At 71.3% G+C, this 56,781-nt stretch carries 52 protein-coding genes and 1 riboswitch (2 of these 53 only partly in view); of the genes, 17 read left to right on the top strand and 35 right to left on the bottom strand.

All coding sequences use genetic code 11. From position 1 onward, the window contains the following. From JIX56_RS38705 to JIX56_RS38690, 4 genes are all read right to left on the bottom strand, one after another. A protein-coding gene (locus tag JIX56_RS38705) for a glycosyltransferase (RefSeq protein ID WP_257547718.1) crosses the window boundary here: on the bottom strand, positions 1-62 show its start. The gene continues 1,099 nt to the left of window position 1, outside the view; only the first 62 of its 1,161 coding nucleotides appear in the window; it begins with the start codon at positions 60-62; its stop codon lies off the left edge, out of view. Continuing rightward, on the bottom strand, positions 59-1,189 hold the full coding sequence (locus JIX56_RS38700; protein ID WP_257547716.1) for a glycosyltransferase family 4 protein: 1,131 nt from the start codon (positions 1,187-1,189) through the stop codon (positions 59-61). The genes JIX56_RS38705 and JIX56_RS38700 overlap by 4 nt, the downstream gene beginning before the upstream one ends. A 139-nt stretch (positions 1,190-1,328) precedes the next feature. Continuing rightward, positions 1,329-2,747 carry a HEAT repeat domain-containing protein gene (locus JIX56_RS38695; protein ID WP_257547715.1) on the bottom strand — a complete coding sequence of 473 codons (1,419 nt, stop codon included), beginning with the start codon at positions 2,745-2,747 and terminating at the stop codon, positions 1,329-1,331. A gap of 302 nt (positions 2,748-3,049) precedes the next feature. Next, positions 3,050-3,442, bottom strand: a complete 393-nt coding sequence (locus JIX56_RS38690) for an ankyrin repeat domain-containing protein (protein WP_257547713.1) — start codon at positions 3,440-3,442, stop codon at positions 3,050-3,052. A gap of 270 nt (positions 3,443-3,712) precedes the next feature. On the opposite strand from JIX56_RS38690, the gene JIX56_RS38685 reads away from it, so the two are divergent. Both JIX56_RS38685 and JIX56_RS38680 read left to right on the top strand, forming a co-directional pair. Beyond that, a complete protein-coding gene (locus JIX56_RS38685) occupies positions 3,713-3,907 on the top strand; it encodes a hypothetical protein (protein WP_005485586.1) in 195 nt (64 codons plus the stop codon). Positions 3,908-3,946: 39 nt separating this feature from the next. Beyond that, positions 3,947-5,500: a hypothetical protein gene (locus JIX56_RS38680; RefSeq protein ID WP_257547711.1), complete on the top strand. Its 1,554-nt coding sequence runs from the start codon at positions 3,947-3,949 to the stop codon at positions 5,498-5,500. 299 nt (positions 5,501-5,799) lie between these two features. Here the strand turns inward: JIX56_RS38680 and JIX56_RS38675 are convergent, their stop codons facing one another. Further along, a complete protein-coding gene (locus JIX56_RS38675) occupies positions 5,800-7,299 on the bottom strand; it encodes an SCO1417 family MocR-like transcription factor (protein WP_257547709.1) in 1,500 nt (499 codons plus the stop codon). Positions 7,300-7,363: 64 nt separating this feature from the next. On the opposite strand from JIX56_RS38675, the gene yczE reads away from it, so the two are divergent. The 4 genes from yczE (at position 7,364) to JIX56_RS38655 (ending at position 10,931) form a co-directional block, all read left to right on the top strand. Then, positions 7,364-8,110: a membrane protein YczE gene (gene yczE, locus JIX56_RS38670; RefSeq protein WP_257547707.1), complete on the top strand. Its 747-nt coding sequence runs from the start codon at positions 7,364-7,366 to the stop codon at positions 8,108-8,110. Continuing rightward, positions 8,107-8,874 carry a glycerophosphodiester phosphodiesterase gene (locus JIX56_RS38665; RefSeq protein WP_257547705.1) on the top strand — a complete coding sequence of 256 codons (768 nt, stop codon included), beginning with the start codon at positions 8,107-8,109 and terminating at the stop codon, positions 8,872-8,874. The genes yczE and JIX56_RS38665 overlap by 4 nt, the downstream gene beginning before the upstream one ends. 40 nt (positions 8,875-8,914) lie before the next feature. Further along, entirely contained in the window at positions 8,915-10,279 is a 1,365-nt protein-coding gene (locus JIX56_RS38660) for an MFS transporter (RefSeq protein WP_257547703.1), read from the top strand. Between the two features lie 277 nt (positions 10,280-10,556). Continuing rightward, positions 10,557-10,931: an RNA polymerase-binding protein RbpA gene (locus JIX56_RS38655; protein WP_003977404.1), complete on the top strand. Its 375-nt coding sequence runs from the start codon at positions 10,557-10,559 to the stop codon at positions 10,929-10,931. 279 nt (positions 10,932-11,210) lie between these two features. Here the strand turns inward: JIX56_RS38655 and fxsA are convergent, their stop codons facing one another. The 4 genes from fxsA to JIX56_RS38635 form a co-directional block, all read right to left on the bottom strand. After that, entirely contained in the window at positions 11,211-11,804 is a 594-nt protein-coding gene (gene fxsA, locus JIX56_RS38650) for an FxsA family membrane protein (RefSeq protein ID WP_257547701.1), read from the bottom strand. Between the two features lie 46 nt (positions 11,805-11,850). After that, positions 11,851-12,687: a polyprenol monophosphomannose synthase gene (locus JIX56_RS38645; protein ID WP_257547699.1), complete on the bottom strand. Its 837-nt coding sequence runs from the start codon at positions 12,685-12,687 to the stop codon at positions 11,851-11,853. Between the two features lie 602 nt (positions 12,688-13,289). Further along, complete coding sequence (locus JIX56_RS38640; protein WP_257547697.1) at positions 13,290-14,894, bottom strand: amidohydrolase; 1,605 nt, start codon at positions 14,892-14,894, stop codon at positions 13,290-13,292. 113 nt (positions 14,895-15,007) lie between these two features. Further along, positions 15,008-15,448, bottom strand: coding sequence for an Lrp/AsnC family transcriptional regulator (locus tag JIX56_RS38635; protein WP_257547695.1), 441 nt, complete (start codon positions 15,446-15,448; stop codon positions 15,008-15,010). A gap of 268 nt (positions 15,449-15,716) precedes the next feature. Here JIX56_RS38635 and JIX56_RS38630 point away from each other — a divergent pair, with 268 nt between their 5' ends. Further along, positions 15,717-16,142, top strand: coding sequence for a hypothetical protein (locus JIX56_RS38630; RefSeq protein WP_257547693.1), 426 nt, complete (start codon positions 15,717-15,719; stop codon positions 16,140-16,142). Between the two features lie 234 nt (positions 16,143-16,376). Then, positions 16,377-16,673, top strand: coding sequence for a hypothetical protein (locus JIX56_RS48170; protein WP_443031942.1), 297 nt, complete (start codon positions 16,377-16,379; stop codon positions 16,671-16,673). On the opposite strand, the gene JIX56_RS38625 is transcribed toward JIX56_RS48170, so the two are convergent. Continuing rightward, complete coding sequence (locus tag JIX56_RS38625) at positions 16,636-17,844, bottom strand: acyl-CoA dehydrogenase family protein (RefSeq protein ID WP_257547692.1); 1,209 nt, start codon at positions 17,842-17,844, stop codon at positions 16,636-16,638. The genes JIX56_RS48170 and JIX56_RS38625 overlap by 38 nt on opposite strands. 359 nt (positions 17,845-18,203) lie before the next feature. Here JIX56_RS38625 and JIX56_RS38620 point away from each other — a divergent pair, with 359 nt between their 5' ends. Further along, a complete protein-coding gene (locus JIX56_RS38620) occupies positions 18,204-19,460 on the top strand; it encodes a glycoside hydrolase family 18 protein (RefSeq protein WP_257547690.1) in 1,257 nt (418 codons plus the stop codon). Positions 19,461-19,544: 84 nt separating this feature from the next. On the opposite strand, the gene JIX56_RS38615 is transcribed toward JIX56_RS38620, so the two are convergent. The 3 genes from JIX56_RS38615 to JIX56_RS38605 form a co-directional block, all read right to left on the bottom strand. After that, on the bottom strand, positions 19,545-20,204 hold the full coding sequence (locus JIX56_RS38615) for a TetR/AcrR family transcriptional regulator (protein ID WP_257547688.1): 660 nt from the start codon (positions 20,202-20,204) through the stop codon (positions 19,545-19,547). A 103-nt stretch (positions 20,205-20,307) separates the two neighbouring features. Continuing rightward, positions 20,308-20,454 carry an SCO1431 family membrane protein gene (locus JIX56_RS38610; RefSeq protein WP_257547686.1) on the bottom strand — a complete coding sequence of 49 codons (147 nt, stop codon included), beginning with the start codon at positions 20,452-20,454 and terminating at the stop codon, positions 20,308-20,310. Between the two features lie 137 nt (positions 20,455-20,591). Further along, entirely contained in the window at positions 20,592-21,974 is a 1,383-nt protein-coding gene (locus JIX56_RS38605; RefSeq protein WP_257547684.1) for a peptidase C39 family protein, read from the bottom strand. A gap of 174 nt (positions 21,975-22,148) precedes the next feature. On the opposite strand from JIX56_RS38605, the gene JIX56_RS38600 reads away from it, so the two are divergent. Both JIX56_RS38600 and JIX56_RS38595 read left to right on the top strand, forming a co-directional pair. Beyond that, on the top strand, positions 22,149-22,802 hold the full coding sequence (locus JIX56_RS38600; protein ID WP_257547683.1) for a uridine kinase family protein: 654 nt from the start codon (positions 22,149-22,151) through the stop codon (positions 22,800-22,802). A gap of 433 nt (positions 22,803-23,235) precedes the next feature. Continuing rightward, entirely contained in the window at positions 23,236-25,110 is a 1,875-nt protein-coding gene (locus JIX56_RS38595) for an AAA family ATPase (RefSeq protein ID WP_257547682.1), read from the top strand. 214 nt (positions 25,111-25,324) lie between these two features. On the opposite strand, the gene JIX56_RS38590 is transcribed toward JIX56_RS38595, so the two are convergent. The 9 genes from JIX56_RS38590 to JIX56_RS38550 all read right to left on the bottom strand — a co-directional run bounded on the left by JIX56_RS38590 (position 25,325) and on the right by JIX56_RS38550 (position 32,778). Continuing rightward, positions 25,325-26,413: a hemolysin family protein gene (locus JIX56_RS38590; RefSeq protein ID WP_257547680.1), complete on the bottom strand. Its 1,089-nt coding sequence runs from the start codon at positions 26,411-26,413 to the stop codon at positions 25,325-25,327. Next, the gene (locus JIX56_RS38585; RefSeq protein ID WP_257547678.1) at positions 26,410-27,753 is read right to left on the bottom strand and encodes a hemolysin family protein; all 1,344 of its coding nucleotides are present in this window, start codon (positions 27,751-27,753) and stop codon (positions 26,410-26,412) included. Before JIX56_RS38585 ends, JIX56_RS38590 begins: the two co-directional genes overlap by 4 nt. 244 nt (positions 27,754-27,997) lie before the next feature. Next, a complete protein-coding gene (locus JIX56_RS38580; protein WP_257547676.1) occupies positions 27,998-28,471 on the bottom strand; it encodes a PH domain-containing protein in 474 nt (157 codons plus the stop codon). Positions 28,472-28,491: 20 nt separating this feature from the next. Next, positions 28,492-29,349 carry an ATP phosphoribosyltransferase gene (hisG, locus tag JIX56_RS38575; protein WP_257547674.1) on the bottom strand — a complete coding sequence of 286 codons (858 nt, stop codon included), beginning with the start codon at positions 29,347-29,349 and terminating at the stop codon, positions 28,492-28,494. Positions 29,350-29,401: 52 nt separating this feature from the next. After that, on the bottom strand, positions 29,402-29,674 hold the full coding sequence (locus tag JIX56_RS38570) for a phosphoribosyl-ATP diphosphatase (RefSeq protein ID WP_189785148.1): 273 nt from the start codon (positions 29,672-29,674) through the stop codon (positions 29,402-29,404). Positions 29,675-29,708: 34 nt separating this feature from the next. Then, a complete protein-coding gene (ribH, locus tag JIX56_RS38565) occupies positions 29,709-30,194 on the bottom strand; it encodes a 6,7-dimethyl-8-ribityllumazine synthase (protein WP_257547672.1) in 486 nt (161 codons plus the stop codon). A gap of 39 nt (positions 30,195-30,233) precedes the next feature. Then, positions 30,234-31,532 carry a bifunctional 3,4-dihydroxy-2-butanone-4-phosphate synthase/GTP cyclohydrolase II gene (locus tag JIX56_RS38560; protein ID WP_257547670.1) on the bottom strand — a complete coding sequence of 433 codons (1,299 nt, stop codon included), beginning with the start codon at positions 31,530-31,532 and terminating at the stop codon, positions 30,234-30,236. Further along, complete coding sequence (locus tag JIX56_RS38555; protein WP_257547668.1) at positions 31,529-32,161, bottom strand: nicotinamide mononucleotide transporter family protein; 633 nt, start codon at positions 32,159-32,161, stop codon at positions 31,529-31,531. Before JIX56_RS38555 ends, JIX56_RS38560 begins: the two co-directional genes overlap by 4 nt. Then, positions 32,158-32,778, bottom strand: a complete 621-nt coding sequence (locus JIX56_RS38550; protein WP_257547666.1) for a riboflavin synthase — start codon at positions 32,776-32,778, stop codon at positions 32,158-32,160. Before JIX56_RS38550 ends, JIX56_RS38555 begins: the two co-directional genes overlap by 4 nt. A 155-nt stretch (positions 32,779-32,933) precedes the next feature. Continuing rightward, positions 32,934-33,064, bottom strand: a riboswitch (FMN riboswitch). A 494-nt stretch (positions 33,065-33,558) separates the two neighbouring features. Between JIX56_RS38550 and JIX56_RS38545 the strand changes: the two genes are divergently transcribed. Beyond that, the gene (locus JIX56_RS38545; protein WP_257547665.1) at positions 33,559-34,314 is read left to right on the top strand and encodes an SDR family oxidoreductase; all 756 of its coding nucleotides are present in this window, start codon (positions 33,559-33,561) and stop codon (positions 34,312-34,314) included. Positions 34,315-34,346: 32 nt separating this feature from the next. On the opposite strand, the gene JIX56_RS38540 is transcribed toward JIX56_RS38545, so the two are convergent. Then, on the bottom strand, positions 34,347-35,879 hold the full coding sequence (locus JIX56_RS38540; protein WP_257547663.1) for an ROK family transcriptional regulator: 1,533 nt from the start codon (positions 35,877-35,879) through the stop codon (positions 34,347-34,349). Positions 35,880-36,050: 171 nt separating this feature from the next. On the opposite strand from JIX56_RS38540, the gene JIX56_RS38535 reads away from it, so the two are divergent. Continuing rightward, on the top strand, positions 36,051-37,262 hold the full coding sequence (locus JIX56_RS38535) for an MFS transporter (RefSeq protein WP_257547661.1): 1,212 nt from the start codon (positions 36,051-36,053) through the stop codon (positions 37,260-37,262). An 81-nt stretch (positions 37,263-37,343) separates the two neighbouring features. Here JIX56_RS38535 and JIX56_RS38530 read toward each other — a convergent pair whose 3' ends face one another. After that, entirely contained in the window at positions 37,344-38,492 is a 1,149-nt protein-coding gene (locus JIX56_RS38530) for a glycoside hydrolase family 6 protein (RefSeq protein WP_257551354.1), read from the bottom strand. A gap of 209 nt (positions 38,493-38,701) precedes the next feature. Here JIX56_RS38530 and JIX56_RS38525 point away from each other — a divergent pair, with 209 nt between their 5' ends. Next, positions 38,702-39,385 (top strand): DUF5995 family protein, encoded by a 684-nt coding sequence (locus JIX56_RS38525; protein WP_257547659.1) that lies wholly within the window; start codon positions 38,702-38,704, stop codon positions 39,383-39,385. A 139-nt stretch (positions 39,386-39,524) separates the two neighbouring features. Further along, a complete protein-coding gene (locus tag JIX56_RS38520; protein ID WP_257547657.1) occupies positions 39,525-40,451 on the top strand; it encodes an LLM class F420-dependent oxidoreductase in 927 nt (308 codons plus the stop codon). A 15-nt stretch (positions 40,452-40,466) separates the two neighbouring features. On the opposite strand, the gene JIX56_RS38515 is transcribed toward JIX56_RS38520, so the two are convergent. From JIX56_RS38515 to rpe, 9 genes are all read right to left on the bottom strand, one after another. After that, a complete protein-coding gene (locus tag JIX56_RS38515) occupies positions 40,467-42,179 on the bottom strand; it encodes a flavin monoamine oxidase family protein (RefSeq protein ID WP_257547655.1) in 1,713 nt (570 codons plus the stop codon). Positions 42,180-42,224: 45 nt separating this feature from the next. Then, entirely contained in the window at positions 42,225-43,013 is a 789-nt protein-coding gene (locus JIX56_RS38510) for a carbon-nitrogen hydrolase family protein (protein WP_257547653.1), read from the bottom strand. Between the two features lie 238 nt (positions 43,014-43,251). After that, positions 43,252-44,448 (bottom strand): MFS transporter, encoded by a 1,197-nt coding sequence (locus JIX56_RS38505; protein WP_257547651.1) that lies wholly within the window; start codon positions 44,446-44,448, stop codon positions 43,252-43,254. Between the two features lie 216 nt (positions 44,449-44,664). Continuing rightward, complete coding sequence (locus JIX56_RS38500) at positions 44,665-45,117, bottom strand: Lrp/AsnC family transcriptional regulator (protein ID WP_037701371.1); 453 nt, start codon at positions 45,115-45,117, stop codon at positions 44,665-44,667. Positions 45,118-45,127: 10 nt separating this feature from the next. Continuing rightward, the gene (locus JIX56_RS38495; protein WP_257547650.1) at positions 45,128-46,630 is read right to left on the bottom strand and encodes an amino acid permease; all 1,503 of its coding nucleotides are present in this window, start codon (positions 46,628-46,630) and stop codon (positions 45,128-45,130) included. Between the two features lie 449 nt (positions 46,631-47,079). Then, the gene (locus JIX56_RS38490) at positions 47,080-48,522 is read right to left on the bottom strand and encodes a GuaB1 family IMP dehydrogenase-related protein (RefSeq protein WP_257547648.1); all 1,443 of its coding nucleotides are present in this window, start codon (positions 48,520-48,522) and stop codon (positions 47,080-47,082) included. A 131-nt stretch (positions 48,523-48,653) separates the two neighbouring features. Next, a complete protein-coding gene (locus tag JIX56_RS38485) occupies positions 48,654-49,007 on the bottom strand; it encodes a barstar family protein (RefSeq protein WP_257547646.1) in 354 nt (117 codons plus the stop codon). A gap of 92 nt (positions 49,008-49,099) precedes the next feature. After that, positions 49,100-50,143, bottom strand: coding sequence for a sugar-binding transcriptional regulator (locus JIX56_RS38480; RefSeq protein WP_257547644.1), 1,044 nt, complete (start codon positions 50,141-50,143; stop codon positions 49,100-49,102). 137 nt (positions 50,144-50,280) lie between these two features. Further along, positions 50,281-50,967, bottom strand: coding sequence for a ribulose-phosphate 3-epimerase (gene rpe / locus JIX56_RS38475; protein ID WP_257547642.1), 687 nt, complete (start codon positions 50,965-50,967; stop codon positions 50,281-50,283). A gap of 191 nt (positions 50,968-51,158) precedes the next feature. On the opposite strand from rpe, the gene JIX56_RS38470 reads away from it, so the two are divergent. After that, a complete protein-coding gene (locus tag JIX56_RS38470) occupies positions 51,159-53,330 on the top strand; it encodes an MMPL family transporter (RefSeq protein WP_257547640.1) in 2,172 nt (723 codons plus the stop codon). Between the two features lie 130 nt (positions 53,331-53,460). Here the strand turns inward: JIX56_RS38470 and JIX56_RS38465 are convergent, their stop codons facing one another. Both JIX56_RS38465 and fmt read right to left on the bottom strand, forming a co-directional pair. Further along, positions 53,461-54,891 (bottom strand): RsmB/NOP family class I SAM-dependent RNA methyltransferase, encoded by a 1,431-nt coding sequence (locus JIX56_RS38465; protein ID WP_257547638.1) that lies wholly within the window; start codon positions 54,889-54,891, stop codon positions 53,461-53,463. Positions 54,892-55,217: 326 nt separating this feature from the next. Next, positions 55,218-56,150, bottom strand: a complete 933-nt coding sequence (gene fmt, locus JIX56_RS38460; RefSeq protein ID WP_257547636.1) for a methionyl-tRNA formyltransferase — start codon at positions 56,148-56,150, stop codon at positions 55,218-55,220. 495 nt (positions 56,151-56,645) lie between these two features. On the opposite strand from fmt, the gene JIX56_RS38455 reads away from it, so the two are divergent. Beyond that, a protein-coding gene (locus tag JIX56_RS38455; RefSeq protein WP_257547634.1) for a hypothetical protein crosses the window boundary here: on the top strand, positions 56,646-56,781 show its beginning. It continues 425 nt past the right edge of the window; the window shows 136 of its 561 coding nt (coding positions 1-136); it begins with the start codon at positions 56,646-56,648; its stop codon lies off the right edge, out of view.

Here is a 56,781-nt window from a genome sequence, read left to right as displayed (position 1 = left end):
GAGGGCGCGACGAAGTTGGCGAGCCGTACGATCCGCAGCCTCTGGGAAGCAGTCCCGCTCATGCCGCCACCACCGTCCGCGCCGCCAGCACATCGGCGTAGTGCCCGATGAGCTGATCGCCGACGGCCGCCCAGGTGCGCCCCTCGACCATGGCTCGTCCGGCGGCCCCGTACGCGATCCGCAGCCCCGGATCGGCGGTGAGCGACCATACGGCGTCGCGTACGGCGGCCGCGTCGCGCGGCGGGACCAGCAGGCCCGTGCGCCCGTGGGCGACGAGGTCCAGCGGGCCTCCGGCAGCGGGCGCCACCACGGGCACCCCGCTCGCCATGGCCTCCTGCACGGTCTGGCAGAAGGTCTCGAAGGGGCCGGTGTGGGCGAAGATGTCGAACGAGGCGAAGATCCGGGCGAGTTCGTCGCCGGTGCGGCGGCCCAGGAAGACGGCCCCGGGCAGGACCTCGCGCAGCCCGGGCTCGCTGGGTCCGTCGCCCACGACGACGACGCGTACGCCGTCCAGGCCGCACACCCCGGCCAGCAGTTCGATCTGCTTCTCGGGGGCGAGGCGGCCGACGTAGCCGACGATCAGCTCACCGTTCGGCGCCAGTTCGCGGCGCAGCGCCTCGTCACGCAGCTCGGGGCGGAACCGGGCGGTGTCGACGCCGCGCGGCCACAGGCTGACCCGGGGCACGCCGTGTGCCTCCAGGTCGCGCAGGGCCGCGCTGGACGGGGCGAGGGTGCGGTCGGCGGCGGCATGCACGGAGCGGATACGCCGCCAGGCCGCCGCTTCGCCCGCGTGCACGTAGGTGCGGGCGTATCCGGCGAGGTCGGTCTGGTAGATGGCGACGGCGGGGACACCGAGGCGGGCGGCGGCCGCCATGCCCCGCACGCCGAGGACGAAGGGGCTGGCCAGGTGGACGATGTCGGCCCGGTGCTCGACGATCGCCGCCGCCACGCGGCGGCTGGGGAGGGCGACACGGACCTGGGGATAGCCCGGGAGCGGAAGGGAGGGGACGCGGACGACGGGGCACGGCGCCTGAAGATCGGCACCTGCTCCGGTGCCCTGGGCGGTGGCCGGGGCCACGACGAGGGGGGCGTGCCCCCGCGCGACGAGGTGTCGCGCGGTCTGCAGGGCGCAGTGGGCCACGCCGTTCACATCCGGGGGAAAGGACTCGGTCACTATGACGACACGCATACCCGTGTTGTCGTCGTGCTGGACGTGGCCGCGTCAACGTGGATCTTTCCGGGCGGGGAACGTCCCATGAGCGTTGCGCTGCGCACATGCCCAGGTCAGGCCCTGTCCACGTCCTGCTGATCTCCGAGTCACCCGATGTTCACACTGCGGGCATGTCAGGGCCGATTCGGCTGCGTACGGCTGTCTGGACCTCGGCCTCCTCGGCCGGGTCGGCGGCCAGTCGGCGAAGTTGGTCGACGACTCGCGCATCACCCGTCTCGGCGTACCGGGCGGCGATCTCGCGGGTGGTCTCCTCACAGTCCCAGAGGCACTCGACGGCGAAGCCGGCCGGGAAGGTGGGGTCGGTGGCGGCGAGCGCGCGGGCCGCCCGGCCGCGGAGGTGGGAGGAGGCGGTCTCGCGGTAGATGTGGCGCAGCACGGGCGCGGCGCAGACGATGCCCAGACGGCCGGTGCCGTCGACGAGCGTCCACAGGGTCGGAGCGTCGGGCCCTTCCCCGCGTACGGCCTCCCGTAGCGCCCCCAGCACCAGGTCGCTGTCCTTGGCTCCGCCGAGACAGGCGAGCATGCGTCCGGCGGCGGCGCCCAGCGGGTCGGGCCGGTGGACCCAGCCGCGCGCCCGGTCGACGGCGGCCATGCTGCGCATCCGTTCGAAGGCGGCGACGGCGGCTTCCACGACCATCGTCGTTCCGTCGGTCACGGCGCCCTCGATCAGGTCGAGGGCGTCGGGATCGTTGCCGTCGGCGAGGTAGCGAAGGGCGGTGCACCGGGCACCGTCGTCACCGGATCGGGCGGCCAGAAGAATCTCGGGCCGGTCCTCGGGGCCGGCGACGGCCGTGAGACACCGGGCGGCCGGCACATGGAGGACGGCTCCGCGTTCGATGCCCTGCTGGGCCCACTCGAACACGGCCTTGACGCTCCACCCCGGCCGGGGCCCACTTGGTCGCATCTGGCGCTGCCAGCGGTCGAAGCAGCCCGTCTCCTGGGCGGCACGCACGCGCGTGGCGATCGCTTCGCGGGGATCGTCGGCCCACAACCGCCAGGGCCGGGGTTCGAAGGCGTCGCGGACGGCGGCGGCCAGTTCGGCCTCGCCCTCCGGGTCGGTGGTGAAGCGGGCCAGGACGGGTTCGGCGAGGGCGCGCAGCCCTTCGTCGTCGTCCCTGAGCGCCAGCTCGTCGAGGGCCCAGGCCCAGCTGGTGCCCACGGCGGCGTACCTGCGCAACAGTGCGAGCGCGTCCCGCCTGCCGTACGAGGCGAGGTGCCCGAGTACCGCGAGGGCCAGCCCGGTGCGTGACTCGTCGGTGTCCAGCACGTCCTCGGCGTCGAAGAGGTGCCGTTCTATCTCGTCCAGCTCGCCGTGCAGGTCGAGGTAGAGACGGGCGTAGTACAGGGAGCGGTTCTCCACCTGCCAGTCGTGGCGGGGGTCGCTCAGCACACACTGGTTCAGTGCCGCGAGCGCCTCGGCCCGCGGGGCGGTGAGCGCGTGCAGGGTGCCGTCGCCGCGGCCCCGCTGCAGCAGACCGAGCAGCGTACCGCTGGGCGCTATGACCGGTTCGAACATGGGAAACAGCCTCACATCAAGCGTCGACGCAACCGGGGATCGTGCACTACCTGGCCGCGTGACAACACGTCGGGGCGCCCGCCGTCTCTTGCTTGCTGTAGACCATCTTCCTCTGCCTCTCGTCGGTGGCCCATGCGGACCGCGTCACGGTCCACGCGGTGCGGCAACACCTGCCCAGCCATCATGTCCGTGATTCACGACGTCATGATGACCCGGCGGTTCTTCCTGCCGCGACCGAAATATCCGGCGGCCCCGTACCGCCTCCCCCGTCTTTCGTTTTTTACCTGGTCAGAACATGTGGATCAGCGTGCTGCGAACAGTTGGAGCAGTTCGGTCCTGCCGAACATCCGGGCGGTGTCGACCGCGTTCGGAGTGCCCGTGAGCGGATCGGCCCCGGCGTCCAGAAGGACCCGGATGACGCTCTCCTCGCCCTTGAAAACCGCCCCGGCGAGGGGAGTCTGGCCTCGGTCGTTGACACGGTCGGCCTCACCGCCACGGGCCAGGAGGGCCCGTACCGCGTCGGCGTGGCCGTGATACGCGGCGAGCATCACGAGCGAGTCGCCGCGGTCATTGGTGAGGTCGGCCGGAACACCCGCGTCGACGTACGCCACGAGCGCCTCGGTCTCGCCCCGCCGGGCCAGATCGAAGATCTTGGTCGCCAGCTCCACGACCTCCGGGTCGGGGGCTTCGCTCATCGCCGGGACCACCTCTCACATGCGCGCACGAGCCGAACGGGTGAATCGCCAGGGTACTGGCTCCTCGCGCACATGCGCGGACAGAGCCGAGGCAAAGATCACATCGAGTCCCGCCGGGCGCAACAGCCCAGCTCGGACGGCCCAACGCCGATTCGGCCACCCAGGTGAAATCGACGGAATTTCACCCAGTTGCACCTTTTATCGTATGGATACATGCTGTGACCTTGGAAGAACTCATGGTGACTGTCCCCATCAACCAGGAGAGCCAAAATGATCCTCAACATCTCAGGCGTCGTCCTGCTCGGCGTCATCGTCTTCCTGTTCTTCCGCAAGGACGGCCTGAAGGCCTCGCACTGCATCGTCGTCACCCTCTTCGGCTTCTACCTCGCCAGTACGGGTATCGCCCCGAGCATCACGGCGGGCGGCGAGAGCCTCGCGAGCCTCCTCGGTGGGATCAAGTTCTGATCCCGTCCCCCCATCCGCACGCACCTCCAGGAGACAGCCGTGGTCCGGGCCCCCCTCCCCCGCATTCTGAGCAGCGGCACCGCGCACCTCGCCAGGAGCCGGGAGCTGGCCCGGACGGCGGCCGACGGCGCCACCGACGTCCTCCACCCGCTGATCACGATCACGCGTGGACTGCGCCGGCTGGCGGCGGCCGGGCGGCGCAGGTGGGCCGAGACCCCGAAGGACCGGCGCGGGTCACTGCTCTTCCTGGCGGCCTCGGTCGTCCTGGTCGTCACCCTGGTGCCGTACGGCCCGCTGCTCGCCGCCATCGCCCTGATGGCGGCGGCAGCCTGGGCGGGCCGCGACGGCGCCGCCGAGGACTCCTCCGGCCCGGACGAGTCCCAGACCCAGCGCCTGCGCTCGCTCTACGAGGCCTTGGTCCCGTACTTCTCGGCCGCCGAGGACCCCGAGCCCCTCTATGCGCACGGCGGCGCATGGGACAAGGCCTTCCCCACCTACGCGTTCGACGGCACCGGCCGCGTCAGCCACCTGCTGATCCGCTACCCGGCGTACTTCACGGACGGCGAGGCCGAGGCCCGTGCGCGCATCGAGCACCTGCTGCACACCAAGGCGGGCCGCGGCCGCGAGTACCGCTTCAGCTGGGACGAGGAGGGCAACGAACTCACCGTCACCGTCCTCGCCCCCCTCGGCACCGACATCGCCGCCCAGCGGTTCGTGACGGCGCCGGGCGAGACGGTCCTCGGCTTCACCGACGCGACCGACGTCCAGCGCACCCTGCCCGTCTCCTCCGGAGAGGAACAGCGCGACGAACCGCCGGTCGTCTGGCGCACCGGCGTCCGCTCCACCGAACCGCACCTGCTGGCCGTGGGTGAACCGGGCAGCGGCACGACCACCCTCCTCCGCTCGATCGCCCTCCAGGCCCTCCAGCACGGCGACATCGTCATCGTCGAGGGCGGCGGCAGCGGCGAGTACGCGTGCCTGACCGGCCGCGACGGGGTCCTGGCCGTGGAGTGCGGCCTCTCCGGTGCCCTCGCGAGCCTGGAGTGGGCGTCCCAGGAGACGGAACGCCGGCTGATCGCCACGAACCGCGCCCGCCAGGCGGGCCACCCCGCACCGGACGACGTCGGCCGCCCCCTCTGGCTCCTCCTCGACCGCCCGAGCGTGCTCACCCACCTCGCCACGGCCGACGGCCAACGCGATCCGCAGTCCCTCCTCCAGGTCCCCCTCCGCCACGGCCGCGCGGCCAACGTCACCGTGGTGGTCACCGAGCAGTTCGACCAGCTCGACACCCTCACGGACGCGGTACGCCAGCACACCCGCGCCCGCGTGGTCCTGGGCCCCGCCTCAGCCGACCAGGTCGAATCGGTCCTGGGTGCCCCGCCCGCCACCACCCCCACGCCGGACGTCCCCCCAGGCCGCGGCTACGCCCGCCTGGGCCCCACCCCCTCCCTCCGCCTCCAGGTCCCGGCCACCCCCGACCCCCACGACGAGAACACCCCCGAACCCCACCGCCAGGCAGTCCTGTCCCTCCTCCCGCCCCACACGACACCGGCGGACTCCCTCACGACGAAGGCAGCGGTGGCCGAGAGCTGAGTCGGCAGCCCTCCTGAGGACCGACGCCCACCCTCCCCGCCCGTCCCCACTGCGGGCAGTCGTACCGCCAGGGGCAGCACCGGTAGGCCCAGCGGCACCCCGCCACCGACAACTGCGGGCAGTCGTACCGCCAGGGGCAGCACCGGTAGGCCCAGCGGCACCCCGCCACCGACAACTGCGGGCAGTCCTGCCGCTGGGGCGGCACGGGTGGGCGCAGCGGCACCCGGCCGGCGCCGGTGAGCGACACCCAGCCCCCGCCCCGCACGAGCCGCCGGGCACCCGACAGGCCGGCCCCGCACTCACGCCACAAACGTCCGCGGCCCCTCGCCGCCACCGGACACCCCGTCCCGCACCAACCGCGCCGCCGCAGCCAACCGCACGGCCGCCTCGTCAGCGACCGCTCCGCCCACGGTGAACGGCAGCCGGACATACCCCTCAAAAGCCCCGTCGACACCGAACCGAGGCCCCGACGGCACCCGAACCCCCACCCGCTCGCCCATCTCCGCGAGCCGCGACCCCGACAGACCCCCCGTACGGACCCACAACGTCAGCCCACCCCGAGGCTCCGAGAACTCCCAGTCGGGCAGCTCCCGACGCACCGCGGCCACCAACGCGTCCCGGTTCCCCCGCGCCTGCTCCCGCCGGATCCCCACGGCCTGCGCCCAACCCCCCGTACTCATCAGCCAGTTCACGGCCAACTGCTCCAACACAGGCGTCCCCAGGTCCGCGTACGCCCGCGCCGCGACAAGACTCCGGATCACATCCGGCGCCGCCCGTACCCACCCGATCCGCATGCCCGCCCAGAACGCCTTGCTGGCCGACCCGACCGTGATGACCGTGGACCCCGCCGGGTCGAAGGCACACACAGGCCTCGGCATCCGCACCTCGTCGTCGAGATACAGCTCACTCATCGTCTCGTCGGCGACGAGCACCGTCCCGGCGCCCCGGGCGGCGTCGACGAGCCCCCGCCGCCGGTCCTCGTCGGCGAGCGCGCCGGTCGGATTGTGGAAGTCGGCGACGACGTACGCGAGCCGCGGCGCCGCGTCCCGCAGGACCTGCCGCCACCGGTCCATGTCCCAGCCGGCGAGCCCGTCGGCCATGGCGACCGGCACCAGCCGGGCCCCCGCCTCCCGCATCAACTGCAGGATGTTGGCGTACGACGGCGACTCCACCGCGATCCGCTCACCGCGCCCCGCGAAGAGGTGACAGATGGCGTCCATGGCGCCCATGGCACCCGTGGTCACCATGATCTGCTCGGGCATGGTCGGGATCCCGCGCGCCGTGTAGCGCTCGGCGAGCATGGACCGGAGCGCGGGCAGCCCGGCCGGATAGTCGCCGTGTGTGTGGGCGTACGGCGGCAGTTCCTCCAGCGCGCCCTGCACGGCCCGGGTGAGCCAGGGCTCGGGCGCGGGCAGCGCCGCGCACCCCAGATCGATGATCGAGCCGAGCGCCTCGGGCGGCAGCGGCTCCAGTCCTCGCGCGGGCAGCGGCTTCCCGGCCGGTACGGCGGTCCAACTGCCCGCTCCCCGCCGGGACTCCAGGAACCCCTCCGTACGCAACGCCTCGTAGGCCGCCGCGACCGTCGTACGGCTGACGGAGAGGGACAGCGCCAGCTCGCGCTCGGCGGGCAGTCGGGCGGCCACGGGCACCCTGCCCTCCAGCACCAGCAACCGGATCCCGTCGGCGAGCGCGCGGTAGGCGGGCGGGCGGCGCGTGCCGGGGCCTGCGGGACGCTCCTGCTGCGAGGTGAGCAGCCGCGCGAGCTGCGCCGCACCGACCGCTGAAGTCCACTGCGCCATGATTCCCAGTCCACCTTCCCCGAATTGGCCATGGATGGCATCTCTCTCCAAGCCACAGAGTGTCATGCGTCAGTCCACCGGCACCACCAGGGGGAGAGCCTTGCCCGCACAGCACGAGCCGCCGCACGGGCCACCGCACGAAACGCAACAGATCCCGCCGCACCTTCCACAGCGCCGTCTGGGCCGACGATTGACCCAGCTGTACACCGGCCTCGCGCTGTACGGCACCAGCTCCGCGCTCCTCGTGGAGGCGGGCCTCGGCCTGGAACCCTGGGGCGTGCTGCACCAGGGCCTGGCGGAACTGACCGGCCTGACCATCGGCGTGGTGTCGATCGTCGTGGGCGCGGTGGTGCTCCTCCTGTGGATCCCGCTCCGCCAGCGCCCGGGCCTCGGCACGGTCTCCAACGTCTTCGTGGTCGGCATCGCGATGGACGCCACCCTGGCGCTGGTGCCCGAGACACACACCATGGCCGTACGCATACCCCTCCTGATCGCCGGCATCGTGCTCAACGGCGTGGCGACCGGCCTCTACATCGCGGCCCGGTTCGGTCCGGGCCCGCGCGACGGCCTGATGACGGGACTGCACCGGCGTACCGGCCGCTCGGTCCGTCTGATGCGGACGGCCGTGGAGGTGACGGTGCTGGCGACCGGCTTCGCCCTCGGCGGCACGGTCGGCGCGGGCACCCTCCTCTACGCCCTCTCCATCGGCCCGCTCGCCCAGCTCTTCCTGCGTGTGTTCGCCGTCCCCTCGGAATCCGGCAGCACGGTCGTTGCCACCGGTCCATCGAAGCGAGCCATACTGCCCGGGTGACCGCCCTCATACGCCACCCCTACCTGGACCATCCGGGCCCGATCGCCTTCGCCCACCGGGGCGGGGCGGCGGACGGCCTGGAGAACACCATGACCCAGTTCCGGCGAGCGGTGGAGTCGGGCTACCGCTACCTCGAGACCGATGTGCACGCCACGCGCGACGGCAAGCTCGTCGCGTTCCACGACGCGACCCTGGACCGGGTGACCGACGGGGCGGGCCGGATAGCGGACCTGCCCTGGAAGGACATCCGGCACGCGCGCGTGGCGGGTGTGGAACCGGTCCCCCTCTTCGAGGAACTCCTCGAAACCTTCCCCGACGTCCGCTGGAACGTCGACATCAAGGCGGAGCCCGCCCTCCACCCCCTCCTCAAACTGATCGCCCGCACCGACTCCTGGGACCGCGTCTGCGTCGGCTCCTTCTCCGAGCCCCGGGTCGCCCGCGCCCAGCGCCTCGCCGGCCCGCGCCTGGCCACCTCGTACGGCACGAGCGGCGTCCTGGGGCTGCGGCTGCGCTCCTGGGGCATCCCCGCCACGGTGCGCCGCTCGGCGGTCGCCGCACAGGTGCCCGAGGCGCAGTCCGGGGTGCCCGTGGTGGACCACCGGTTCGTGCGCGCCGCCCATGCGCGCGGACTGCACGTCCATGTGTGGACCGTGAACGAACCGCAACGTATGCACCGGCTCCTCGACCTCGGCGTCGATGGCATCATGACCGATCACATCGACACGCTGCGCAAGGTGCTTGAGGACCGGGGGACTTGGGTCTGACGCCCTCGCGCGGCCCTTCACGGGGAAGCGAGGGGCACGGGTGGGCACCGACACCGTGCGGACGGACGCGGCCGACGAGGCCGAGGGCAGACGGCGCGAGCAGCGCGGCTGGTACTTCTACGACTGGGCCTGCTCCGTCTACTCGACCAGCGTCCTGACCGTGTTCCTCGGCCCCTATCTGACCGAGATCGCCAAGTCCGCCGCCGACGCCGACGGTTACGTGCACCCGCTGGGCATACCGGTCCGCGCGGGCTCCTTCTTCGCCTACTCGGTGTCCCTGTCGGTGATCCTCGCCGTCGTGATCATGCCCCTGGTGGGCGTGGCCGCCGACCGCACGGGCCGCAAGAAGCCCCTCCTGGGCGCGGCCGCCTATGTCGGGGCCGCCGCGACCGCGGGCATGTTCTTCCTCGACGGCGACCGCTACTTCCTCGGCGGCGTCCTGCTGATCATCGCGAACGCGGCCCAGTCCGTCGCGATGATGCTCTACAACTCCTACCTCCCTCAGATCGCACCCCCCGAGGAACGCGACGCGGTCTCCTCCCGGGGCTGGGCCTTCGGCTACGCGGCGGGCTCCCTGGTCCTGGTCGCGAACCTGATCCTGTTCACCGCCCACGACTCCTTCGGCGTCTCCGAGGGCATGGCCGTCCGCATCTGTCTGGCCTCGGCCGGCCTGTGGTGGGGCGCCTTCACCCTGATCCCGCTACGCCGCCTGCGCGACCGTCGCAGCCCGGCGGGCGAGTCCAAGGAGTCCCAGGAGGCCACGGCCCCCGGCCTGCGCCAGCTCGCGGCGACCGTCCGCGACATGCGCCGCCATCCGCTCACCCTGGGCTTCCTCCTCGCCTACCTGATCTACAACGACGGCATCCAGACGGTCATCTCCCAGGCCTCGGTGTACGGCTCCGAGGAACTCGGCCTGGAGCAGTCGACGCTCATCGTGGCGGTACTGCTGGTGCAGATCCTGGCGGTGGGCGGCGCCCTCGGCATGGGCCGCCTGTCCCGCCGCTACGGCGCCAAGCGCACGATCCTCGGCTCCCTGGTCGCCTGGACCGTGATCCTCGCCGCCGGCTACTTCCTCCCGGCGGGCGCGCCGCTGTGGTTCTTCGTCCTCGCCTCGGGCATCGGCCTGGTCCTCGGCGGCAGCCAGGCCCTCTCCCGCGCCCTCTTCTCCCACCTCGTACCGCCCGGCAAGGAGGCCGAATACTTCTCCGCGTACGAGATGAGCGACCGCGGCATGAGCTGGCTGGGCCCGCTCCTGTTCGGTGTGACGTACCAGCTGACCGGAAGCTATCGGGACGCGATCATCTCCCTGGTCGCCTTCTTCGTCCTGGGATTCGCCCTGCTCGCCAGGGTTCCGGTACGCCGGGCGATCAGCGACGCGGGCAACCCCGTACCCGACAGGATTTAGCGCCTGGAGAGAAAGGCTGTAGTGTACGCGTTTGGCCTGCCAGGCGTACCGTTACTGCGCGTCAAAGATGCCGAAACGCTGGGTGACATCTGCTGTCAGATGTGACAAACCGGGCGCCGGTGGGTACGAGATTGGTCAGCAAGACTGCGGCTACGACGGCGACGCATGACCCGGAACGGGACACGCAACGGGAATCTTTACCGCCGACCGGACGTTGACCGGATGACGACGACAGCGACACCTGTCCTGTGGGCGACAAGCCCGGGAGGCACGATTCATGAGTGAGCGAGCTCTTCGCGGCACGCGCCTCGTGGTGACCAGCTACGAGACGGACCGCGGCATCGACTTGGCTCCGCGCCAGGCCGTGGAGTACGCATGCGAGAAGGGGCACCGCTTCGAGATGCCCTTCTCGGTCGAGGCGGAGATCCCGCCGGAGTGGGAGTGCAAGGTCTGCGGGGCCCAGGCACTCCTGGTGGACGGCGACGGCCCTGAGGAAAAGAAGGCCAAGCCCGCGCGTACGCATTGGGACATGCTGATGGAGCGGCGCACCCGTGAGGAACTCGAAGAGGTCCTCGAAGAGCGCCTCGCGGTCCTCCGCTCCGGCGCGATGAACATCGCGGTACATCCGCGAGACAGCCGCAAGTCCGCTTAGCCCGCCCCCTTGGGGGTCAGGCGGAACACACAGCGCAACCAACGACCGCGGGCGCCGTACGCTTCATGTACGGCGCCTGCGGTCGTTGCGTGCGTCTTCAGCAGGGGCGCGGGGAACTGCGTGCGTCTTGAGGGGCGCGGGGAACTGCGCGAGCAACCACAAACAACCCGCACCGACCCACGAATCCGAGCCCCCCAGCGCTGACGCATGGCGGGGTCGAAGGGGCAGCAGCCCCTGGGAATGGGAACGGGTAGGGGCGGCGGGGGCGAAAAGAACCCTTCAACGATTCAGCGGCGGCCGAGGCCCCTCCGGCGACGCGTCACCGGCACCGGCACCGGCATCGTCCCGAATCACCTCACCCGGCACGACCTTGCCGTCAGGCCGATGAATGCGCGCCTGCTGAAAGGCATCCCCGACAGACCCGGCACTCGCCGCACGGATCTTCCGCTCGAAGGTCCGCTCCGTGTAGCGACCCAGCGCCTTCTGCACCGGCGGAATCAACAGCACCAGCCCCACCGCGTCCGAGAGCAGCCCCGGCAGGATCAGCAGCAGACCGCCCAGCATCAGGAAGCCGTTGCCCTCACTCTTGCGGGCGCCGGGCGCGGCCGTACCGCCACCGCCCTGCTGCTGTTGCAGCGTCTCGCTCAGCGCCCGGAACGCCCGCCGCCCGGCCCGCTTCACCACCGCGGAGCCGAGGAGGAATCCGGCGACGAGGACGAGGAAGACGGTCAGACCGCCGGCCGCGCTCGCGACCATGGTGAGCAGCCAGATCTCCAGCACGAGCCACGCCGCGACACCCAACGGCACGAACGTGCGCAGCCGGGAGCGCCGGGGCCGTGCGGGGTACGTCGGGGTCGAAGCGCCAGTCGTCATGCTCCCAGTGTGCCTGGCCAGGGCTCAGCACGGGATAAGGGGATGATCAGCCCCGCTTGTCCTGCCCTGACGTCCTGCTGTCCTGCCCGGGCCCCTTGGCGTCCCGCCCCAGGACCTTGCCGACCCGCTCCCCCACGCCCCACGCCGTGACCCGCCACAGCGCCTCGACGAGGATGTCCCGGCTCATCTTGGAGTCGCCCAGCTCGCGCTCGACGAAGGTGATGGGCACCTCGACGACGTGATAGCCCGCCTTGATCGCGCGGCGGGCCAGGTCGACCTGGAAGCAGTAGCCCTGGGAGGCGACCTCGTCGAGGCCGAGGCCTTCGAGGGTCTCGCGGCGGAAGGCGCGGTAGCCGCCGGTGACGTCCCGGACGGGGACGTCCAGCAGGACACGGGAGTAGAGGCTGCCGCCGCGGGAGATGAACTCGCGGGACTTGGGCCAGTTCACCACGCGCCCGCCCGGCACCCAGCGGGAGCCGAGGACGAGGTCGGCGCCCTTGAGCGCGGTCAGCAGCCGGGGCAGTTCCTCGGGCTGGTGGGAGCCGTCGGCGTCCATCTCGATCAGTACGCCGTAGCCGTGCTCCATGCCCCAGCGGAAGCCCGCGAGGTAGGCGGCGCCGAGCCCTTCCTTGCCCTTGCGGTGCAGCACCTGGACATGGTCGTCCCCGACGGCCAGTTCGTCGGCGAGCTTGCCGGTGCCGTCGGGGCTGTTGTCGTCGGCCACCAGGACGTGCGCTTCGGGAACGGCCTTCCGCACCCGGCCGACGATCGCCTTGATGTTCTCCGCCTCGTTGTAGGTCGGGATGATCACCAAGGCCGTGCCGAGCGGGCCGAACCGCCTCTCCTGGCCTTCCGCCGCGAGGGTCCCGTCGCCGTCGTTCACTGCTGCCCCTTCATGTCCGTACGCAGGGGACCACCATAGTGGCCACGGCCTGCGATGGAGTGTCGGCTGGTGTCCAGAGGAGTGTCGATTCAACAAGGGGTGTGCGGAAGCGCGCCCTGAGTGGCCTGTGCGCCGCCACAGAACACATCTCGTACCAACGCGGAAAGGACTCCCGATGCCGTCCGCGGATTTCCTCCGACTGCGGATGGGGGCCCGGCGCCCTTCGGGCCGACCTGGGACCCGCTGGCTGCGGGTCGACCGAAAGCCGTTGTCTACTGAGCGTCCGGGCCCCACCCGGGTCACACCTACCGACCGAGCCGGAACGTTCCCTCGCCGGAGCGCGAACCCTGGGCCTGGCTCCCAGTGGCGGTGCGCCGGTGCGGCACACCATCCGTGACCCAGAGGCGCTTCGACGACCGCGCGGAAGTTCCCCGGTCGGACGTCCGGTGGTGGACCCGGCAGAACCTACCCGCCACCTGCGGCCAGCTGTCAACTGCCGTTTGACCTGCGGAGATTCCCTCAAACGCCTGGTCGGCGGGCAGGACCCGCAGGTCGAGCGTCGCGCCGACGAACCATGATCGGATCCACCCGGCCCTCGCAGATCACTCGCCCGGCCGTACGAAGACCGTCCGCCCCGCGACCACGGTCCGCAGACAGACGGGCAGGTCGGTGCCGGGGCTCAGATCGGGCAGGCCGGGGGTACCGGAACGGGGGTCGGTGGACCAGCGGGCGACGCGGTCGTCGGGGGCCTGGACGACGAGTTCGCCGGTGCGCCACACCGCGTAGTCCGCGGGCGCGCCCGGTACGAGGACGCCCGCGTCGTCCCGTCCGATCGCCCGCCAGCCGCCCCGCGTGTGCGCCGTGAACGCGGCGCGCACGGACACCCGGTGCTCCGGCGTGCGGTGGAAGGCCGCCGCGCGGACGGTGCCCCATGGGTCGAGAGGGGTGACCGGGCTGTCGGAGCCGAAGGCCAGCGGTACGCCGGCGCGCAGCAGGGCCGCGAACGGGTTGAGGGTGCGGGCGCGGTCGACGCCCAGCCGCTGGGCGTACATGCCGTCCTCGCCGCCCCACAGCGCGTCGAAGGCGGGCTGGACGGAGGCGGTGAGGCCGAGTTCGGCGAAGGCGGCGACGGTCTCGGGGGTGAGCATCTCGGCGTGCTCGACGCGGTGCCGGGCGGCCCGCACACGGACCAGGCCGACTTTCTCGGCGGCCGCGCGCACGCCCTCGACCACCGACGTCACCGCGGCGTCCCCGATGGCGTGGAAACCCGCCTGGAGGCCCGCCTCGGTGCAGGCGACCACATGGGCGGCGACCGCTTCCGTGTCCAGGTACGCCGTACCGGTGTGCGCGGCGTCGGCGTACGGCTCGTGCAGACACGCCGTGTGCGAGCCGAGGGCACCGTCGACGAAGAGGTCGCCCGCGGCGCCGACGGCCCCGAGGGCGCGCGCCTTCTCCACATCGCGCTCCGCCCAGTAGCCGACGACGCGCGGGCCGGGCTCCTCGGCGGCGAGCCGCAGCAGCCCCGTGAAGTCGTCCTCGGAGGAGATCTCCGGGCCCGCGCACTCGTGGACCGAGCCGATGCCGAGCGAGGCGGCGCGGGCGAGGGCGGCCCGCTGGGCCTCGGTGCGCTGGGCGGGGGTGACGGCGCCGAGCGCGGTGGCGCGTACGGCGTGGTGGGCGTCGCGGGTGAGCGGGCCGTCCTCGAAGGCGTCGGCGCCCGGGACCAGGTCGAGCAGGGCGGTGGTGACGACCGCCGAGTGGACGTCGATCCGGCTGAGGTAGAGCGGACGGCCGCCGGTGGCCTCGTCGAGTTCGGCGCGGGTCGGCGGGCGGCCGCCGGGCCAGCGGGCGGCGTCCCAGCCGTGGCCGAGGAGGACGCGGTCGTCCGGGCGGGCGGCCGCGAATTCCCGTACGAGAACGAGGGCGGCGTCCAGGGTGGGGGCCGTGGAGAGGTCGAGGCCGGTGAGCGCGAGGCCGGTGGCGGTGGTGTGCACATGGGCGTCGGTGAACGCCGGGGTGACCAGGGCTCCTTCGAGGTCGATCACCTCGTCGACGCCGGCCGCGAAGGCGTCGGCGGCGCCCTCTGAGCCGACCCAGGCGATCTGGCCGTGCTCCACGACCATCGCGGTGGCGAACGGGTCCGCGGGGCTGTGGACTTCTCCACCGCGCAGCAACACGGTCTTCGACGAGGCGGTGCGATCACTCATGGAGACAGTTTCGCGTGCGTTGGCTGCCGCGTTGCACCAGGGCCGTCGTTTCAAGGCACCCGGCACTGTCGACTGTGCCCACCGCCCCGCCCTGCGGAACGATCGCCCGCCCGTCAGATCCTCGGCGGCCTGGCCTCGTACGGCGTCGACAGCACCACCGTCGTCCGTGTCGACACCCCCGCCAGGGACCGCACCCGTGCCAGCAGTTCCTCCAGCTCGTGGGGGGTCGCCACGCGGACCTTGAGGATGTAGTTCTCGTCGCCGGCGACGCTGTGGCAGGCCTCGATCTCCGGGACGCCGGCGAGGCGTTCGGCGATGTCGTCGGGGGCACTGGGATCGAAGGGTTTGACCGAGATGAAGGCGGTCATCGGCAGCCCGACGGCCTCGGGGTCGACGACCGCGGCATAGCCCCGGATGACGCCACGCTGCTCAAGTCGGCGCACACGCTGATGCACCGCCGACGTGGACAGGCCCGTGGCCTTGCCCAGGTCGGTGTAGCTCATCCGCCCGTCCGCGACGAGCAGCTGCACGATCTGTCGGTCCAGCTCCTCCATGGCGCAAGAACCTACAGGGCGGTTGATCTCCTCCGATACCTGAGCGGTGCAGCTCATGCCCGGTTCGTGATGTGGCGGAGAGCGGCCCGTGAGCCATACGGGTGACAGCGCCGCGGCACTCGGCACCTGCGGGCGGCATGTGACGAAGACCACAGTGCCCGAACAGGCTGCGTGATGATCTCGCGATTACCGCCGAGACGGGGCGGGAAGTGCTTGCTGTGGTCGAGGCCGCAGTGCCTACACGGCCCAGCCCGAGGGGGAGAATCCCATGCAGAGTCTTAAGCGCCCTGGTCGTACCGCACCCAAGCGTCTCCAGGCGGTCATCGAGCCCGAGCCGGAGGGCGTCGAACCGGACGACGAGTTCGACGCGTACGACACCTTCGAGATGTACCGGGTGATCTGCCCGGACTGCGCCCAGCCCATCGCCCTGCTGTCCGACGAGGACACCCTGCCGGAACACGCGCTGGTCGTGTCGCCGTGGAACCCGTTCGGGCTCACGGTCTGCGCCGGTACGGGCCGTTCGGCCGGTGACGCCCGGCCCGCGGACGAGTCCGTCGAGCCGCAGGAGCAGGACACCGCCCTTCTGTTGACGCTCCCGCAGGGCCTCGACTGGCGGACACAGCCCTTCTCGCACGTCGGCGGCCCGGGCTCGCGCCCGATGCGCGTGCCGGTGATGCGGCGTCAAGCCGCCTGATTCCAGGGCAGGTTCGGCCTGCGGCGTCCGTGCTCTCTCGCTGAGCCGACGCGGCCGTACCGGAGGATCCGCTCCCAGCAGTCGCCCCGCACCATGGCGTCACGCACGCTGCCATGGTGCAGGTTCGGCGCGTCCGGCGGCCGGGGCTCGTCATACCCCGTTCGGCCCTGTCGCGAACTCAGGCGCGATTCCCGGGAGCGGTGACCGGCCCGCCCTCACGCGCGTTGGCCCGGTATGACTCCTACATTCTCGGTGGCCGGACGTCGGCGTCACGTGTTCGTGCCGGCTTCGGCAGAATCGCTTCCGCAGAGGCAGACCGCACCGCAGGACCCGCCGATCTACCGGGCCCTGATGCGGACTTGGGCCGACCGGGGCCGCACCTTGCCGGGACGTCACGATCCGGAGTGGGTCCGACTGGCGACGCCGCCGAGCGGCATCAACCAGTTCGGCACCACCCCGGACACCTCCGCGCCCGACTCCTTCCGCGGCTCCTTCAGCGTGACTCGGGCCCCGCGAGGTGACGGGCGATGACCATGCGCTGGATCTGATTGGTGCCCTCGACGATCTGGAGCACCTTGGCCTCGCGCATGTACCGCTCGGTGGGGAAGTCCGCCGTGTAGCCGTACCCGCCGAGGATCTGGACGGCGTCCGTGGTGACCTTCATCGCGGTGTCGGTGCACAGCAGCTTCGCCATGGCCGCCTGCTTGGAGAAGGGCCTGCCCGCGTCGCGGAGCCGTGCGGCGGACAGATAGAGCGCCCGGCCCGCCTCTATCCGGGTCGCCATGTCCGCGAGCATGAAGCGCAGTCCCTGGAAGTCGGAGATCGGCCGCCCGAACTGCTGCCGCCCGGTGGCGTAGGCGACCGCCTCGTCCAGGGCAGCCTGGGCCACGCCGATCGCGCAGGCCGCGATGCCGAGCCGCCCGGAGTCGAGCGCGGACAGGGCGATCGCGAAACCCTGGCCCTCCTCCCCCAGGCGCCGACTGCCGGAGACGCGCACCCCGTCGAAGTGGAGCTGCGCGGTGGGTGAGCCCTTCATGCCCATCTTCTTCTCGGGCGCCGCCGCGCTCAGCCCCTCGGCGTCGCCGGGCACCAGGAAGGCCGTGATGCCCCGGGAGCCCTCGCCGCCCGTGCGCGCCATGACCGTGTAGAAGTCGGCGATGCCGCCGTGGGTGATCCAGGCCTTGGTGCCGGTGATCAGCCAGCCTCCCCCACTCTCGGCTCCGCTCGAGCGGGAGGGACCCCCATCGTCCCGGACGGCCTTCGTCCGCAGGGACGCGGCGTCCGAGCCTGACGACGGCTCGGAGAGGCAGTACGCGCCGAGCAGACGGCCGCCGAGCATCGACGGCAGGTGCTCGGCCTGCTGCTCCTTGGTGCCGTAGTTGGCGAGGGCGTGACAGGCGAGCGTATGGACGCTCACGCCGAGGCCGACGGTGAGGCGGGCCATGGCGAGCTCTTCCAGGGCCTGGAGATAGACCTCGTACGGCTGGTCGCCGCCGCCGTATTCCGAGTCGTAGGGCAGGCCGAGCAGTCCCGACTCCGAGAGCAGGCTGAAGAGCTCGCGCGGGAAGCGACCGGCTTCCTCCTCCTCGGCCGCGTACGGGGCGATCTCCCGCTGTGCGATCTCGCGGACGAGCGAGATCAGATCCCGGGCCTCTTCCGTGGGCAGTTGACGGTCCACCGGCTGCGGCGCGCGGTCTGACATGGCGACGCTCTCCTCCCTGTCGGGCACTGCGGCGGACACGCACCGGGGATGAAGTGGTGCCGCCGGGTCTCACGTGCCACAGCCGACGATCCTCCTCCGGATCACGGAAGCCGCTGATCAGCGGTGGTGGCGCTTGGAGTATGCCCGATCCGGAGCAGCGAGTCACCAGTTAACGACCGTTCATTAGGACACATTCGACGGCCCGCCGCACCCTCGCGGGAATTGGTCCGAACCATTGACCCCAATGGTCTAGTCCTCTACGGTCTCCCCCAACAACGCGTCACCGCGTTCATGCCAATCGGCACAGCAGGGTCCAGGCAGCACCTTCCCCGCCACGCTCCCCCTCCTCCGGAGTCACGATGCTCAGACCGCACAGCTCCCGCGTCCCCGTCAGACCCCTCGTCGCCGCCACGTGTTGCGCCGCCCTCGGCGCCGGACTCCTCGCCGGAGCGGGCACCGCGACCGCCACGCCCGCGAAGCCGGGCCCCAAGCCCCACGTGGCCGACGCGACCAACGCGGCCGACTCCAAGGTTGTCGGCTACTTCATCGACTGGGGCATCTACGGCCGCCAGTACTACGTCAAGAACATCGAGACGTCCGGCTCGGCGAAGAAGCTCACGCACATCAACTACGCCTTCGGCAACGTCGTCGACGGCAAGTGCACGATCGGCGACGCATGGGCGGACACCGACAAGCCGTTCACCGCAGAGGAGTCCGTGGACGGCGTCGCCGACACCGCCGACCAGCCACTGAGCGGCAACTTCAACCAGCTGCGCAAGCTGAAGAAGCTGCACCCCGACCTCAAGATCATCTGGTCGTTCGGCGGCTGGACCTGGTCCGGCGGCTTCGGCGAGGCGGCGAAGGACCCGGAGGCCTTCGCGAACTCCTGCTACGACCTCGTCGAGAACTCCCGGTGGAAGGATGTCTTCGACGGCATCGACATCGACTGGGAGTACCCCAACGCCTGCGGCCTGACCTGCGACACCAGCGGCAGCGAAGCCTTCGAGGACATGATGGCGGCGCTGCGCAAACGATTCGGCAAGAAGGAGCTGGTCACCGCGGCGATCACGGCCGACGCCAAGCCCGGCGGCAAGATCGACGCGGCGGACTACGCGGGCGCCGCGAAGTACGTCGACTGGTACAACCCGATGACGTACGACTACTTCGGCGCCTGGGACGCGACCACCGCCCCGCACTCACCGCTGTACCCGTACCCGGGCATCGCCGACAAGGCGTTCAACACCGCCGCCACCATCAGGAAGCTGAAGGGCCTCGGCATCCCGTCCTCCAAGCTGCTGCTCGGCATCGGTTTCTATGGGCGCGGCTGGACCGGTGTCACCCAGTCGGCGCCCGGCGGCACGGCGACCGGCCCGGCGGCGGGGACGTACGAGGCGGGCTACGAGGACTACAAGGTGCTCAAGGCGACGTGCCCGGCCAACGGGACGGTCGGCGGCACCGCGTACGCCAAGTGCGGTGACGACTGGTGGAGTTACGACACCCCGCAGACCATCAAGGGGAAGATGGCCTACAAGAACGCGCAGGGCCTCGGCGGCACGTTCTTCTGGGAGCTGAGCGGCGACACGGCGAACGGTGAGCTGATCAGGGCGATCAAGTAGCCGCCGCGACGGGGGACTTGGGGTGGGGGTCGGTCGGCGGACCCCCACCCCGAGTGCGTTGCCCGGATGTCACCGCCGCGGAGTTCAGATGTCCCGGCGGGCGGGCTCCGGCGCGAGATAGGCCGGGGCGAGCTCCTCGATGGCGCGCAGCGAGCCGCCCAGCATCTTGACGAGCAGGTCGCGCATGGTGTCGCGGGGCAGTTCCGGGCGGTCGATCCAGTCGAGGGTGGCGCCCTCGACCGCGCACACCCAGCCGAACAAACCCATACGGGCCACCGGTTCGATGTCGCTCCTGCCGTACGCGCCCTCGGCGATGGTGGCGACGATCGCCTCGCGGACGCCGTCCCGGATGGCGTGCACCTGGGCGTCGAAGCCGACGCCGCCGCTGACGATCGTGCGGTACGCGGCCTGGTTGTCCTCCGCGTAGCGCAGATAGCCGTCTATGGTGCGGTGCACCCGCTCCACGGGCGGCAGTTGGATGCCGCTCGCGGCGAACGTGATCAGATCGGCCACCGAGTCCTCGACGATCGCGAGGTAGTAGCCGCGCTTGGACTTGAAGTAGTAGTAGATCAGTCCCTTGGCCACGTGCGCCTGCCGCGCGATGTCGTCCATCGACAACGTGTCGTACGACGTGTCGGCGAACAACTTCCGCCCGATGGAGATGAGTTCGGCGCGGCGAGCTAACGAGCGGTCGGTGCCGCGGGCCCGCGGCGGTTCGACACCACGCTGTTGACTACTATTCAATTTCGGTCCTGGTCTCAACTGCCAGCGGGACAACCGCAGTATGGCAGACCCTCACCACCAGCTTGTTCGACTCTGATCGACAGAATCGAGCCGGGGAATCAGGTCACAGCAGACCCAGCTGGGTCACCAGCATCGCGACCACCACGACCAGGGTCCAGCCCATCACATGCTCGACGATCTTCGGGCCGTCGTCCTTGGGGCCGCCCGTGCGGCTGTGGACACGGGTGGTGGTGGCGGAGGTCGCGGTCATGGCAGCTCGCTGGTGTGGTCGGCGCGCGGTGGGTTCCCCCCACCTTTGCGTCCACCTTGCCACCGCACGGGCGGTTCACGGCCGAGAGCTTGGTCACACGACGGCGCGGCCCCCGGAATGCCGGGGGCCGCATGGCGTCAGCGCACTCCCACCGCCGCGAGCGCCGCGCGCTGGCGGGCCGTGGGCCGTGCCGGGAAGTACAGATAGCAGACACCGCCGGTGCCGGAGACGACCTTGCCGGCGGCGTTGTACCGCTTGGTCCGCAGCCAGATGTTCTCCCACTCGCGCCGCCGGTAGATCCGGCGCACCGCCTCGTTGGTCGGCGAGTTCGGGTCGTTGGCGATGACGTCGCCGTCGGCGGTGAAGCCGATCACCGTCATCAGATGGCCGGCCGTGCCGTAGCCGGCCCCCGTCAGCTCCTCGGCGAGGAACGACTGGGAGGTGATCGCCGGGATGCCCGCCGCGATCAGCGTCTCCAGATCGGTGAGCGAGCCGAGCCGGGTCACCACGCCCTGGAGGTCCTTGTAGGTGGCGGCGTACGCGGCGTTGAAGGGCCAGTTGCCGCAGCCCTCGTACTGGTAGTCGTAGGTGAACCGCGCCGCGTGGCAGACCTGCGGGTCCGCGTACGCCGGATCGACCCAGGCCAGGTCCGCGGCGCTGGGCTTGCGGCCCCAGAACTCTATGATCATCTGCGAGGAGGTGGGGCTGCACCAGGCCTCGCCACCGTTGTCGTACTCGGGGTACTGGCCCTTGTGGGTCTCCTGGGAGTAGCGCGGGACGTTCAGCTCCCGCGCGAGCCCGGGGGTGGACGCCGGGACCGTGAAGCGGTCGGGGACGTCGGAGCCCATCGCGCCCAGCCGCCACACCGTGGGGGTGAGCCGGGTGCCGGGCGTGCGGTACAGGGTCAGACGCAGCCGGTACGAGGCGAGGCGCAGGCCCGTGGCCGGGTCGTCGATCGCGAAGGTGTCGGTCCAGATGCTGCTCTTGCCGTCCTCCTGGCCGTCGACGGAGGTCCGTCTGATGTCCTGGTCGCCTGCCGCCCACCGGCCCAGGACGTACCAGGGCGTGTCCGTGCCGTCGGAGTACGTGCCCCGCAGCTCGATCTGGACCCAGGTTCCGTCGGGGGTGTGCGCGTTCCAGGACGCGATCACCTCGGTGGCGGGCACGGCGAGCCGGTGGACCGGGGAGGTCCAGGTCGCGTACTCCCAGGCGGCCGTCCGCCCGGTGTGCGGGTCGGGGTAGTCGGTCGTGCCGACCGGCACGTCGATCACCAGCCCCGGCCGCTCCCCCGCCCTCGCCCGGGTGCCCTTCGCACTGCCCGCGCGCCAGTCGGTGTACGAGGTCCAGAAGTGGTTGTCCGCGAAGCGTTCCGGCGCTCGCGCGGGGCGGACGGGGGCCTCGCCCCGGCCGCTTGTCGTGTCGGCTGCCGCCGGGCCCGCCGATCCACCGGCCGCCGCGGCGGCGGTGGCGACGGCTGCGGCCAGGACGGTCCTGCGGGACGGCTCGGAAAGGCTCGTCATCTGCGGGTGACCCCCAGTGGTCCGGAAGGAACGGTTCAGACGCACGGCTGTTCGCCAACTATGGACGCCGGGCCACGACTTCTGCCAGCACCTCGCGCCTCGCCACGCCCGCCAATATTGGTCGACACCACTGGCGCACTCCAGGGGCGCCCGTCCCGGTGTTTCAATCCGGGTATGCACGCCTCTCCCGCCCCCGCGGACCCCACCGTCGACGACCTCGCCGCCCGGCTGCGGCTGCTGCCGCCCTCCTGCGGGCCGGTCCGGCTGGTCGGGGTCGACGGGCACGCGGGTTCCGGGAAGAGCACCTTCGCCGGACGGCTGGCCGACGCGCTCGGCGGCGCCCCGGTGCTGCACCTCGACGACATCGCCACGCACGAGGAGCTCTTCGCGTGGACGCCACGACTGCTGGATCAGGTGATCGAGCCGCTGCGGCGCGGGGAGAGCGCGCGCTATGCCCCGTACGACTGGAGTGAGCGCGGTTTCGGCCCCGCGCGCGTCCTGCCGGCCGCGCCCGTGATCGTCGTGGAGGGGGTCGGCGCGGGCCGGCGCGCGCTGCGTCCGTATCTGGCGCGGCTGATGTGGATGGAGTTGCCGGACGAGGAGGCCTGGGCGCGTGGGCGCGCGCGGGACGGGGCGGAACAGAGTGATTTCTGGGTCGGCTGGGTCGAGGCGGAACGACGGCACTTCTCCGAGGATCCTTCTCGGCCGTTCGCAGATCTTCTGATTCGGCCGGGACACATGGGGTACGAGGTGCTCACGGGACCTGCGACGACTCCCGGATCGGGGCCGCACCTCACTCAGGGTGACGGACCATCCGCAATGTGCTGAACTTGTGAAGAGCCCCGTCCGAGAACTTCCTCGAGTGCCTCAACTCGGCTTGACCGGGGGGCCGTACAGGACTTACGTTCTCAATGTGCGGCCATTCGATGCCGCCCAGAGACGCGAAGCCCCCGGTTGTTCCCCCGTGATCGGGGGCTTCGTTCTGTCTTCTTCCGGTTTTCCGGAACGGCTGAGACACGATTCCTTCACCCTCGGTCACCGTCCGCAATGCGCCCCGTCTGCTCCCACCTCGTCAGACGAGGGCTGCGGCACCCTTCGAAGGGCGACCGACCCGCAGGTACGATGCCCAAGGTGCGACCTTCGGACGGCTGCAGCAACGCACCGACGCAACTCCCGTCCGCGGCACAGCGGTTCGACGAAGGCTGCCGACGGGCACCGGCCCGTTCGGTTTCCAACGGGGGCACGGTTTGTGGGGGACGTGATGGACTTCGGCTCGCGGGGCCCCGAGGCTCCGGCCGACCTCGCCTGGCTGCGAGGCGTGGACGCCTACACGATGGGCGCCTATCCGCAGGCGGAGGAGGAGTTCCGCGCCGCGGTGCGGATGGATCCCGGGATGGCCGACGGCTGGCTCGGGCTGCACGCGCTGCGGGTGGACACGACGACCGCGCTGCTCCGGATGTTCCGGCACCGGGAGCGCTTCGGGGAACAGCGCTCACGACACCGGCGCACCCTCAACTCCTGGTACTGGCTGGGCTGGTGGGTGCAGCCGGTGCTGGAGAGCCCGCGTGATCTCCTCCTCGCGCACGCCTCGCACTGGCTGGACGGGCGCCATGTGCCCGAGCTGGACCGGGCGCTCGCGGGGCTGCCGCCGGTCGACGCGGACCACCAGGTGCGCTTTCTGCACGCCTGCCGCGCCTATCTCGTCAAGGACTGGGAGCAGCTGGTCCGGCACACCGATCCGCTGCTCGACGATCCGCTGCTCGGGATCGAGGCGGGCCTGTTCGGCGGGATGGCCCGGGTCCGTCTGGAGACCTACGGGCAGGCCGAGCCGCTGCTCTCCGCCGCGCTGATGCGATGTCGCAGCGAGCAGCCGCAGCGCAAGGAGCTGCGGTACTGGCTGGCGCGCGCCCATGAGGGCACCGGGCGCAGCGCCGCCGCACTGCCGCTGTATCGGGCCGTGCACCGGGTCGACCCCGCCTTCATGGACACCTCCGCGCGGCTCGCGGCGATCGCCGAGGGGGACGGGTACGACGACGACGCGAGCGACTTCGCGGCGATAGCGCTCGCCGGGATCGGACAGGACGTGCTCGACGGGGACGGGCTGGAGCCGTTCTTCGACGCCGACGGACGTGATGTGAAGGTCTCCGATCCCGGACTGCCACCGCCGGGCGGGCTGCCGCCCGAGGCCGGTGACACCTTCGTACGGGAGAAGTCCGTGGCGCCGGTGGAGCCGCTGCCGCTGCCGGCCGGGCCGACGGATCCGGAGCTGCTGGAGGAGGCGCTCGCGGAGCTGGAGCGGATGGTCGGGCTGGAGCCGGTGAAGCGGCAGGTCAAGGCGTTGTCCGCGCAGCTGAACATGGCGCGGTTGCGGGCGGGGCAGGGGTTGCCCGTTCAGCCGCCCAAGCGGCACTTCGTCTTCTCCGGGCCGTCCGGGACCGGGAAGACGACCGTGGCGCGAATACTGGGCCGTGTCTTCTACGCGCTCGGGCTGCTGGGCGGGGATCACCTGGTGGAGGCCCAGCGCGCGGACCTCGTGGGCGAGTACCTCGGGCAGACCGCGGTGAAGGCCAACGAGCTGATCGACTCGGCGATCGGTGGTGTGCTGTTCGTGGACGAGGCGTACTCCCTGTCCAACTCCGGGTATGGGAAGGGCGACGCGTACGGTGACGAGGCGCTGCAGGTGCTGTTGAAGCGGGCCGAGGACAACCGGGATCATCTGGTCGTGATCCTCGCGGGCTATCCGGAGGGCATGGACCGGCTGCTGACCGCGAACCCCGGTCTGTCCTCCCGCTTCACGACCCGCGTCGACTTCCCCTCCTACCGGCCCCTGGAGCTGACTTCCATCGGCGAGGTTCTCGCCGCCGAGAACGGCGATGTCTGGGACGAGGAGGCCCTCGACGAGCTGCGCTCCATCTCCGGGCACGTCGTCGACCAGGGGTGGATCGACGAGCTCGGCAACGGGCGGTTCCTGCGGACGCTGTACGAGAAGAGCTGCGCGTACCGGGATCTGCGGCTGTCGGGGTATCCGTCGATTCCGACCCGGGACGATTTGTCGACGCTGCGGCTGCCGGATCTGATGCAGGCGTACGGGGAGGTTCTGTCGGGGCGGGGGCCGCAGGATCCTTCGGCGATGTGAGTGGCGGGCGTCCGGGTTTTTTCGCCCCCGCCGCCCCTACCCGTCCCATCCCCAGGGGCCGCGTGCCCCTTCGACCCCCGTCAAAGACTCGGGGCTCCGCCCCGGACCCCGTTCGCGCAGTTCCCCGCGCCCCTATTGAGGGGCGCGGGGAACTGCGCGAGAAGCACCACCCACCCGCAGCCGAACAACCGGCCCGGGGGTCTGGGGGGCGGAATCAGCTCGCCAAGGCCTCCTCCGGGGTTTCGCTGCCCCTCGGCTCCGTCACCCGGACCGGTGGTGGCTCGCGGTGGGCCGGGTCGCGGACTTCGCCGACCAGGAGTTCCAGGACGTCCTCCAGGGCGACCAGGCCCAGGACCTTGCCGGAGGCGTCCGCCACCTGGGCCAGATGGGTGGCGGCGCGGCGCATGACCGTCAGCGCGTCGTCCAGCGGCAGCTCGGCGCGGAGGGTCGTCATGGGGCGCCAGATCTGCTGGGGGACGGCGCGGTCGGAGTCCTCCAGGTCGAGGACGTCCTTGACGTGGAGGTAGCGGCCCATGAAGGCGCCGTTCTCCGCGACCACCGGGAAGCGGGAGTAACCCGTGCGGGCGGTGAGGGCCACGACCTGGGCCGGGGTCACCGAGGGCACCACCGTCACCAGGGAGTCCCGCTTCAGCAGGACGTCCGTGACCGGGCGGGAGCCCAGCTCCAGCGCGTCCTCCAGGCGTTCCTGCTCCTCGGGGTCGAGCAGCCCGGCCTGGCCGGAGTCCTCGACCAGCCGAACCAGTTGGACACTGGTGAAGACGGCCTCGACCTCGTCCTTGGGCTCGACGTGGAAGAGCTTCAGGACGAGGCGGGCGCAGGCGCCGAGGCCCACGGTGACCGGCTTGCAGAGCCGGGCGAAGGCCACCAGCGCCGGGCTCAGCCACAGCGCCGTCTTCTCCGGCGCGGCCATCGCCAGGTTCTTCGGCAGCATCTCGCCGACGACGAGGTGCAGGAAGACCACGGCGGCGAGGGCGATCACGTACCCCAAGGGGTGGATCACGCCGTGCGGCAGATGGATCGCCTCGAACACCGGCTCCAGCAGCTTCGCCACCGTCGGCTCGGCCACCGCGCCGAGCGTCAGCGAGCAGACGGTGATGCCGAACTGGGCCGCCGCCATCATCTGCGGCAGGTTCTCCAGGCCGTAGAGGACCTGGCGGGCCCGTGCGGTGCCCAGCGGTTCGATCTGGCTGCGGCGGACGGAGACCAGGGCGAACTCGGCGCCGACGAAGAAGCCGTTGGCGAGGACGAGGAGCAGGGCGAACAGGAGTTGGAGCACGCTCATCGGGCCGCCTCCACCACGGCGAGGGGTTCCGTGGCGGCAGCGGTCCGTACGAGTCGTACGCGCTCTGCCCGGTAGTGCCCGACCTGCCGTACCGCCAGGCGCCAGCCCGGAAGTTCGGCCTTGTCGCCGGGCGCGGGGATACGGCCGAGCAGGTCGGCGACGAGGCCGGCGACCGTCTCGTACGGGCCCTCCGGGACGTCGAGGCCAATGCGCTGGAGCACGTCGACACGGCAGCTGCCGTCGACGTCCCAGGCGGGGCGGCCGTCCTCGGGCGGGGCGGCGGCGAGTTCGGGCAGGTCGTGCCCGTCGTGCTCGTCGCGCACCTCGCCGACCAGTTCCTCGACGATGTCCTCGAGGGTCACGACCCCCGCCGTACCGCCGTACTCGTCGACGACGACGGCGATGGGCTGCTCGCTGCGCAGCCGGGCCAGGAGCGGCTGCACGGGCAGCGTCTCCGGGACGAGCAGCGGGGGCTTGGCGATGCGGGTGACCGGGGTGTGCAGCCGGTCGTGGGCCGGGATCGCGAGGGCGTCCTTGAGGTGGACCATGCCGACGATCTCGTCGATCCGCTCCCGGTAGACGGGGAAGCGGGACAGACCGGTGGCGCGGGTCAGATTGACCACGTCCTCGGCGGTGGCCGACGACTGCAGGGCGCTGACCTTGACGCGGGGCGTCATCACGTTCTCCGCGGTCAGCTCGCCCAGGGAGAGGGTCCGGACGAAGAGGTCGGCCGTGTCCTGTTCCAGGGCGCCGGCCTGGGCCGAGTGCCGGGCGAGGGAGACCAGTTCGCCCGGGGTGCGGGCGGAGGCCAGCTCGTCGGTGGGCTCGACGCCGAAGGCGCGGACCAGGCGGTTGGCGACCGCGTTGAGGCCGGCGATGACCGGGCGGAAGAGACGGGAGAAGACGTGCTGGGGGCCCGCGACGAAGCGGGCGACCTGCATCGGCTTCGACACCGCCCAGTTCTTGGGCACCAGCTCGCCGATCACCATCTGCACGGCGGAGGCCAGCAGCATGCCGACGACGACGGAGACTCCGGAGACGGCGCCTTCGGGTATGCCGATGGCGGTGAAGGGGCCGTGGAGTATCTCCGCGAGCGCCGGTTCGGCGAGCATGCCGACGACGAGGGAGGTGATGGTGATGCCGAGCTGGGTGCCGGAGAGCTGGAACGACAGCTCCTTGAGCGCGTCCACCACCTTGTGGGCCCGGCGGTCGCCCTCGGCCGCGGCCTTCTCGGCCTCCGGCCGCTCGACCGTCACGAGGCCGAACTCGGCCGCCACGAAGAAACCGTTGGCGAGGATCAGCAGGAACGCGGCTCCGAGGAGCAGCAGGGGGATGGTCATGCCGCCGCCTCGATATGCGGGGAGGGGGCGGCGCAGGTACTACAGGACGATCCGTCCATCGCTGGAGGGAGTCACTCCTCGAATAGCAGGGAGCCTCCGCTTTCCGGACCGGAACAGCGGAGGCGGAGGCGCAACGAAAACACCTCCGCCAACAGATTAATCAAGACATGGGCGGTTACGGCAGGGGCGACGGCCATGAGTCGGCCCTGATCTTGCTCGGAGTCGTCCCCCAAGCGGAAGCGGATCAGCCCTGACGCTGTTCGGGCTCGGTGACCGAGCGGGCCTCCACCAGCGCCCGCAGGGCCCGGGCGTCCTCGATGGCGCGCTGCTTGGCGATGCCGGGCTGGATGCCGAGCGCGGGCAGGCTGGTGCCGTCGGTGAGGTCGAGGAAGACCCAGGGGTCGCCGACCCGCAGGTTCACCTGGACGATCTCCGCCCAGCCGAGGTGCCGCTTCCCGGCGATGTTGACGACGGTCACACCGGACTCGTCGGCGACCACCTTGGGCCGGGACAGCATGCACAGCACTCCGGCGAGCATGGCCGCCGTGAAGACGAAGCTGAGCCGCTCCCCCGGGCCGAGCGTCGGCAGCAGCAGCGCGACCACCGTGATGACCACGAAGATCGCGCCCGCCGCGGTCAGCAGCACGGCCCGGGTGCGTCCCGGCCGAAAAGTGACGGGCAGGGCGGGCAGAGCGGGGCGGGCGGACTGGTCCGACATGGTGTACGACTCCCCGGCCGTCAGAGGCGGCAGGCGTGGATGGCCGTCGTCAGGATGGCCCGGGCACCGATGTCGTACAGGTCGTCCATGATCCGCTGGGCCTCCTTGGCCGGGACCATGGCGCGCACGGCGACCCAGCCCTCGTTGTGCAGCGGCGAGACGGTCGGGGACTCCAGGCCCGGCGTGAGGGCGACGGCCTTCTCCAACTGCTCGACGCGGCAGTCGTAGTCCATCATCACGTACGTCCGGGCGACGAGGACGCCCTGGAGGCGGCGCAGGAACTGCTGCACCTTGGGCTCGTTCTCCGAGGAGGTGTCGGCGCCGACCCGGCGGATGACGATGGCCTCGGACTTCATGATGGGGTCGCCGAAGACCTCCAGGCCCGCGTTGCGCAGCGAGGTTCCGGTCTCGACGACATCCGCGATGACCTCGGCGACGCCCAGCTCGATGGCGGTCTCGACGGCGCCGTCGAGGTGGACGACGGAGGCGTCGATGCCGCTGTCGGCGAGGTGCTTGGCGACGATGCCCTCATAGGAGGTGGCGACCGTCATGCCCTTGAGGTCCGCGATGCCGTTCGCCGTGCCCGGCTTGGTGGCGAAGCGGAAGGTGGAGCGGGCGAAGCCGAGCGGCAGGATCTCCTCGGCGTTGGCGCCGGAGTCGATGAGCAGGTCGCGGCCGGTGATGCCGATGTCGAGGCGGCCTGAGGAGACGTAGATCGCGATGTCGCGGGGGCGGAGGTAGAAGAACTCGACCTCGTTCTCCGGGTCGACGATCCGCAGCTCCTTGGACTCCCGGCGCTGCTGGTAGCCGGCCTCATGCAGCATCTCCCCCGCAGGGCCGGAGAGGGAACCCTTGTTGGGGACGGCGATGCGCAGCATGAGGCGAGCTTCCTTCGTTCGGTTCTGTACGGAGTTGTGTGCGGGGTACGGCTCAGAGGTGGGCGTACACGTCGTCCAGGGAGATGCCGCGGGCGACCATCATCACCTGGACGTGGTACAGCAGCTGCGAGATCTCCTCGGCGGCGGCTTCCTTGCCCTCGTACTCGGCGGCCATCCAGACCTCGGCGGCCTCTTCGACGACCTTCTTGCCGATGGCATGGACGCCCTTCTCGACCAGTTCGGCGGTGCGGGAAGTGGCGGGGTCGCCGTGGGCGGCCTTCTGCTGGAGCTCGGTGAAGAGCTCCTCGAACGTCTTCTTGGACATGGTGAGGCTCAGCCTACGCGCTACCGACTGTGCCTCAGCGCCAGGGTTCGGATACTGAGCGGAGGGTGGCGGCGGTCGCCACGGCCGCCGTCACCGCCTCGTGCCCCTTGTCCTCGTTCGAGCCCTCGATGCCCGCGCGGTCCAGGGCCTGTTCCTCGGTGTCGCAGGTCAGCACGCCGAAGCCGATGGGGACGCCGGTGTCGACGGAGACCTGGGTGAGGCCCTGGGTGACGCCCTGGCACACGTACTCGAAGTGGGGGGTGCCGCCGCGGATGACGACGCCGAGGGCGACGATCGCGTCGTAGCCGCGGCCCGCGAGGACCTTGGCGACGACGGGGAGCTCCCAGCTGCCGGGGACCCTCAGGAGGGTCGGCTCGTCGATGCCCAGGTCGCGCAGGGCGCGCAGGGCGCCGTCCACGAGGCCGTCCATCACCTTCTCGTGCCACTGGGCCGCGATGACCGCGACGCGCAGGTCGCCGCAGTTGCGTACGGACAGTTCGGGTGCGCCCTTGCCGCTCACGTTGCTCCTTGGTTCTTCTGCATCTCGTACTCGCTGGTGTTACTGGTTGCCGCAGGTGGACGCGGTGGTCGTGTCCAGCCAGGGCAGGTCGTGGCCCATCCGGTCCCGCTTGGTGCGCAGATAGCGGAGGTTGTGCTCGCCCGCGCGGACGGGCATCGGCTCGCGGTCGTTGACGTCGAGGCCGTGGCGGACGAGGGCCTCGGTCTTCTCGGGGTTGTTGGTCATCAGCCGGAGGCTGCGGACGCCGAGGTCCTTGAGGATCTGCGCGCCGGCGCCGTAGTCCCGGGCGTCGGCGGGCAGGCCCAGTTCCAGGTTGGCGTCGAGGGTGTCGTGGCCGAGTTCCTGGAGTTCGTAGGCGCGCAGCTTGGAGAGCAGTCCGATGCCGCGTCCCTCGTGGCCACGCAGATAGACGACCACGCCCCGGCCCTCGGTGGCGATGCGTTCGAGGGAGGTCTGGAGCTGGGGGCCGCAGTCGCAGCGCAGCGAGTGGAAGATGTCGCCGGTGAGGCATTCGGAGTGGACGCGGACGAGGACGTCCTCGCCGTCGCCGATCTCGCCGTGGACGAGGGCGACGTGCTCGACGCCGTCGACGGTGGAGCGGTAGCCGTACGCCGTGAAGTCACCGAAGGCGGTGGGGAGTTGGGTCTTCGCCTCGCGCTTGACGGTGGGCTCGGAGGAGCGGCGGTAGGCGATCAGGTCCTCGATGGAGATGATCGTCAGGCCGTGCTTGCGGGCGAACGGGATCAGCTCGGGCAGCCGCAGCATGCGGCCGTCCTCGCCGGCGATCTCGACGATGGCACCGGCCGGCCGCAGGCCCGCCAGGCGGGCGAGGTCGACGGCGGCCTCGGTGTGGCCGTCGCGCACGAGCACCCCGCCGGACCGGGCGCGCAGCGGGAAGATGTGGCCGGGGCGGACGAAGTCGCCCGGCTCGGCCGTGCCGCTCGCCAGGAGCTGGAGCGTCGTGGTGCGGTCGGAGGCGGAGATGCCGGTGGTGACGCCGTGCTGGGGAGCGGCGTCGACGGTGACGGTGAAGGCGGTGCGCATGGACTCGGTGTTCTGCTGCACCATCTGCGGCAGTTCGAGCCGGTCCAGTTCGTCGCCCTCCATGGGGGCGCAGATCATGCCCCGGCACTCGCTCATCATGAAGGCGATGATCTCGGGGGTGGCCTTCTCGGCGGCGATGACGAGGTCGCCCTCGTTCTCGCGGTCCTCGTCGTCGACGACCACGACCGGGCGGCCCGCCGCGATGTCGGCGATGGCCTGCTCGATGGGGTCGAGCCCGAAGTTCGCGGTGTCTTCGGCGTAGTCGGTGCTGTACAGGATCGGCGCCGTGGTCATGCCGGGGCTCCTTCCAGGGTGGGCTTGCGGGAGCGCAGCCACCAGTCGCGCATGCCCCACAGGACGAGCGCGCCGTAGATGATGTAGACGAAACCGGAGAAGGCGTAGCCGTTGGCGAAGTTGAGCGGTACGCCCACGAGGTCGACCAGCAGCCAGGCGAACCAGAACTCGACCATGCCGCGCGCCTGGGCGTACATGGCGACGATGGTGCCGGTGAAGATGTACGCGTCCGGCCAGGGGTCCCAGGACAGGGTCGGGAAGGCGGTGAAGAGGGCGCCGACCGCGAGGGTGCCGAGGACGGCGCCGCCGATGAGGAAGCCCCGCTCGCGCCAGGTGGCGAAGCGCGGGGCGATGGCGCCGTCCGCCGTCCGCCCCTTCGTACGGTTCCACTGCCACCAGCCGTACGCGGCGACGGCCATGACGATGACCTGCTTGCCGGCGCTGCCGGTCAGGTGGCCGGCGAAGGCGCCGAAGAGGATGAGGCCGGAGAGGAACTGCACGGGCCAGTTCCACAGGGAGCGGATCGCGCCGAGGGCGAGGGCGATCAGACCCAGGATGTTGCCGATCATGTCCGACCAGAGGATCTGCTGGCCGAAGGCGGTGAAGGCGACGGTGTTCAGCGAGTTCACTGCCCCGCCCCTCGTGTGCTCGCCGCCCCCTGGTTGCCCAGCAGCCGCTCGACGTACTTGGCGATGACGTCGACTTCCAGGTTGACCGGGTCGCCGGGCTGCTTGCGGCCGAGCGTGGTCAGGTCGAGGGTGGTCGGGATGAGGCTGACGGTGAAGTAGTCGGGGCCGGCGTCGACGACGGTGAGGCTGATGCCGTCGACGGTGATGGAGCCCTTCTCGACGACGTACCGGGTGAGGTCGGCGGGGAGCGAGATCTTGACGATCTCCCAGTTCTCGGACGGCTTGCGCTCGATGACCTGGCCGGTGCCGTCGACGTGGCCCTGCACGATGTGCCCGCCGAGGCGTTCGCCTACGGCCATGGGGCGTTCGAGGTTGACGCGGGAGCCGACGGTGAGGGCGCCGAGGCTGGAGCGTTCGAGGGTTTCGGCCATGACGTCGGCGGTGAACCAGTCGTCCTCGTGCTCGACGACCGTGAGACAGACGCCGTTGACGGCGATGGAGTCGCCGTGGCGCGCGCCCTGCGTGACGACGGGGCCACGCAAGCGGAAGCGGGAGGAGTCGCCGAGGTTCTCGACGGCGGTGACTTCACCCAGCTCTTCGACGATTCCGGTGAACACTTCCCGGGTCCTCCTGCCTCGTAAGGGCACGGACTCCGGGGCTGTCGAAGACGACAGACATGAGCGGACAGTGGCACAGGGAGCGACGCCGCGTAAGGCCCACCCCTGACGAGGTAGGCCAAAAACAGACGGCGGCGCGCACGTATGCCCGCCCGCCGCGCACTGCCTCCCATCCGGACTTTAACCGTCGGTCCAGGAATTTCACCTGGTCAACCGGCCGCTGGAAGCGACCGGGTCGCGGACTGTAACCGCCGGTTCGGACTTTCACCGACCCCGGAGTGCGCTGCTTCTGGTACACGGCCAGTGTGCCACGCCCGATCGGCACCCATGCGAGTGAGGGCTGTGGGGTGGCTCACAGGCCGTGTCACTGGACTTCCACAGCGGACACCGACGGGTTTCGGCTATCACTGACCATGGGTCAACTTCCGTGCCACCCACCCCACTCGAAGCGGTCCGGACCCATTGACCTGCTTGGTCTAGTCCTTTTAAAGTCTGGCGGCGCGGTACCCGCCTCGAACGGCCCGGCGGCGGTGACGACGGCCCTTGCCCCGCCGCCGGGTCCCACCTCCCTGCGACCACCACCGCCGACGAGTGCGTGAGGACGTGCGGGTCGGGGTGAACCCGGACAAGCTGGTGTTCGCGGGACGGCAGCCGGCCGGCGGGTGACCGCGCACCGACCTTCATCGCCGCGGTTGTCACATTCCACGGGGGCCGCCCCGTCGTAGCTGCCGTAGGGCGTCTCCGGCCGGGAGCGCCAGGCGTACGAAGGGGATGGACAGCATGACCACGATCCTGGTGACCGGCGGCACCGGCGTCCTCGGCCGGCCCGTCACCGAGCGGCTGCGGGCGGCCGGGCACGACGTGCGGGTGCTCAGCCGGCACGCGCAGCCGTACGCCGTCGATCTCGTCGCGGGCGGCAGCGGGCTGGACACGGCCGTGGCGGGGGTGGACACGATCGTGCACTGCATGACCTCGCCGCGCGGGGGTGACGAGAAGGCGACGGCGAACCTGATCGCGGCGGCGCGCCGGGCCGGGGTGCGGCACCTGGTCTACATCTCGATCGTCGGCGTGGACCGGGTGCCGTTCCGCTACTACCGGTCCAAGCTGGCCGTCGAGCGGCTGGTCGAGGAGTCGGGGCTGGGCTGGACGACCCTGCGCGCGACCCAGTTCCACGACCTCCTCGTGATGCTCTTCCAGATCCTCGCCAAGCCGCCGGTCATGATGCTGCCCGCCGGGGTGAGCGACCAGCCGGTCGCCGTCGCCGAGGTCGCCGACCGCCTGGCCGAACTGGCCGTCGGCGCCCCCGCCGGACGCATGGACGACATGGGCGGACCCGAGATCCTGACCTTCCCCGAACTGGCCCACGCCTACCTGGCGGCCACCGGCCGTCGGCGCCGCCTGCTGAACGTGCCCCTGTTCGGCAAGGCGTACCGGGGCTTTCGGGACGGGGGCCACCTCACGCCGGAGCGGGCCGTGGGGAAGGGGACCTTCGGGGAGTATCTGGCGGAGCGGTTCGGGAGCACGAAGGGGCGGTGAGGGGAGGCACCGAGGCACCGAGGACCTTGCGGTCACCGAGGCGCCGGTGCGAACAGTTCGTCCTGAGCCGCTTCCCGGGCCATGAGCAGCGCGCCCCGCAGAACGGCGGCCCCGCCGAGGCCGCTGGGCCGGACCTCGGTCGGCAGCGGCGACATGGCCGTCAGCCGGGCCTCCACGCGGGCGGCGAGGACGTCCCCGCCGGCCTGCCCGACCTCACCGCCGAGCACCACACAGCCGGGGTCGAGGACAGCGACGACGGAGGCGGCGCCTATGGCGAGGCGGTCGGCCAGGGCGTCGAGGAAGCGGGCGTTGGGGTCGGCCGAGGGGGCGGGTGCCGCCGAGGGGCGGGTTCCGGGCGGCGAAGGATGCGTTCCGTCCGCCGATGGGCTCCCGGCCTCTGCCGAGAGCTTCCGCGTCTCCGCCGAAAGGCACTCGCCCCCCGCCGCCCCGCCCACCGTGCCTGTCGAACCGCCCACCGCGCCCGCGGAGCCGCCCGCCAAGCCCGTCGAACCGCCCACCGCGCCCACCGAACCGCCCACCAAGCCCGCCGAACCGCCCACCGCGCCCACCGAACCGCCCACCAAGCCCGCCGAACCGCCCACCGCGCCCACCGAACCGCCCACCGCGAGGCCCGGTCTATTCGCCGAGGCAGCCGCCCAACCCCCCGAAAGCCCCGCCACAGCCGCCCGTACCAACGCGGCCGCATGCGGCTCGTGTCCCTCCCCGGTGGCCGTCACTCCGTGTTCGGCGGCCAGTGCCGCCACCGCCGCGGCGCCGCCGAGGGAGTGGAAGCCGCCCTCGCAGTCGGTGGCCGACGGGATCGCCGTCGTGCCCGGGACGGGGAGGAAGCCGATCTCGCCCGTGCCGCCGGAGGCACCCCGGCGGAGGTGGCCGTCGAGGACGACGGCGGCGCCGGTGCCGAGGCCGAGCCAGAGGAGGACGAAGGTGTCGCGGTCGCGGGCGACGCCGTCGCGCTGTTCGGCGAGGGCGGCGAGGTTCGTCTCGTTCTCGACGAGGACCCGCGCCGGGAGGCGTTCGCCGAGGGCCGCGACCAGGCGGCGGTGCCATTCGGGGAGGCCCGTGGAGTTCCGGAGCTCGCCCGTGGCCGGGTCGATCAGGCCGGGGGCGCCGATCGCCACCGTGTGCAGCCGGTCGGCGCCCGCCTCCTTCGCGGTGCGCTCCACCAGGGTGACCGCCTGCTCCACCGCGGGCCCCGTGCCCGTGTCGTCCGCGATCGGGACGGACGCCCGCGCCAGCTCCGTACCGAGCAGGTCGGCGACGACGACCGTGACGCCCTCCGTGCGCACATCGAGGGCGGCGAGGTGCGCCCGGCCGGCGACGATGCCGTAGAGCCGGGCGTTGGGCCCGCGCCGCTGCTCCCCCGACTCCCCCACGACCTCGATCAGCCCGGCGGCCCCCAGGCGCTCCACGAGGTCGGCGACCGTGGGCCGGGACAGGCCGGTGAGCTGCTTCAACCGCCCTGCCGTCAGCGGCCCTTCCTGCTGCAGCAGCCGCAGGGCGAGCCGGTCGTTGATGGCCCGGGCGGTGCTGGGTGATGCGGGCATGCCGGGATCCTCCCAGATCGGCGACGCCGTACGGCCTGTGGGCCTCGGACGCGACTCCCTATCTATCAGGCAGGGTTCCTGATAGTTTACGCGGCGCGAGCGGAGGCCGGAGGCTGGGGGCCACCGACAGACCCGGGTCCAGGAGTTCCGGGGAACCAGGGAGGGCGGAGAATGAGCGCGGTGGTCTACGAGCAGCGCGAGGTGAGGCGGGCGCGGTACGCCGTGGCGGCCGTGTTCGCGGTGCACGGTGCCGTCACCGGCTCGTTCGCGACGCGCGTGCCGTGGATCCAGGACCATGCCGGGGTCAGCGCGGGCCAGCTGGGTCTCGCGCTCGCCTTCCCGGCGATCGGGGCGTCCGTGGCGATGCCGCTCGCGGGCCGGATCAGCCACCACTTCGGCGCCCGTACGGCGCTGCGCGGGCTGATCTCGCTGTGGACGATCGCGTTGATCCTGCCGGCCCTCGCGCCGAGTCTGTGGACGCTGTGCCTCGCACTGTTCGTGTACGGCGCGACGGCGGGCATGGCGGACGTGGCGATGAACGCGCTCGGCGTCGAGGTCGAGAACCGTCTGGGGAAGTCGATCATGTCGGGCCTGCACGGCATGTGGAGTGCGGGCGCCCTGGTCGGCTCGGCGGCCGGCACTCTCGCCGCCCACCTGGGCTCGGACGCGCGGCTGCACCACGCGCTGGCGGCGGCCGCGCTCACGGTCCTCGGTCTGGTCGCCTGCCAGTGGGTGCTGGACCTCAGGCCCACCGAGGACGAGGAGCCGCCGCCCCGGTTCGCGCTGCCGCCGAGGTCGGCGCTGCTGATCGGCGCGGTCGGGTTCTGCGCGGTGTTCGCGGAGGGGGCGGCGCTGGACTGGTCGGCGGTCTATCTGCGGGACCAGTTGGCGACCTCTGCCGGGCTCGCGGCGGCGTGCACCACCGGTTTCATGCTGACCATGGCGCTGGCCCGGATCGCGGGCGACGCGGTGGTCAACCGATTCGGCGCGGTCCGCACCGTACGGGCGGGCGGGGTCCTCGCCGCGCTCGGCGGTCTGCTGATCGTCGTCGCGAACGATCCGGCGGTCGCGATGTCCGGCTTCGCGCTGATGGGCCTGGGCATCGCCGTCGTCGTACCGCTCTGCTTCGCCGCCGCCGGCCGCAGCGGGCCGAACCCCAGCCAGGCCATCGCGGGCGTCGCGACCATCACGTACACCTCCGGGCTGGTCGCGCCGAGCGCGATCGGCGGTCTGGCAGAGCTGACCAGCCTGGTCGTGTCGTTCGGCCTGGTGACCGTGCTGGCGTGCGGGCTCGTCCTCTTCGCGGGCGTGCTGCGGCCCGGCGAGCGGGACCGCCCGCGGGTCGATCGGCCGGGCGTGGCGGTCCCCGACCCCAAGGCCTGAAGTGGTCCCGGGCGGACGCTCAGTGGGTGCCGTGCGCGTGGCCGACCGGCCCCGATCGCCGACGTCCGCCGCCGGGGCCTCTCACCCCCGCGCCAGCTCGTACGCGTACCCCGGGGAGAACGCCCCCGCCCTCCCCCGGCACCCGTCGGACTCGCCCGGCAGCTTGACCCACAGGTAGGCGTCGACGCGGGGCTCACCGGTGTCGAGGGTCGGTGACCGGCCGAGGCCGCGGCCGGCGGGGTCGCACCATGCGCCGTCGGGCGGGGCACCGTTGCCGTTGCGGCTGGTGTCGATGACCGCGCCGAGGCCCGCGGGGCCGCCGAGGGCGTCGAGGACCCGGCGGGTATAGGCGGCCTCGGCGTCGGTGGGGTTGAAGTTGGACACGTTGCTGAAGACGCCGTCGGAGCCGTCGGGCGAGGCGGCGCCCGCCTGACGCAGGAGTGCGGCCTGCTTGTCCGGCGCGTTCCATTCCGAGTGCCCGGCGTCGTAGTAGACGCGGGCGTCGGGGTTGGCCGCCTTGATGACGCGGCCGGCGCGGGCGAGCGAGGCGAAGCGGTCGGCGCGGGCGCCGGCGGAGAGGCAGTCGGACTGGGCGATCGCGTCCGGCTCCAGGATCACGATGACGTCGTCCGAGCCGAGCCCGGCGGCGAACGCGTCGATCCACGCGTCGTACGCGTCCAGGGTCGACGCCCCGCCCTGCGAGGCCCCGCCGCAGTCGCGGTCCGGGATCGCGTACGCCACGAGGACCGGCACCCGCCCCTGCGCGGCGCCCCCGGAGGCGACCGCCGCGACCTGGGAGGTCGTGGTGGCCGGGGTCGGGTCGGTGAACCAGACGGCGGCCGGCCGCTCGGCGATGCCGGCCTCGATGACGGCGCTGCGCGGGTCGCCCGGGTTGTCGCGCACCCAGTCGAGGACCTGGGAGTCGGGGTGGCGGTAGAGCTCACCGGAGTCGGTCACGGGTTCCGTCCGCGGTTCGGTCTTCTCCGCCGAGGGCCGCACCCTGGCCCTCTTGGAGGGGGCGGGCGACTTCGAGGGCGACGGCGGGGGCGAGGTCCTCGACGGGGAGGGCGAGCCCGGCGTCGACTCGACCGGATCGGCCGGATCGGACCGAAGACCCGGCGAGGGGCTCATCAGCGGTCGGGCCTCGTCGGCACCTCTGTCGCCGTGCAACGCGGTCACCATCCCGGTGACGGTGCCGACGACGGCCACGACCGCCGCGGCGGCCACCATGGCGCCGCGCCGCGCCGCCCGCCTGCGTTCGGCTCGGCGTGCGGCCAGACGCTGGGCGCGTAAGCCTGACACGTGGTGCTCCCCCCTGCTCCCCGGACCGAAGCCCCCCGGCTTCCCGGCACTTCCCGTCGCGCCCGCGTTACCCCGTTCCGGGGACGCGCCGGGCACGGCGGCACCGGTGTCAGCGTAGGCCTGGGACCCTGCCCCCTATGGCGCAGTTGGAACATTTCACCAATTCCGTGGATTCAGTAGACACAGTCGTCTCCCGTATGCGCGCCCTCGATGCGGTCCTGCCCGAGCGGGACGGGGTCGCGGTCTTCAACCGCGTCTACCTCACCGTCACGGAGGCCATCGACCGGCGGCTGGACGCCGGCCGCTTCCCGGACGCCGAGGCCGCGATCACCCTGGACGTGCTCTTCGCCGAGCGGTATCTGCGGGTCGCCGAGGGAGGGTGTACGCCCGCGTGCTGGCGGCCGTTGCTGCAGTTCCGGCGCCATCCCGGCGTACGACCGCTGCAGTTCGCCCTGTCCGGCATCAATGCGCACATCGGGCACGATCTCGCGCTCGCCGTCGTGGACACCTGCCGTACGCTCGGCTGCGAACCCGTCGATCTGGAGGACGAGTTCGAGTATGTGGGCGATGTCCTCGTGTCGTTGGAGGAGCGCATCCGCGAGGAGCTGATGCCGGGTCCGGATCTCCTCCAGATCGCCGATCCGCTCACCCATCTGCTCGGCGCGTGGAGTCTGGAACGGGCCCGTGAGGCCACCTGGTCGGCCGCTCGCGCGCTCTGGGCGCTGCGCGGACTCCCCGATCTCGCCGAGGAGTTCGGCCACCGTCTGGACGCGGCGGTGGGCCTGGCGGGCCGCATGCTGCTGACCCCGCTGCCGGACTGAACCGCACGCCGCCGACGTCACCGCCGGGCCGGAACGGACCGACCCGCCGAACCGGAGCGAACAGACCCGCGCCGAGCGCACTGCTTTGTGAACGTAATACGTTCGACTTGAGCAGATCCCTCGCAGAGGAGCACATGGCATGGCGTTACGGCTCGGGCTCGCCCTTCCCCAGATGCGGCAGTACGACATCGGAAAGGACGTGCCCGACGTGGCGCGTACGGCCGAGGGCATCGGCTACGACAGTCTGTGGGTCTTCGAACGGGCCCTGTTCCCGGAGCCACCGTCGCAGGGCCTCTACGGCCTGGAGGGCCTGCCCTGGCCGGACCACTACCGGCATGTGGCCGAGCCCCTGGTCACGCTCACCCTGGCCGCGGCCGCCACCGAGCGGGTCCGGCTGGGCACGAGCCTGATCGCCCCGCTGCACGTGCCGTTCCAACTCGCCAAGTCCCTCGCCTCGTTGGACGCGGCGAGCGGCGGCCGGGTGGTCGCGGGCCTCGGCACCGGCTGGTCCCTCGACGAGTACGCCGCGGCGGCCGTCCGGCCCTTCGAGGAGCGCGGCCAGGTACTGGAGGAGCTGATCGGGGTGTGTCGGGCGGTCTGGGGCCCGGACCCGGTGTCGTACGACGGACGGCTCACGAAGATCGCCTCCGCCGTCGTGGGTCCCAAGCCCCGCCGGCCCATCCCCATCCTGCTCTCCGGGAGCACCGCGAGAGCCCGGCGCAGACTCGTCGACCACGCCGACGGCTGGCTGCCGGTCGGCCTGGGCGTCGAGGAACTGGCCACCCAGTGGCGCCAGTTGCGCAATCTTGCCACCGAACGCCGCCGCATCAGGCCGCTCCGGTCGGTGCTGCGGATCAATGTGCAGTACCAGGTCAAGGCCTACGAAGGCGCGGACCGCCACCCCTTCCAGGGCAACGCCGACCAGCTCGCCGAGGACCTCGCCGCCCACGCCGCGATCGGCCTCGACGAGATCTTCCTCGACCTCCAGTACGGCCTGCGGGACGCCGAGGAACTCAAGGACGTGGCCGCCGAGGTGTACGCGTCGGCCCGGGCGGCCGGGATCTAGGTCGCCGAACTCGCCCTAGTCCTCCGGGAGTTCCACCGGCGCGATCTCGTCGTAGACGTCCCCCGGCCCGGGGTTGGTCGCGTCCGTCGCCCCGCCGAAGTGGTGCATGACCCCCCAGACCGCGTTGAGCGCGGTCTGGATCGCGCCCTCGGCCCAGCCGGCCGTCCAGGAGATGTCGTCACCGGCGAGGAAGATGCCCCGCTTGTCCTCGGGCAGCCGGTCCTGCATGAAGTGCGTGAACAGGCGCCGCTGGTAGCGGTAGTGGCCGGGCAGGTTGGCCTTGAACGCGCCCATGAAGTACGGCTCGTTCTCCCAGGAGACCGTCACCGGGTTGCCGATGATGTGGCTCCGGATGTCGACGTTCGGGTAGATCTCACCGAGCGACTTCAGCATGACCTCCATCCGCTCACTCGCGGACAGCGGCAGCCACTTCAGGCTGTCGTCGCACCATGTGTAGGAGAGGCAGATGACGGCGGGTTTGTCCGGACCGTCGTCGAGGAGGTAGGTGCCGCGCGTCATCCGGTCGGTGAGCGTCATCGACATGACGTCACGGCCGGTCGGGTTTCCCCTGTCGTCGACGGCCTTGTCCAGCCAGAACGGCCGGTCGACGGGGACGAACAGCTTGCTCGACTCCATGTAGTGGGTCCGCTCGATCGCCGTCCAGTGGTCGATCGGGAAGAGCGAGTCGTCGCAGGCGATCTTCGACAGCAGCATCCAGGACTGGGCGGTGAAGATCGCCGCCGGGTACGTACGGATGTCCCCGTTCGCGTCTGTCACGGTGATCCGGTTGCCGGCGGTCCGGTGCAGCCGGGTCACGGCGGGCCGCGGCTCGCCGTCCGTGTGCAGGGACTTCAGCGACGTCCCGTACGGCCAGTGCACGATCTTCTCCGGCTCGCGCTCCCAGAGCCGCAGCGGAAGCTGCTGGCTGCCGCCGACGATGCCGCGGTGGTGGTCGTCGGCCTCGGTGTAGACGACCCGCAGGATCTCCAGGATGGAGTTCGGGAAGTCGGTGTCCCAGCCGCCGGTGCCGAAGCCGACCTGGCCGAAGATCTCGCGGTGCCGGAAGGACTTGAAGGCCTCGGAGTCGCAGAGGAAGCCGTAGAAGGTCTGGTTGTCGAGCCGCTCGACGAGCTTCGCCCAGATCTCCCGGATGCGCGGCACGTCCCGCTCGCGCAGCGCCCGGTTCATGTCGGAGAAGTCGGCGCCCTCTTCGAGACAGGCGTTCCAGGCCGCGGCGACATCCCGGTAGACCTGCGGCAGGTCGTCGATCGTCTCGGCGTAGTGCGACTCGCCCTTGAGATCGACGACGGTCGAAGGCGTCACGTCCGCGAGCGGATTGGGGAAGGGCCGGGTCTCCAGCCCGACCAGGTCGATGTAGTGCTGGAGCGCCGTGGAGGACGGCGGAAAGCGCATGGCGCCCATCTCGGCGGTGAGCGACGGATCGCACCCCTCGAACCCGACCGTCCGCAGCCGCCCGCCGATCCGGTCGGCCTCGTACACCACGGGCTTCAGCCCCATCTTCATCAGCTCGTACGCCGCCACGATGCCGGACAGCCCGCCGCCGATGACCGCGACCTCGGTCCCCTGCTCGGTCGCCGGGATCTGGCCCAGACCGGCCGGGTGGGCCAGGAAGTCGTCGTACGCGTACGGGAAGTCCGGGCCGAACATGGTGATCGGCGGCTGCTGCTCGTCTGCGTGCTCGATGGCGTTGGGCACGGTGGACGTCATGGGGTACGGACTCCTTGCGACAAGAAAGGTACGGGGTGGCGGATCTCAGACGAGGGACCCGTAGAGGCCGGGACGGCGGTCGTTCAGATACGGGTTCGCCTCGCGCGAGGCCGCGAGGAGGGCGGGGTCGACATCGGCGAGGACGAGTTCCTCCTCGCGCCCGGCGCGGGTGCGCGCGACCCCGTCGGGCCCGGCCAGCGTGGACAGCCCGACGAACTCGAACTCCCCTTCCCGGCCGACCCGGTTGACGTACGCGACATACATCTGGTTCTCGAACGCCCGCACCGGGATCATCGACTCCGCGACGAACTGGAACGGATGCATCTGGGCCGTCGGCACCACCAGCAGATCGGTCCCGGCGAGGGCGTGCGCACGGACGTTCTCCGGGAACTCCACGTCGTAGCAGATCATGATCCCGACCCGGAGCCCGCCCAGTTCGGCCTGTACGACGGGCTGCTCGCCCGGCGTGAAGTGGTCCCGCTCGAAGCAGCCGAAGAGATGGGTCTTGCGGTAGTTGGCGAGCCGGATGCCGTCGGCGGAGATGAGCTGGGCGGAGTTGAAGACCGCCTCACCGGCACGCTCCGGATACCCGTACGCGATCGCGACCCCGTGCCGCCCCGCGAGGTCGGCGACCGCCTCGGCGGAGTCACCGTCGGCGGCCTCGGCGAGCCGACCTATGTCGTCGCCGATCGCATACCCGGTCAAGAACATCTCCGGCGCCACCAACAGCCCCGCCCCACCCGCGGCCGCCCGCCCAGCGGCTTCGTCGAGCACCTTCAGGTTCCCGACGACCGAGCCGGGACGACCGGAGCTCTGGAGCAGGGCGGTACGCATGCGTGTTCCTCACCGGGACAAAGGGGGGTTCGGGGGGCCACATAGACGGTACGGTCGGCGCGCCGGGCCGGACAAGCGGCAGCCATTGCGCGCCGATGAGGGATTCGTTGCGTGCGCGACGGGGTGGACGACGATTCGTTGCGTACTTCCTGAGAGGGGCTCACTCAAGGGGCGCGGGGAACTGCGCGACCAGCCACGACGAGCCTGCAGCCGCCCGAGATCCCCACGCCCCCACCCCCTAGGCGCCCCTCCGCACCAACACGATCGCCGTCACCGCATACGGCACCGCGAACAAGGCGAACACGACCCCGTGCGCATACGACGCACCGACCATGGCGTACGCGGCGAAGACACCCACCGTGGCCAGTTCGGTCCCCATACTCGCGACGGACGTCAGCGTCGCCCGACGAGCCGCCTCGATCCGGTCCTGCAGCCGCGCGTCGGCAAGGACGTTGACCAGCTGAAAGCCGCCGAAGGCGACAGCCACAAGCCCGATCCCGACCGGAGTACCCATCAGCGAACCCACGGCCAGGGCGAACGCCGATCCCGCGAGCACCAGCCCGAGCCCGCTCATGCCCAGCCGCTCACCGACGCCGGTCAACAGGCTGCCGATCGCCGGCCCCACCCAGATCACCAGCAGCAGATACGGGACCGTCTGCTCGGCGACCCCGGTGTTCCGGACGAGCAACGGCGTGTACTCGTCGAGGGCCCCCCAGACCGCCCCGACGGCCGGAACGAGCAGCAGCGCCCCGCGTACGGAACGGTCCCGGCGGGCCTCCGCGAGCCCGGTCCGCAGGGTGGCGAACGTGGAGGCCCGCTCCTTCCCTTCGGTCACCGCTTCCCGGTGCTCGGGGAACCGCGTCGCCACCACCGAGGTCAGCACACAGACCAGCACACTCGCCGCGCCCACGGCCGGGTAGCCACCGAAGTCGAGCACCGGCCCGGCCAGCCCCATCGCCGCCATCACGGCGACCATCCCGAACGCCTGGGCCCGGCCGATGACACGCGCATACCGGTCGGCCGCACCCAGCCGGTCCAGCTCGTCGTACACCAGTGCCTCCAGCGCCCCGGAGCCGAGCGCACCGCGCACACCCCACAGGACGAAGCCGAGGGCGAAGGCCCAGTACGACGGAACGATCACCCACAGGGCGAAGCCGGCGGCCGTGAGCAGCGGCCCCAGCCACAGCAGCAGCCGTCGGGAGACCGCGTCGGCCCAGGCGCCGGAGGGAACCTCCAGCAGAATGCCCGTGATCGACCACAGGGCGAACAGTGAGGAGATCTGCCAGATCGACAGCCCGGTGTCGCTGAACAGCAGCGCGTACACCGGGTAGAGCAGCACGAAGTCGTCGAGGAACGCGTATCCGTACAGCGTGACCGTCAGCCGCCGGACACCACCGGTTCCGACACTGGGCACACGCGCAGGTGAGAGAGTCATGAGGCCTTCCCGAAGGAGCGATTCGGACGTCGGAGGAACGGCGTCCGAGGCGGCCCTCGGGAGACACGGCTGGTGGATCAATGTCGCCAGGTCATGAGACCGATGGTAGGCGCTGAGGGCGACTTTTGAGCCGCCGACCAGCAATAAGGGGCGCGGGGAACCGCGCGAGAACCACGACGAACCCGCAGCCGCCCGACAACCTGCCCACCCTTGCTACTAGGCGGGCGCCCCGGAAGAAAACCGCCGCAGCAAAGGCGACAGCACAAGCACCGACTTCGTCCGCTCGACGAACGGCTCCCCGGCGATCCGCTCGAGCACCCGCTCGAAGTGCCGCATGTCCGACGCGAAAACCTGCACCACGGCATCCGCTTCGCCGGTGACCGTCGACGCCGCGACGACCTCCTGATACCGCTCCAGCCCCCGCTGGATCGTCTCCGGCGACGTGTTCCGCCGGCAGTAGATCTCGACGAACCCCTCGGTCTCCCACCCGAGCGCGGCGGGGTCCACCCGCACGGTGAATCCGGTGATCGCCCCGGTGGCCCGCAGTCGGTCCACCCGCCGTTTGACCGCGGGCGCGGAGAGCCCGACGAGTTGGCCGATGTCGGAGTAGGAGCGGCGGGCGTCCTCGGCGAGGGCGTGCACGATGCGTTCGTCGAGATCGTTCAGCACTGCGGGTGGATCACTTCTCTGGAGTCGACGGAGCTGAGGGAGACGGTGAAGTCGATGGGGTCGCGAGACGGGAGCGGCGATAGCCGTAACTGAAGTAGAACACGAGCCCGACAGCCATCCAGACGCCGAAGACGACCCAGGTGACGCTGTCGAGGCTGCCCATCATCCAGACGCAGAACGCGAACCCCAGCGCGGGCAGCACCGGCGACAGCGGCACCCGGAAGGTCCGCGGCATGTCCGGCCGGGTCCGCCGCAGTACCACGACGGCCACATTGACCAGCGCGAACGCGAACAACGTGCCGATGCTCGTCGCATCGGCGAGCTGCCCCAGCGGAATGGCCGCGGCGAGCACACCGCAGAACAGCGAGACGATCACGGTGTTGACGCGAGGCGTCCCGGTCCTCGGGTGCACGCGTGAGAACACCGTGGGCACGAGCCCGTCCCGGGACATGGCGAACAGGATGCGGGTCTGCCCGTACAGCACGGTCAGCACCACACTCGCGATGGCGATGACCGCGCCGGCCGCCAGCAGCGTCCCCCAGAACGCGTCCCCGGTGACGTCCTTCATGATCCCGGCGAGCGCCGCTTCGGACTCGCCGAACCGCTCCCAGGGCCGCGCCCCGATCGCGACGGCGGCGACCAGCACGTACAGCGCGGTGACGATGACCAGGGACAGCATGATCGCGCGCGGCAGATCACGCTGCGCGTTCTTCGCCTCCTCACCGGCGGTCGAGGCCGCGTCGAACCCGATGTACGAGAAGAAGAGCGTCGCCCCGGCCGCGCTGACACCGGCCATGCCGAGCGGCATGAAGTTCTCGTAGTTGCCGGACCGGAAGCCCTGCAGACCGATGAGGCAGAAGAGCAGCAGAGCGGCGATCTTCACCACGACCATGATCGTGTTGGCTCGGGCGGACTCCCGGGCCCCGCCCAGCAGGAACGCCATCGCGAGCAGCACGACGATCAGCGCGGGCAGGTTGAAGATGCCCCCGTCGCCGGGCGGCGCGGACAGCGCGGCCGGAAGGGTCACTCCGACGGTCCCGTCCAGCAGCTCGTTGAGGTACTCGCCCCAGCCGACGGCGACGGCCGACACCGACACCCCGTACTCCAGGACCAGACACCAGCCGCAGACCCATGCGACCAGCTCGCCCATCGTTGCGTACGCGTACGAGTACGAGGACCCGGAGACCGGGATGGTGCCGGCCAGCTCCGCGTACGACAGGGCCGAGAACAGCGCGGTGAGACCGGCGATCACGAAGGAGAGGGTGACGGCGGGCCCGGCCTTGGGAACGGCCTCGCCGAGGACGACGAAGATGCCGGTGCCGAGCGTGGCACCGATGCTGATCATCGTCAGCTGCCACAGCCCGAGGGATCTCCGCAGCGACCCTCCCTCACCCTGGCCACCCTCCGCGACCAGGCGTTCCACGGGCTTGCGGCGCATCAGCCGCGCCCCGACGCCGTCGGGCGGCGGGGCCGGCTGCTTGTCGTTCTGCGGGGGTGCGCCTTGGTCGAGCACGCGTGGCTCCTTCATCGCTGCCGGTCAGGGCGGGTGAGGACCGACAGCACCGAACAGCAGGGGGCCACCGAGCAGGAGGTCCCCGCCACGCCACGTACAGCGCATGACCCTATGAGCCGGAGCTTCACGAGCGTAATGCGGCAACCTTGCGCACTTCCGCAAGATCGTTGCGTACATCGAACGAGGGCGAAGCTTCGTTGCACGGCTCCTTAAAACCCTTGCGCCCCGAGCTCGAAGGCGGCCTAGTGCCGCGTCAGCCAAGGTTCGCCCCGTCGCGACGCCCGGCACGCTCCCCCATTCTCGGCTTCGCTCGAACGGGAGGGGCCCCCACCGCCGCACCGGCCGAAAGCCCAAGTACGTCCGGTCCATCGACGAGGACTTCCGGCCGGCACGCCGAGAGCACGCACCGGACGCCGCTCCTTGACGGGCAAACCTTGGCTGACGCGGCACTAGCTCCAGCTGGCGTGCAACGGCTTACCCTCCGCATACCCGGCCGCACTCTGAATCCCCACCACGGCCCGCTCCGCGAACTCCTCCAGAGACCCGGCCCCCGCATACGTGCAGGACGACCGCACTCCCGCGATGACCGAGTCGATCAGATCCTCGACCCCGGGCCGGACCGGATCCAGGAACATCCGCGAAGTGGAGATGCCTTCCTCGAACAGCGCCTTGCGCGCCCGGTCGTACGCCGACTCCTCGCTCGTACGGTTGCGAACGGCCCGCGCCGACGCCATCCCGAACGACTCCTTGTACAGCCGCCCGTCGGCGTCCTGCTGAAGGTCGCCCGGCGACTCGTACGTCCCCGCGAACCACGACCCGATCATCACGTTCGACGCGCCCGCGGCCAGCGCCATGGCGACATCACGGGGGTGCCGCACACCACCGTCGGCCCACACGTGCTTCCCGTACTTCTTCGCCTCGGCGGCGCACTCCAGAACGGCCGAGAACTGCGGCCGCCCGACCCCGGTCATCATCCGGGTCGTGCACATGGCACCCGGGCCGACACCGACCTTGACGATGTCCGCGCCCGCCTCGATCAGGTCCCGGACACCCTCCGCGGCGACGATGTTGCCCGCGACGATGGGCACCCGGGGGGCGAGGTCCCGCACCAGCTTGATCGCGTTGATCATCGACTCCTGGTGGCCGTGCGCGGTGTCGATGACGAGCGTGTCGACACCCGCGTCCAGCAGTTCCTGGGCCTTGCCCGCGAAGTCGCCGTTGACGCCGACGGCGGCGGCTATGCGCAGCTTGCCGTCGGCGTCGACGGCCGGCGTGTAGAGCGTGGCCCGCAGGGCGCCCTTGCGGGTGAGGATGCCGGCGAGGCGGCCGTCCTTGTCGACCGCGGGCGCGTACCGGCGGTTGGCCGCGTCGAGCCGGTTGAAGGCCTCGCGCGGGTCGATGTCGGCGTCCAGGAGCAACAGGTCGCGGGACATGACGACTTCGAGCTGGGTGAAGCGGTCGACGCCGGTCAGATCCGCGTCGGTGACGACTCCGACGGGCCGGAGCGCCTCGTCGACGACGACGCCCGCGTTGTGCGCGCGCTTCGGCAGCAGGGCCAGCGCGTCGGCGACCGTCTGGTGCGGGTTCAGCACGATCGGGGTGTCGAGGACGAGATGGCGGCTCTTCACCCAGGAGATGACGTCGGTGACGACCTCGTTCGGGATGTCCTGCGGGATGACCACCAGGCCACCGCGGCGGGCGACCGTCTCGGCCATGCGGCGGCCGGCGATGGCGGTCATGTTGGCGACGACGAGCGGGATGGTGGTGCCCGTGCCGTCCGGGGAGGCCAGGTCCACGTCCTGCCGCGATCCGACGGCGCTGCGGCTCGGGACCATGAAGACGTCGTCGTACGTCAGGTCGTACGCGGGCTGGATGTCATTGAGGAAACGCACGTGCCGCACATCCCAGTCGATCAGAGGTGACCCCCTGACAGGACCGCCAGGGGGAAGAGCACGTACTTCATTGTCCCATGTCGGCGGGTATGAGCGGCCCCGACGGATCGTCCAGAGGGGCCGTGGGCGGCCTAGGAGGATCCTCCGAGAGCCAGCACGATCCGCAGCTCGGTGGCGGTGCCGGTCCAGTGGTCGGCGGCGTCCGCGAACACCTCCCGTGCGATGCTCCAGTCGTTCGGCTCGGCCCCCGCGTACTCCTGCCAGCCGGTGATCACGACCAGGCGTCCCCGTACGGGCGGCGCCCACGACAGGTCGGTGAGGCAGTCGGCGAGGGCGTCCCAGTTGCGGCCGAAGTACTCGGGCAGGTCGAAGGCGCGGGCGCAGCGGTCCATGAAGGCGGGCTTGTCCGTGACACCGCCGAGGTCCAGCCCGATGTGGACCCAGCCGCCGGCGCCCAGTACTTCGGCGAGCGTGCCCTCACTCATCTCAACACCGTCCTGTACGACTCGTACTGACTGATCGCCGGCCCCGGCCGGGGCCGGCGGACGCACCCCGCCGACCCACGTGGAGCGCCCCGTCAGGGCCCGTCCGGGTCCGCCCGGTTGAGCGCCGGCCGCGGCGTCGGACCGGCCATCAGCAGGTAGTCCGCCGCCGATGTGTCGGTGACGAGGCTGGTCACCAGCCCCGACCGCAGGACGGCGTCGATCGCGGCCGCCTTGCGCTGGCCGCCCGCGATCGCCACGACCTCGGGGATACGGCGGAGCTGGTCGGCCTTGACCGTGATGCACCGCTCGCCCAGGTCACGCCCGACACGGCGGCCATCGGAGTCGAAGAGGTGTGCGGACATCTCGGCGGCGACACCGAGGGAGGCGTAGTGGCCGCGCTCCTCGTCGCTGAGCATGTCGTGCACCGTGGAGATGCCCGCCTCCCACGAGCCGATGGAGACACAGGCGACCGTGACCTTGTCGAAGTACTCGAAGGCCCGGGCGATCCCGGTCTGGTTGCGCAGCGCGGCCGCGGTGGCCGCGTCCGGCAGCAGCATCGGCGCGTAGATGGGGTGGGCGTCGCCGCCCGACACCTGCGCGGCCCGCCGTACCGCCTCGACCGAGCCGCGCTCGGCGGTCCCGGCGTCGTACACGCCTGTCAGCTGCACCACCGTGCAGGGCGGCAGCCGGTCCAGGGCGGCCGCCATGTGGATGGTGGAGCGCCCCCAGGCGAGGCCGAGGACATCGCCCTCGTTCACCAGTTCGCCGAGCAGGTCCGCAGCCACCTCACCGAGGTTCTCCGGGTCGGGCGACTCCTCGGCGTCGGCCGGCGACTCGACGACCACGGCGTGCCTGAGGCCGTAGCGAGCGCGCAGCGCGTCGGAGCGGTCGGCGTCCAGCTCCGCGGGGACGCGGATCTCGATGCGTACGAGATCCCGTTCGAGGGCGGTCTCCAGAACCCGGGCCACCTTGAAGCGGCTCACGCCGAACTCCTCGGCGATCTGGATCTTGGATTTGCCCTCGAGGTAGAAGCGGCGGGCCATGGCCGCCGCCTGAACCAGCTCAGCGGGTCCCATCCGCATGGCTGACCGGCCCGCCGACATACCCGACACGGCCATCTCCTCACTGCTCTTCACACATGGATACGCCGTTCATCCTTGCAGATCCGGCGTTTTCGATCAGCCCGAAGGAACGTCGTTCACGTTCCCTTGGCCCTGTGGTCGCCCGACGTGCCACGCCCGCCTCGGCGTTCGCACGGCCGTACGCCCGTGACTCAGTGGCCGCAGGCCCAGCCGGCGGTTGCCGTCGTGGCCTCCGCCTGGGCCCGCAGCGCACGCACCGCCGCGGCCGGGTCCTCCGCCCCGTACACCGCGGAACCGGCGACGAAGACGTCGGCGCCCGCCTCGGCGCAGCGCTCGATGGTGGACTCGGCGACGCCGCCGTCGACCTGGAGCCACAGGTCGAGGCCGTGCTTGCTGATCAACTCGCGGGTCCGGCGGATCTTGGGGAGCATGATGTCGAGAAAGGCCTGGCCTCCGAAGCCCGGTTCGACCGTCATGATCAGCACCATGTCGAGCTCGGGCAGCAGGTCCTCGAACGGCTCGATCGGCGTCGCGGGCCTGAGCGCCATGGAGGCTCTGGCTCCCTTGGCCCGGATCTCGCGGGCGAGCCGCACCGGTGCGGCGGCCGCCTCCACATGGAAGGTGACCGAACCGGCACCCGCTTCCACGTACTGGGGCGCCCACCGATCGGGGGCCTCGATCATCAGGTGGCAGTCCAGCGGCGTCCGAGTCGCGCGGGCCAGGGACTCCACGACCGGCACACCGAGCGTGAGGTTCGGGACGAAATGGTTGTCCATCACGTCTACATGGAGCCAGTCGGCCCCTTCGACCGCCTTCGCCTCGTCGGCGAGACGGGCGAAGTCGGCGGACAGGATGCTTGGGTTGATCTGCGCGGCCATGGACCAAGCCTCCCATGTCCACGACCGGTTGTTCGCCTCGGTCCGCACCTGGTCTCTCCAGCCGAAGCCGCCCGGCGGCGGCCCACGGCGTGCGGGGCGGCCCACCGGCCCGGCGTCATGCCGTGCCAGGCGGCCCACCGGCCCGGGGTTCGGCCCGCGGACCGGGTCCCCGTACGGCCGTGGGGGTGGCCGTGACGGAGACCCGGCGGGAGACGAGGCCGCCGGCCGGCCGGGGCATCGGGCACCTGGTGTGCGGGCGCCGCGCCAAGTGGGTCGTCCTGGTCCTGTGGCTGGTGGTGCTGTTCCTGACCGCCCCGCTCGCGCCGAAACTCACCGACGCCCAGGACAACGACGCTGCCTCCTGGCTGCCGGGCTCGGCCGAGTCCACCCAGGTCCTGGAGATCTCCGAGGGATTCCGGCCCGAGCAGATCCCCGCGGTGGTCGTCTACGCCCGCGAGAGCGGCCTCACGACCGAGGACCGGTCGAAGATCGAGGCGGACGTACGCGAACTCAAGGGGCTGACCGACCACGGGATCATCGGCTCCCAGACCCGCGGCCCCGTCTACGACCGTGAGACCGACCCGAGGGCCGCCCAGATCTACGTGCCGATCACGATGGACGAGAAGGGCTGGGAGCGGATCGCGCCCGCGGTCGACTCGATCCGGGACGGCGTGGGCGAGGGCGGCGGCGGGCTCGCCGTCCACATCACGGGTCCGGGCGGTACGTCCGCCGACTTCTCCGAGGCCTTCGAGGGCATCGACTCCACGCTGCTGGTGTCGGCGATGGCCGTCGTCATCGTGATGCTCCTGCTCACCTACCGCAGTCCGACCCTGCTCCTGGTCCCGCTGCTCGCCGTCATCGTCGCCCTCTTCACGGCCCAGGCCATGATCTATCTGCTGGCGGAGCATGGCGGCTTGACCGTGAACGGCCAGAGCGCGGGCATCCTCACCGTCCTCGTCTTCGGCGCGGGCACCGACTACGCCCTGCTGCTCGTGGCCCGCTACCGCGAGGAGCTGCGCCGCCACGAGGACCGCCACGAGGCGATGGCCCTGGCCCTGCACCGCGCGGGCCCGGCGGTGCTGGCGTCCGGCGCGACGGTCGTCCTGAGCATGCTGGTCCTGCTGGCCGCCGAGATGAACTCGACGAGCGGCCTGGGCCCGGTGGCGGCCGTCGGCGTCGCGGTCGCCCTGCTCGCGATGATGACGCTCTTCCCCGCCCTGCTGGTGATCTTCGGCCGCTGGATCTTCTGGCCGGTGATCCCCCACCTCGGCAGCGCCGACCCGACGGAGCGCGGTGTGTGGGCCCGGACGGGCCGCCGCTTCGCCCGCCGCCCTCGGATGGTCTGGGTCGCCACGGCCGCCGCGCTGGCCCTGTGCTCGCTGGGCCTGATCCAGCTGCGCGCGGAGGGCATCAGCAACGCGGACGCCTTCACGGGTGAGCCGGACTCGATCGTCGGCCAGGAGATCTCCGCGCGCTACTTCCCGGCGGGCAGCGGCGATCCTCTCGTGATCATCAGCAACCAGGCGCAGGCCCGGGAGGTGGGCCGCGTGGTCGCCGACACGGAAGGCGTCGTGGCGGACTCGCTCGGCCTGCCACCCGGCACCAAACCCGCCCACGAGGGCAAGGTCCTCTTCGAGGCCACCCTGTCCGACCCCTCCGACAGCGAGGCGGCCAAACAGACCGTGGAACGTGTCCGGGACGCCGTCCACGACGTGCCGGACGCCGACGCCCAGGTGGGCGGCGGTACGGCGGCCCTGCTGGACATGGACGAGGCGACGACCCGCGACAACATCCTGATCATCCCGCTGGTGCTGGTCGTGGTCCTGCTGATCCTCTGCGCCCTGCTCCGCGCCCTGATCGCCCCGCTCCTGCTGATCGGGACCGTGATCCTTTCCTTCGCCGCGGCGCTGGGCATCAGCGCGCTCGCCTTCAGACACCTCTTCGACTACGCGGGCGAGTCGACCGACTTCCCGCTGTTCGTCTTCGTCTTCCTGGTCGCCCTGGGCATCGACTACAACATCTTCCTGACCACCCGCATCCGCGAGGAGGCCGCCCACCAGGGCACCCGCAAGGGCGTGGTGACGGGCCTCGCGGCGACCGGCGCGGTGATCACCTCGGCCGGCCTGGTCCTCGCCGGCACCTTCGCCGCGCTCGGCACCCTCCCCATGGTCGCCTTCGCCGAGATCGGCTTCGCGGTCGCCCTGGGCGTCCTCCTGGACACCTTCATCGTGCGGTCCGTACTGGTCACCGCCCTGTTCCTGGACGTCGGACCGAAGGTGTGGTGGCCCCACCGGCTGGCGCGCGAGGACGGCGGCGCGACGGGGAAGGAACCGGTGGAGAGCGGTGCCGGGCCGGGCAGATGAGGATCTCGCGCGGCCTGACGGACGAGGGTCGTCGATGCGATCGCGATCCCGTGGGTGAAAGCTGCTCACCCACCCGAACCGCAGGCAGGCAGACAGGCAGGCAGCGGGCAGGCAGGCAGGCAGTGGCCGCCTACGCGGTCCGGCGGATCAACGCCAGATACATGGCGTCCGTTCCGTGCAGATGCGGCCACAGCTGTACGTCGGGACCCTCGCCCAGCGCCGGCACGCCCTCCAGGAGGGGCCGCGCGTCGATGAGGTCGGCCGCGCCGCCGTACTGCTTGAGCACGTCGTCGACAACGGCTCGGGTCTCGGCGAGGTGCGGCGAGCAGGTCGCGTAGCCGACGACACCACCGACCCGTACGGACTCCAGCGCGGTCCGCAGCAGCGCCCGCTGGAGCGGGGCGAACCCCTCCAGATCCTCGGGCCGCCGCCGCCAACGGGCCTCGGGCCGCCGCCGCAGGGCCCCGAGCCCCGTGCAGGGCACATCCATCAGCACCCGGTCGAAGGCCCCCGGCCGCCACGGCGGACGGGTCCCGTCCGCCGCGATGACCTGATACGGCCCGGGGTTGCCGTGCAGCGCCTTCGCGACGAGCCCCGCCCGGTGCGGCTGCTTCTCCGAGGCGAGCAGCACGGCCCCGCGCTCGGCGGCGAGGGCGGCGAGCAGCGCCGCCTTGCCGCCGGGCCCGGCACACCCGTCCAGCCATGCCTTGTCGGGCCCGTCGAGCGGCGCGTTCGCCAGGGCGAGCGCCACCAGCTGGCTGCCCTCGTCCTGCACACCCGCACGGCCCTCCCGTACGGCGTCGACGGCACCCGGCTCCCCGCCCTCGGAGAGCCGCACGGCGTACGGCGACCAGCGCCCCGCCACCGCGGCCTCCTCGCGGAGCAGTTCCTCGGTGGTGGCCCGCCCGGGCCGGGCGACGAGAGTGACCTCAGGCCGCTCGTTGTCGGCCTCCAACAGATCCTCGATGCCGGCGCGTCCACCGCCGAGCGAGTCCCAGAGCGCGGACACCACCCACCGGGGATGTGAGTGCACGACGGCGAGGTGGTCCTCCGGATCGTCGTCGTAGGGCGGTGCGACGCGTTCCAGCCATCCGTCGAGGTCATGCTGCGCGACCTTGCGCAGCACCGCGTTCACGAACTTGGCCCGCCCGTCCCCGAGCACGACCCGCGCGAGTTCGACGGAGGCGGACACGGCCGCGTGGGTGGGGATCCGCGTCCCCAGCAACTGGTGCGCACCGAGGCTGAGCACGTCCAGCACCGGCGGGTCGACCTCCCGCAACGGCCGGTCGACGCACTCCGCGATGACGGCGTCGTACGTCCCCTGCCGACGCAGCGTCCCGTACACGAGTTCGGTCGCCAGCGCCGCGTCCCGCCCGTCGAACTTGTCGGGCCCCTCTTTCTCCCGCGCCCTGCGCAACAGCGGCGGCAGAACGAGGTTCGCGTACGCGTCCCGCTCGTCCACGGCCCGCAACGCCTCGAAGGCGAGCATACGGACGGGGTCCTTCTGGGGACGGCGGTACGGCTTGCCCGGCTTACGCGGACGACGGGACTGCTCACTCACGAAAAAGGTGCTCCGGATACGGGATGAGATGCCGTGCCCAGCGTACGCCGCGGGGGCGGTACGCCGGGCATCGGCCACCTGGGGCCTGGGGGGGGCGGGAGGTCTGGGTCTGCTGGGTTGTTCCTGGGTCTGCCGGGGCGACCGGGACAGCTGGGCCTGCAGGGGTGTCCCTGAACCTGCCGAGCGCACCAGGACAGCCCGGACTCGCGGGCGGACCGGACTGGCCGAGCCGCCAGGCCACTCGCGCCGCCAGAGCCGCTCGGGACTGTCGGCGACCTGTTGGCGACAACCGTGCCTGCTGGGCCGATTCGACCAACCGCCGGGCCTCAGTCGCCGACGGACTCCCCGGAGCCGATCCGCACCCCGCGCGCCCAGTCGGCGGCCCGCATCGGCTTCTTGCCCTGCGCCTGCACCCAGAGCAGTTCCACGGCGTACGACCCGGTCCCGACGTACACGTTGTTCTTGCCGACGTCGAGCGCGCCCGGGGCGAGATCCGTGCGCTCGGGCACCGGCACGACCTGGATGAGCTTCAACCGCTCACCACGGAACGTCGTCCACGCACCCGGCGCCGGCGTGCACCCACGCACCACCCGGTCGACGCGCAGCGCGGGCGCGGCCCAGTCGATCTGCGCGTCCTCCACGGTGATCTTCGGCGCGAGGGTGATCCCCTCTACGGGCTGCGGCACGGCCTTCAGCGTTCCGTCCTCGATGCCGTCCATCGTGGCGGCGAGCAGCCCGGCCCCCGCGAAGGCGAGCCTGGTCAGCAGATCACCGCTCGTATCCGTCGGCCGGATCTCCTCGGTGACCGTCCCGTACACGGGCCCGGAGTCGAGCCCCTCCTCGATGAGGAACGTGGAGGCCCCGGTGATCTCGTCCCCCGCCATGATCGAGTGCTGCACGGGCGCGGCACCCCGCCATGCGGGCAGGAGGGAGAAGTGCAGGTTGACCCACCCCTGGGCCGGCACATCAAGGGCGACCCGCGGCAACAGGGCCCCGTACGCCACGACCGGACAGCAGTCGGGGGCGATCTCCCGGAGCCGCGCGAGAAACTCCTCGTCCCGGGGCCGGTTCGGCTTCAGCACCTCGATGCCCGCTTCCGCCGCCCGCTGCGCAACCGGGCTCGCGACCAGCCGCCGCCCCCGCCCCGCCGGCGCGTCCGGCCGCGTGACGACAGCGGCCACCTCATGCCTCCCCGACGCGATCAACGCGTCCAACGCGGGAACAGCGACCTCTGGGGTACCAGCGAAGACAAGCTTCATGGATGACTGACGGCCTCTCGAACGAAAGTTCATACACCCGCACGCCACAGCGCGGGACAACACACCAGTCTATGTTCCACACCCCGTCCCACGACCGCCGGACGAACAGCCCCACAAACCACGACCGCCGGACGAACAAACCCCACAGCAACGACCGCCGGACGAACAAACCCCACAGCAACGACCGCCGGACGAACAAGCCCCACAGCTACGACCGCCGGACGAACGACAGCCCGCAGCCGCCGGCGGCGAAGCACCCCCACGGGAGGCCCGAACGTGTCAGCCGACTCGCACGGGCGGTGCGCGGGTGGGAGACCCCGTCAAACCCCAGCGGCAGCGGGGGCGCACCCCCACCCGCGCGCCCCGCGCATATGCCGCCACGCCCCCACACCGTGACCAGCGGAGCGAATTCGCGTTGGTCAAGAAAGAGTTGACCGATACGGGCCGCAATCGCGGCACCTCCCCTTTTTCAACGCCGGTTCGAGAGGCTTGTTCATGGCCGACCACGCAACCCACGACGCCCAGGCTCGGGCCAGCCTGCACTTGCTGGTGCGGGACATCGAGCGGGTCCGCCGGCAGGTGGACGCACTGCGCACCCTCACCGCCCAGTTGGGCAACGTCTACCGCCCGC

Source organism: Streptomyces sp. CA-210063, assembly GCF_024612015.1.
GTDB lineage: Bacteria > Actinomycetota > Actinomycetes > Streptomycetales > Streptomycetaceae > Streptomyces.
Note: the sequence above shows the minus strand (reverse complement) of the source record. Positions and strands in the feature narration are given on the sequence as shown.

What these genes read in the sequence shown, in the direction of transcription:
- JIX56_RS38625 (WP_257547692.1), bottom strand. Translation starts at nt 17,844, where the DNA reads ATGTCAGACCGCGCGCCGCAGCCGGTGGACCGTCAACTGCCCACGGAA.
- fxsA (WP_257547701.1), bottom strand. Translation starts at nt 11,804, where the DNA reads ATGACGACTGGCGCTTCGACCCCGACGTACCCCGCACGGCCCCGGCGC.
- JIX56_RS38700 (WP_257547716.1), bottom strand. Translation starts at nt 1,189, where the DNA reads ATGCGTGTCGTCATAGTGACCGAGTCCTTTCCCCCGGATGTGAACGGC.
- JIX56_RS38695 (WP_257547715.1), bottom strand. Translation starts at nt 2,747, where the DNA reads ATGTTCGAACCGGTCATAGCGCCCAGCGGTACGCTGCTCGGTCTGCTG.
- JIX56_RS38540 (WP_257547663.1), bottom strand. Translation starts at nt 35,879, where the DNA reads ATGCCCGCATCACCCAGCACCGCCCGGGCCATCAACGACCGGCTCGCC.
- JIX56_RS38570 (WP_189785148.1), bottom strand. Translation starts at nt 29,674, where the DNA reads ATGTCCAAGAAGACGTTCGAGGAGCTCTTCACCGAGCTCCAGCAGAAG.
- JIX56_RS38635 (WP_257547695.1), bottom strand. Translation starts at nt 15,448, where the DNA reads ATGGAGGAGCTGGACCGACAGATCGTGCAGCTGCTCGTCGCGGACGGG.
- JIX56_RS38640 (WP_257547697.1), bottom strand. Translation starts at nt 14,894, where the DNA reads ATGAGTGATCGCACCGCCTCGTCGAAGACCGTGTTGCTGCGCGGTGGA.
- JIX56_RS38605 (WP_257547684.1), bottom strand. Translation starts at nt 21,974, where the DNA reads ATGACGAGCCTTTCCGAGCCGTCCCGCAGGACCGTCCTGGCCGCAGCC.
- hisG (WP_257547674.1), bottom strand. Translation starts at nt 29,349, where the DNA reads ATGCTGCGCATCGCCGTCCCCAACAAGGGTTCCCTCTCCGGCCCTGCG.
- JIX56_RS38545 (WP_257547665.1), top strand. Translation starts at nt 33,559, where the DNA reads ATGACCACGATCCTGGTGACCGGCGGCACCGGCGTCCTCGGCCGGCCC.
- JIX56_RS38600 (WP_257547683.1), top strand. Translation starts at nt 22,149, where the DNA reads ATGCACGCCTCTCCCGCCCCCGCGGACCCCACCGTCGACGACCTCGCC.
- JIX56_RS38655 (WP_003977404.1), top strand. Translation starts at nt 10,557, where the DNA reads ATGAGTGAGCGAGCTCTTCGCGGCACGCGCCTCGTGGTGACCAGCTAC.
- JIX56_RS38520 (WP_257547657.1), top strand. Translation starts at nt 39,525, where the DNA reads ATGGCGTTACGGCTCGGGCTCGCCCTTCCCCAGATGCGGCAGTACGAC.
- rpe (WP_257547642.1), bottom strand. Translation starts at nt 50,967, where the DNA reads ATGGCCGCGCAGATCAACCCAAGCATCCTGTCCGCCGACTTCGCCCGT.
- JIX56_RS38590 (WP_257547680.1), bottom strand. Translation starts at nt 26,413, where the DNA reads ATGAGCGTGCTCCAACTCCTGTTCGCCCTGCTCCTCGTCCTCGCCAAC.
- JIX56_RS38580 (WP_257547676.1), bottom strand. Translation starts at nt 28,471, where the DNA reads ATGTCGGACCAGTCCGCCCGCCCCGCTCTGCCCGCCCTGCCCGTCACT.
- JIX56_RS38560 (WP_257547670.1), bottom strand. Translation starts at nt 31,532, where the DNA reads ATGACCACGGCGCCGATCCTGTACAGCACCGACTACGCCGAAGACACC.
- JIX56_RS38595 (WP_257547682.1), top strand. Translation starts at nt 23,236, where the DNA reads ATGGACTTCGGCTCGCGGGGCCCCGAGGCTCCGGCCGACCTCGCCTGG.
- JIX56_RS38585 (WP_257547678.1), bottom strand. Translation starts at nt 27,753, where the DNA reads ATGACCATCCCCCTGCTGCTCCTCGGAGCCGCGTTCCTGCTGATCCTC.
- JIX56_RS38610 (WP_257547686.1), bottom strand. Translation starts at nt 20,454, where the DNA reads ATGACCGCGACCTCCGCCACCACCACCCGTGTCCACAGCCGCACGGGC.
- JIX56_RS38485 (WP_257547646.1), bottom strand. Translation starts at nt 49,007, where the DNA reads ATGAGTGAGGGCACGCTCGCCGAAGTACTGGGCGCCGGCGGCTGGGTC.
- JIX56_RS38510 (WP_257547653.1), bottom strand. Translation starts at nt 43,013, where the DNA reads ATGCGTACCGCCCTGCTCCAGAGCTCCGGTCGTCCCGGCTCGGTCGTC.
- JIX56_RS38685 (WP_005485586.1), top strand. Translation starts at nt 3,713, where the DNA reads ATGATCCTCAACATCTCAGGCGTCGTCCTGCTCGGCGTCATCGTCTTC.
- JIX56_RS38530 (WP_257551354.1), bottom strand. Translation starts at nt 38,492, where the DNA reads ATGGTGGCCGCCGCGGCGGTCGTGGCCGTCGTCGGCACCGTCACCGGG.
- JIX56_RS48170 (WP_443031942.1), top strand. Translation starts at nt 16,377, where the DNA reads ATGACTCCTACATTCTCGGTGGCCGGACGTCGGCGTCACGTGTTCGTG.
- JIX56_RS38505 (WP_257547651.1), bottom strand. Translation starts at nt 44,448, where the DNA reads ATGACTCTCTCACCTGCGCGTGTGCCCAGTGTCGGAACCGGTGGTGTC.
- JIX56_RS38525 (WP_257547659.1), top strand. Translation starts at nt 38,702, where the DNA reads ATGGCGCAGTTGGAACATTTCACCAATTCCGTGGATTCAGTAGACACA.
- JIX56_RS38620 (WP_257547690.1), top strand. Translation starts at nt 18,204, where the DNA reads ATGCTCAGACCGCACAGCTCCCGCGTCCCCGTCAGACCCCTCGTCGCC.
- fmt (WP_257547636.1), bottom strand. Translation starts at nt 56,150, where the DNA reads ATGAAGCTTGTCTTCGCTGGTACCCCAGAGGTCGCTGTTCCCGCGTTG.
- JIX56_RS38535 (WP_257547661.1), top strand. Translation starts at nt 36,051, where the DNA reads ATGAGCGCGGTGGTCTACGAGCAGCGCGAGGTGAGGCGGGCGCGGTAC.
- yczE (WP_257547707.1), top strand. Translation starts at nt 7,364, where the DNA reads ATGCGTCAGTCCACCGGCACCACCAGGGGGAGAGCCTTGCCCGCACAG.
- JIX56_RS38675 (WP_257547709.1), bottom strand. Translation starts at nt 7,299, where the DNA reads ATGGCGCAGTGGACTTCAGCGGTCGGTGCGGCGCAGCTCGCGCGGCTG.
- JIX56_RS38630 (WP_257547693.1), top strand. Translation starts at nt 15,717, where the DNA reads ATGCAGAGTCTTAAGCGCCCTGGTCGTACCGCACCCAAGCGTCTCCAG.
- JIX56_RS38515 (WP_257547655.1), bottom strand. Translation starts at nt 42,179, where the DNA reads ATGACGTCCACCGTGCCCAACGCCATCGAGCACGCAGACGAGCAGCAG.
- JIX56_RS38690 (WP_257547713.1), bottom strand. Translation starts at nt 3,442, where the DNA reads ATGAGCGAAGCCCCCGACCCGGAGGTCGTGGAGCTGGCGACCAAGATC.